Annotated in this window: 53 protein-coding genes (2 of these 53 running past the window's edge); 43 read left to right on the top strand and 10 right to left on the bottom strand. The window is 61.0% G+C overall.

Annotated features, from left to right (window positions below; translation table 11 throughout):
* From PTZ19_RS05375 to yajC, 15 genes are all read left to right on the top strand, one after another.
* A protein-coding gene (locus PTZ19_RS05375) for an ACT domain-containing protein (RefSeq protein WP_276352811.1) crosses the window boundary here: on the top strand, positions 1-241 show its 3' portion. It extends 197 nt beyond the left edge of the window; the window shows 241 of its 438 coding nt (coding positions 198-438); its start codon lies off the left edge, out of view; the stop codon is at positions 239-241.
* Positions 242-290: 49 nt separating this feature from the next.
* Positions 291-1,577, top strand: coding sequence for a homoserine dehydrogenase (locus PTZ19_RS05370; protein ID WP_276352941.1), 1,287 nt, complete (start codon positions 291-293; stop codon positions 1,575-1,577).
* Positions 1,578-1,663: 86 nt separating this feature from the next.
* The gene (thrB, locus tag PTZ19_RS05365) at positions 1,664-2,683 is read left to right on the top strand and encodes a homoserine kinase (RefSeq protein WP_276352809.1); all 1,020 of its coding nucleotides are present in this window, start codon (positions 1,664-1,666) and stop codon (positions 2,681-2,683) included.
* Positions 2,680-3,573, top strand: coding sequence for a prephenate dehydratase (gene pheA, locus PTZ19_RS05360; RefSeq protein WP_276352808.1), 894 nt, complete (start codon positions 2,680-2,682; stop codon positions 3,571-3,573). Before thrB ends, pheA begins: the two co-directional genes overlap by 4 nt.
* A gap of 3 nt (positions 3,574-3,576) precedes the next feature.
* Positions 3,577-4,455 (top strand): branched-chain-amino-acid transaminase, encoded by an 879-nt coding sequence (ilvE, locus tag PTZ19_RS05355; protein ID WP_276352807.1) that lies wholly within the window; start codon positions 3,577-3,579, stop codon positions 4,453-4,455.
* Positions 4,456-4,938: 483 nt separating this feature from the next.
* Positions 4,939-7,161: a LysM peptidoglycan-binding domain-containing protein gene (locus tag PTZ19_RS05350; protein WP_276352806.1), complete on the top strand. Its 2,223-nt coding sequence runs from the start codon at positions 4,939-4,941 to the stop codon at positions 7,159-7,161.
* A gap of 66 nt (positions 7,162-7,227) precedes the next feature.
* On the top strand, positions 7,228-7,947 hold the full coding sequence (locus PTZ19_RS05345) for a BofC C-terminal domain-containing protein (RefSeq protein WP_276352805.1): 720 nt from the start codon (positions 7,228-7,230) through the stop codon (positions 7,945-7,947).
* 240 nt (positions 7,948-8,187) lie between these two features.
* Positions 8,188-8,691 carry a crossover junction endodeoxyribonuclease RuvC gene (ruvC, locus tag PTZ19_RS05340; RefSeq protein ID WP_276352804.1) on the top strand — a complete coding sequence of 168 codons (504 nt, stop codon included), beginning with the start codon at positions 8,188-8,190 and terminating at the stop codon, positions 8,689-8,691.
* A complete protein-coding gene (ruvA, locus tag PTZ19_RS05335) occupies positions 8,688-9,305 on the top strand; it encodes a Holliday junction branch migration protein RuvA (protein WP_276352803.1) in 618 nt (205 codons plus the stop codon). Before ruvC ends, ruvA begins: the two co-directional genes overlap by 4 nt.
* A 28-nt stretch (positions 9,306-9,333) precedes the next feature.
* On the top strand, positions 9,334-10,341 hold the full coding sequence (gene ruvB, locus PTZ19_RS05330; protein WP_276352802.1) for a Holliday junction branch migration DNA helicase RuvB: 1,008 nt from the start codon (positions 9,334-9,336) through the stop codon (positions 10,339-10,341).
* On the top strand, positions 10,338-10,802 hold the full coding sequence (locus tag PTZ19_RS05325; RefSeq protein WP_276352800.1) for a thiol-disulfide oxidoreductase DCC family protein: 465 nt from the start codon (positions 10,338-10,340) through the stop codon (positions 10,800-10,802). The genes ruvB and PTZ19_RS05325 overlap by 4 nt, the downstream gene beginning before the upstream one ends.
* Entirely contained in the window at positions 10,783-12,912 is a 2,130-nt protein-coding gene (locus tag PTZ19_RS05320; protein ID WP_276352799.1) for a SpoIID/LytB domain-containing protein, read from the top strand. Before PTZ19_RS05325 ends, PTZ19_RS05320 begins: the two co-directional genes overlap by 20 nt.
* A complete protein-coding gene (queA, locus tag PTZ19_RS05315) occupies positions 12,909-13,961 on the top strand; it encodes a tRNA preQ1(34) S-adenosylmethionine ribosyltransferase-isomerase QueA (protein ID WP_276352798.1) in 1,053 nt (350 codons plus the stop codon). Before PTZ19_RS05320 ends, queA begins: the two co-directional genes overlap by 4 nt.
* Before the next feature lie 13 nt (positions 13,962-13,974).
* Positions 13,975-15,108 carry a tRNA guanosine(34) transglycosylase Tgt gene (gene tgt, locus PTZ19_RS05310; RefSeq protein WP_276352796.1) on the top strand — a complete coding sequence of 378 codons (1,134 nt, stop codon included), beginning with the start codon at positions 13,975-13,977 and terminating at the stop codon, positions 15,106-15,108.
* Positions 15,109-15,126: 18 nt separating this feature from the next.
* Positions 15,127-15,507, top strand: a complete 381-nt coding sequence (gene yajC / locus PTZ19_RS05305) for a preprotein translocase subunit YajC (protein WP_276352795.1) — start codon at positions 15,127-15,129, stop codon at positions 15,505-15,507.
* Positions 15,508-15,538: 31 nt separating this feature from the next.
* Here yajC and PTZ19_RS05300 read toward each other — a convergent pair whose 3' ends face one another.
* Both PTZ19_RS05300 and PTZ19_RS05295 read right to left on the bottom strand, forming a co-directional pair.
* On the bottom strand, positions 15,539-16,369 hold the full coding sequence (locus PTZ19_RS05300; RefSeq protein ID WP_276352793.1) for a phosphatase PAP2 family protein: 831 nt from the start codon (positions 16,367-16,369) through the stop codon (positions 15,539-15,541).
* A 68-nt stretch (positions 16,370-16,437) separates the two neighbouring features.
* A complete protein-coding gene (locus PTZ19_RS05295; protein WP_276352792.1) occupies positions 16,438-16,845 on the bottom strand; it encodes a TIGR04086 family membrane protein in 408 nt (135 codons plus the stop codon).
* Between the two features lie 167 nt (positions 16,846-17,012).
* Here PTZ19_RS05295 and PTZ19_RS05290 point away from each other — a divergent pair, with 167 nt between their 5' ends.
* Complete coding sequence (locus PTZ19_RS05290) at positions 17,013-17,735, top strand: YetF domain-containing protein (RefSeq protein ID WP_276352790.1); 723 nt, start codon at positions 17,013-17,015, stop codon at positions 17,733-17,735.
* On the opposite strand, the gene spoVB is transcribed toward PTZ19_RS05290, so the two are convergent.
* Positions 17,732-19,306 carry a stage V sporulation protein B gene (spoVB, locus tag PTZ19_RS05285; protein ID WP_276352789.1) on the bottom strand — a complete coding sequence of 525 codons (1,575 nt, stop codon included), beginning with the start codon at positions 19,304-19,306 and terminating at the stop codon, positions 17,732-17,734. The two genes, PTZ19_RS05290 and spoVB, sit on opposite strands and share 4 nt — an antisense overlap.
* Positions 19,307-19,483: 177 nt before the next feature.
* On the opposite strand from spoVB, the gene PTZ19_RS05280 reads away from it, so the two are divergent.
* The 6 genes from PTZ19_RS05280 to PTZ19_RS05255 all read left to right on the top strand — a co-directional run bounded on the left by PTZ19_RS05280 (position 19,484) and on the right by PTZ19_RS05255 (position 26,251).
* Positions 19,484-19,762, top strand: coding sequence for a post-transcriptional regulator (locus tag PTZ19_RS05280; protein ID WP_276352787.1), 279 nt, complete (start codon positions 19,484-19,486; stop codon positions 19,760-19,762).
* A gap of 222 nt (positions 19,763-19,984) precedes the next feature.
* Positions 19,985-21,235, top strand: a complete 1,251-nt coding sequence (gene secD / locus PTZ19_RS05275; RefSeq protein ID WP_276352786.1) for a protein translocase subunit SecD — start codon at positions 19,985-19,987, stop codon at positions 21,233-21,235.
* The gene (gene secF, locus PTZ19_RS05270) at positions 21,225-22,139 is read left to right on the top strand and encodes a protein translocase subunit SecF (protein ID WP_276352783.1); all 915 of its coding nucleotides are present in this window, start codon (positions 21,225-21,227) and stop codon (positions 22,137-22,139) included. Before secD ends, secF begins: the two co-directional genes overlap by 11 nt.
* A 69-nt stretch (positions 22,140-22,208) precedes the next feature.
* Complete coding sequence (locus tag PTZ19_RS05265; protein ID WP_276352780.1) at positions 22,209-23,129, top strand: cation diffusion facilitator family transporter; 921 nt, start codon at positions 22,209-22,211, stop codon at positions 23,127-23,129.
* A 77-nt stretch (positions 23,130-23,206) separates the two neighbouring features.
* Complete coding sequence (recJ, locus tag PTZ19_RS05260; RefSeq protein ID WP_276352777.1) at positions 23,207-25,696, top strand: single-stranded-DNA-specific exonuclease RecJ; 2,490 nt, start codon at positions 23,207-23,209, stop codon at positions 25,694-25,696.
* A 42-nt stretch (positions 25,697-25,738) separates the two neighbouring features.
* Positions 25,739-26,251 (top strand): adenine phosphoribosyltransferase, encoded by a 513-nt coding sequence (locus PTZ19_RS05255; protein ID WP_276352939.1) that lies wholly within the window; start codon positions 25,739-25,741, stop codon positions 26,249-26,251.
* A gap of 74 nt (positions 26,252-26,325) precedes the next feature.
* Here the strand turns inward: PTZ19_RS05255 and uraA are convergent, their stop codons facing one another.
* Positions 26,326-27,621, bottom strand: coding sequence for a uracil permease (gene uraA / locus PTZ19_RS05250; protein ID WP_276352774.1), 1,296 nt, complete (start codon positions 27,619-27,621; stop codon positions 26,326-26,328).
* 217 nt (positions 27,622-27,838) lie between these two features.
* Between uraA and PTZ19_RS05245 the strand changes: the two genes are divergently transcribed.
* From PTZ19_RS05245 to PTZ19_RS05210, 8 genes are all read left to right on the top strand, one after another.
* Positions 27,839-30,037, top strand: a complete 2,199-nt coding sequence (locus PTZ19_RS05245; RefSeq protein WP_276352938.1) for a RelA/SpoT family protein — start codon at positions 27,839-27,841, stop codon at positions 30,035-30,037.
* Positions 30,038-30,064: 27 nt separating this feature from the next.
* Positions 30,065-30,508, top strand: a complete 444-nt coding sequence (dtd, locus tag PTZ19_RS05240) for a D-aminoacyl-tRNA deacylase (protein WP_276352936.1) — start codon at positions 30,065-30,067, stop codon at positions 30,506-30,508.
* 115 nt (positions 30,509-30,623) lie between these two features.
* Complete coding sequence (locus tag PTZ19_RS05235; RefSeq protein WP_276352771.1) at positions 30,624-30,800, top strand: hypothetical protein; 177 nt, start codon at positions 30,624-30,626, stop codon at positions 30,798-30,800.
* A gap of 53 nt (positions 30,801-30,853) precedes the next feature.
* Positions 30,854-32,392 (top strand): coproporphyrinogen III oxidase, encoded by a 1,539-nt coding sequence (locus PTZ19_RS05230; RefSeq protein WP_276352770.1) that lies wholly within the window; start codon positions 30,854-30,856, stop codon positions 32,390-32,392.
* A gap of 759 nt (positions 32,393-33,151) precedes the next feature.
* The gene (hisS, locus tag PTZ19_RS05225; RefSeq protein ID WP_276352769.1) at positions 33,152-34,435 is read left to right on the top strand and encodes a histidine--tRNA ligase; all 1,284 of its coding nucleotides are present in this window, start codon (positions 33,152-33,154) and stop codon (positions 34,433-34,435) included.
* Positions 34,432-36,261: an aspartate--tRNA ligase gene (gene aspS / locus PTZ19_RS05220; protein ID WP_276352767.1), complete on the top strand. Its 1,830-nt coding sequence runs from the start codon at positions 34,432-34,434 to the stop codon at positions 36,259-36,261. The genes hisS and aspS overlap by 4 nt, the downstream gene beginning before the upstream one ends.
* Before the next feature lie 28 nt (positions 36,262-36,289).
* Complete coding sequence (locus PTZ19_RS05215) at positions 36,290-37,054, top strand: tRNA threonylcarbamoyladenosine dehydratase (protein WP_276352766.1); 765 nt, start codon at positions 36,290-36,292, stop codon at positions 37,052-37,054.
* Positions 37,047-37,703 (top strand): YdeI/OmpD-associated family protein, encoded by a 657-nt coding sequence (locus PTZ19_RS05210; protein WP_276352765.1) that lies wholly within the window; start codon positions 37,047-37,049, stop codon positions 37,701-37,703. Before PTZ19_RS05215 ends, PTZ19_RS05210 begins: the two co-directional genes overlap by 8 nt.
* 189 nt (positions 37,704-37,892) lie before the next feature.
* Here PTZ19_RS05210 and PTZ19_RS05205 read toward each other — a convergent pair whose 3' ends face one another.
* On the bottom strand, positions 37,893-38,549 hold the full coding sequence (locus PTZ19_RS05205; protein ID WP_276352763.1) for a DUF2642 domain-containing protein: 657 nt from the start codon (positions 38,547-38,549) through the stop codon (positions 37,893-37,895).
* Between the two features lie 56 nt (positions 38,550-38,605).
* Positions 38,606-39,328, bottom strand: a complete 723-nt coding sequence (locus PTZ19_RS05200) for a DUF6897 domain-containing protein (RefSeq protein ID WP_276352762.1) — start codon at positions 39,326-39,328, stop codon at positions 38,606-38,608.
* A 352-nt stretch (positions 39,329-39,680) separates the two neighbouring features.
* On the opposite strand from PTZ19_RS05200, the gene PTZ19_RS05195 reads away from it, so the two are divergent.
* On the top strand, positions 39,681-39,878 hold the full coding sequence (locus PTZ19_RS05195) for a hypothetical protein (RefSeq protein ID WP_276352761.1): 198 nt from the start codon (positions 39,681-39,683) through the stop codon (positions 39,876-39,878).
* Here the strand turns inward: PTZ19_RS05195 and PTZ19_RS05190 are convergent.
* A complete protein-coding gene (locus PTZ19_RS05190) occupies positions 39,875-40,564 on the bottom strand; it encodes a hypothetical protein (RefSeq protein WP_276352760.1) in 690 nt (229 codons plus the stop codon). The genes PTZ19_RS05195 and PTZ19_RS05190 overlap by 4 nt on opposite strands.
* 166 nt (positions 40,565-40,730) lie before the next feature.
* Here PTZ19_RS05190 and PTZ19_RS05185 point away from each other — a divergent pair, with 166 nt between their 5' ends.
* From PTZ19_RS05185 to PTZ19_RS05160, 6 genes are all read left to right on the top strand, one after another.
* Positions 40,731-41,789, top strand: coding sequence for a CotH kinase family protein (locus tag PTZ19_RS05185; protein ID WP_276352758.1), 1,059 nt, complete (start codon positions 40,731-40,733; stop codon positions 41,787-41,789).
* Between the two features lie 89 nt (positions 41,790-41,878).
* On the top strand, positions 41,879-43,201 hold the full coding sequence (locus tag PTZ19_RS05180; protein ID WP_276352757.1) for a replication-associated recombination protein A: 1,323 nt from the start codon (positions 41,879-41,881) through the stop codon (positions 43,199-43,201).
* Between the two features lie 277 nt (positions 43,202-43,478).
* Positions 43,479-44,822, top strand: coding sequence for a hemolysin family protein (locus PTZ19_RS05175; RefSeq protein WP_276352755.1), 1,344 nt, complete (start codon positions 43,479-43,481; stop codon positions 44,820-44,822).
* Between the two features lie 508 nt (positions 44,823-45,330).
* On the top strand, positions 45,331-46,887 hold the full coding sequence (locus PTZ19_RS05170) for a glycoside hydrolase family 26 protein (protein ID WP_276352754.1): 1,557 nt from the start codon (positions 45,331-45,333) through the stop codon (positions 46,885-46,887).
* A gap of 127 nt (positions 46,888-47,014) precedes the next feature.
* Entirely contained in the window at positions 47,015-48,412 is a 1,398-nt protein-coding gene (locus PTZ19_RS05165; RefSeq protein ID WP_276352753.1) for an MBOAT family O-acyltransferase, read from the top strand.
* An 18-nt stretch (positions 48,413-48,430) separates the two neighbouring features.
* Positions 48,431-49,741: a DHHW family protein gene (locus PTZ19_RS05160; protein WP_276352752.1), complete on the top strand. Its 1,311-nt coding sequence runs from the start codon at positions 48,431-48,433 to the stop codon at positions 49,739-49,741.
* A gap of 120 nt (positions 49,742-49,861) precedes the next feature.
* Here the strand turns inward: PTZ19_RS05160 and PTZ19_RS05155 are convergent, their stop codons facing one another.
* The 3 genes from PTZ19_RS05155 to PTZ19_RS05145 all read right to left on the bottom strand — a co-directional run bounded on the left by PTZ19_RS05155 (position 49,862) and on the right by PTZ19_RS05145 (position 53,102).
* Positions 49,862-50,509, bottom strand: coding sequence for a nitroreductase family protein (locus PTZ19_RS05155; protein ID WP_276352750.1), 648 nt, complete (start codon positions 50,507-50,509; stop codon positions 49,862-49,864).
* An 87-nt stretch (positions 50,510-50,596) separates the two neighbouring features.
* Positions 50,597-51,751, bottom strand: coding sequence for an MFS transporter (locus PTZ19_RS05150; protein WP_276352749.1), 1,155 nt, complete (start codon positions 51,749-51,751; stop codon positions 50,597-50,599).
* A 13-nt stretch (positions 51,752-51,764) separates the two neighbouring features.
* Complete coding sequence (locus tag PTZ19_RS05145) at positions 51,765-53,102, bottom strand: multi antimicrobial extrusion protein MatE (protein ID WP_276352747.1); 1,338 nt, start codon at positions 53,100-53,102, stop codon at positions 51,765-51,767.
* A 248-nt stretch (positions 53,103-53,350) separates the two neighbouring features.
* Between PTZ19_RS05145 and PTZ19_RS05140 the strand changes: the two genes are divergently transcribed.
* From PTZ19_RS05140 to PTZ19_RS05115, 6 genes are all read left to right on the top strand, one after another.
* Complete coding sequence (locus PTZ19_RS05140) at positions 53,351-53,689, top strand: hypothetical protein (RefSeq protein WP_276352746.1); 339 nt, start codon at positions 53,351-53,353, stop codon at positions 53,687-53,689.
* Positions 53,690-53,708: 19 nt separating this feature from the next.
* A complete protein-coding gene (locus PTZ19_RS05135) occupies positions 53,709-54,788 on the top strand; it encodes a tetraprenyl-beta-curcumene synthase family protein (protein ID WP_276352745.1) in 1,080 nt (359 codons plus the stop codon).
* A gap of 35 nt (positions 54,789-54,823) precedes the next feature.
* Positions 54,824-55,792 (top strand): 6-phosphofructokinase, encoded by a 969-nt coding sequence (pfkA, locus tag PTZ19_RS05130; RefSeq protein ID WP_276352744.1) that lies wholly within the window; start codon positions 54,824-54,826, stop codon positions 55,790-55,792.
* 160 nt (positions 55,793-55,952) lie between these two features.
* Positions 55,953-56,498, top strand: a complete 546-nt coding sequence (locus PTZ19_RS05125; RefSeq protein ID WP_276352743.1) for an NADPH-dependent FMN reductase — start codon at positions 55,953-55,955, stop codon at positions 56,496-56,498.
* 33 nt (positions 56,499-56,531) lie between these two features.
* The gene (locus tag PTZ19_RS05120) at positions 56,532-56,771 is read left to right on the top strand and encodes a hypothetical protein (RefSeq protein WP_276352742.1); all 240 of its coding nucleotides are present in this window, start codon (positions 56,532-56,534) and stop codon (positions 56,769-56,771) included.
* Positions 56,731-56,954 carry the 5' end (the start) of a sugar-binding transcriptional regulator gene (locus tag PTZ19_RS05115; RefSeq protein WP_276352741.1) on the top strand. It continues 733 nt past the right edge of the window, so the window shows 224 of its 957 coding nt (coding positions 1-224); its start codon is at positions 56,731-56,733; the stop codon falls past the right edge of the window. Before PTZ19_RS05120 ends, PTZ19_RS05115 begins: the two co-directional genes overlap by 41 nt.

Below are 56,954 nucleotides of genomic sequence, written 5' to 3'. Positions count from 1 at the left end.
GATCGCGACGCTGAGCCTGGACCTCGAGCACCGTTCGGGCGTCCTGTCCAAGGTACTGGGCATGCTGGCGGCGTGCGAGGGGAACGTGCTCACGATCCATCAATCGATTCCGCTGCAAGGATTGGCCAATGTCGTCGTATCGCTGGAGACATCCGGCTTGCAAGGAACGCTTCAGGATTTGATCGAACGCCTCCGGGATACGGAAGGCGTCAAGAAAGCCGCGGTTGTCGGCCGAGGCTGATGGATGGATAAAGCAGCGGGAAAACGCGGGTGGAGGAGGAATGGCGGAATTGAAACCGATCAAGGTGGGGCTGCTCGGCCTCGGAACGGTCGGCACGGGTGTCGTCCGGATCGTGGAGGGGCACCATGACGACTTGATGAACCAAGCGGGCTCTCCGATCAGCATTCATAAAATATTGGTGAAGGACCGGAACAAACCGCGCAGCATTTCGATCGATCCGGCCAAGCTGACCGAGGATCCTCTGGATATCGTCCGGAATCCCGATATCGACGTGATCGTCGAGGTCATGGGCGGAATCGCCGGAACGAAAGAGCTGATTCTCGAAGCGCTCGAGCGGGGCAAACACGTCGTGACCGCCAACAAGGATCTGATGGCGCTTCACGGGCCGGAGCTGCTGGCCAAAGCCCGGGACAAAGGCTGCGACATCCTGTACGAGGCGAGCGTCGCCGGCGGCATTCCGATCATCCGGACGTTGATCGAGGGCTTCTCGTCCGACCGGATCACGAAGATCATGGGCATCGTCAATGGCACGACCAACTTCATTTTGACCAAAATGAGCCAAGAAGGCGCCGCGTACGAAGAGGTGCTGAAAGAAGCGCAGGCCCTCGGCTATGCCGAGGCCGATCCGACGTCCGACGTCGAAGGGCTGGATGCCGCGCGCAAAATGACCATTCTCGCGACGCTCGGCTTCCGCGCGCACATCGCGCTGGAAGACGTGGACGTGAAAGGCATCAGCTCCGTGACCCAGGAAGATATCCAATACGCCAAACAGCTGGGCTACGAAGTCAAGCTGCTCGGCATCGCAGACCGGCAGGACGATTACGTCAGCGTAAGCGTACAGCCGACGCTGGTGAAGGCCAGCCATCCCCTGGCTGCGGTCGGCGGCGTGTTCAACGCCGTTTACGTGCACGGGGAGGCCGTCGGGGAGACGATGTTCTACGGACCTGGGGCCGGCGAGATGCCGACGGCGACGTCCGTCGTCGCGGACCTCGTCGCCGTGGTCAAAAACGCCAAGCTGGGCGTAAACGGTCGGCAGGCGAACATTTCCTATAAGGAAAAGAAACTGAAAACCGACGAGCAGATCGCGTCGAAATATTTCATGCTGCTGCACGTGGAGGATCGCGCCGGCGTGCTGATGCAGATCGCGCAGGTGTTCGCGGACTACGACGTGAGCATCGAATCGGTCATGCAGCCCCCGACGCCGAACCGGCAGGGCGCCGAGCTGATCATCATTTCGCATGAGGCGACGAAAGCCTCGATGCAGCAGGTGCTGAAGGCTTTCGGAAATCTGTCTTCCGTGAAGGCCGTCAAGAGCGTATACCGCGTCGAAGGCTGACGGGTTTCGGCTTCTTACGGACGGCATCGCTCGATGAACGGACGTAAACGGACGGATCGCCGCAATACGATAAAAGGAGTTTTACGATGTTGGATTCCAAACGCCCCCGCGTGCCATCCCCTCCCCGAACCCGGGAGTCCCGCGCCATCGTGCCCGCCAGCACCGCCAATCTGGGCCCGGGTTTCGATTCGCTCGGCATGGCGCTCCCGATATTCGCCGGCGTATCCATGAAAGCGGCGGAGCGCACGCGGATCCGGCTCGCCGGTCCGAACCTGGACGGCGTGCCGACGGACAAGACGAACTGGATGTACGCGATTGCCCAGCAGGTGTTCTCGCGCGCCGGCGCGGACGTACCGGAGCTGGACATCGCGATCGAAAGCGACATTCCGCTCACCCGAGGGCTCGGCAGCAGCGCGGCCGCGATCGTCGGCGCGCTTGCGGCGGCGAACGGGCTCATCGGCGGCGTGCTCGGGAAGGACGAGCTGTTCCAGATGGCGACGGCTTTGGAGCGCCATCCCGATAACGTCGGAGCCGCCCTTTACGGCGGTTTCGTGGCGGCGGCCTGGGACGGCGAACGCGCAGCGGCCGTCCGGATGGAACCTCCGGCCGGACTGGACGTGCTGGCGGTCATCCCGGCTTTCGAGCTTTCCACCAAGGCGGCCCGGGGGGTTCTACCCGAGCAGGTGTCCATGGAGGACGCGGTGTTCAACGTCAGCCACAGCTCCTTGCTCACCGCAGCGCTAGCGTCCGGTCAACTGGACGTGCTCCGCCGCGCGATGAGGGACCGCTTGCATCAGCCTTACCGGACTTCGATGATTCCGGGCATGACTGAGGTGCTGCAAGGCGCGGCCGATCACGGGGCGCTCGGCGCGGTGCTTTCCGGCGCGGGCCCGACGCTGCTTATGCTCGTCCGCGAGGATGAGCCAAGACGGGTTGAACTGGAAGATTACGTGAGGAGCACGATGGGCGCGGCTGGCGTTCGCGTCGAGGCGCGCTGGATGAAGCCATGCGCGCTGGGCGCCGAGGTGACCGTCCTGGATCGGGACGGAGAACCGGAACCGCCTTTGACCGCCGCGCTCGGCAAACGTCCGGAGGTGAGAGCGTGAGCGCCCGCAGAAGCGTAGCCGTGCTGCCCAAAGGCACGGTCTCGGACGAAGCCGTCCGGTATTTGTTCCATGACCGGGATGTAGAGCCGGTCTATTGCAAAACAATCGCCCAAGTATTCCAGACCGTCGATTCGGGGCGGACGGACTGGGGAGCCATTCCGATCGAGAATACGATCGACGGTTCCGTGAATCTCCATATGGACTGGCTTGTGCACGAGGTGGACTTGCCGATCCGGGCGGAATGGGTGTATCCTTCCATTCAGAACCTCATCGGCCGCCGGGAGGAACTGTCGGGCGAAGAAGGCTCGTGGGATCCCGGGAAGATCGCGAAGGTATTCAGCCATCCGGTCGCCATGGCCCAGTGCCGCCAATTTTTGAGAGCCAAGCTTCCCCATGCCGAGCAAGAGACGTTGCCGAGCACCTCGCAGGCCGTGCAGCTGGTGCAGGAAAACCCGGGCAGAGGGTGGGCCGCGATCGGCACTTCCCTGGCCGCGGCGGATTTCGGTCTCGACGTGCTGGAAGCCGGCGTCACGGACCATGACAACAATTTCACGCGGTTTCTGCTGGTCGGCCGAGTTCCGTTCGAGAGTCCGAAGTCGGTTTCGGAAAGAACGACCGTCCTGGTCACGCTGCCGGAGGATTATCCGGGCGCGCTGCATCAAGTGCTGTCGGCATTCGCCTGGCGCCGGATCAACCTGTCCCGCATCGAATCCCGGCCCACGAAGAAAAAGCTGGGCAGCTATTATTTCTACATCGATATCGAGATGTCTTTGAATACGGTTCTGCTGCCGGCCGCGATCGAGGAGATCAAGGCGATCGGCTCCCAGGTCCGCGTTCTAGGATCATATCCTACCATTCCATACCAGGAAACCAAACCGGAGGTGCGCTAAACGATGGCAGAGCAATGGATTTATTTGAACGGGGAGTTCGTCACGAAGGAAAACGCCAAAGTTTCCGTGTTCGACCACGGCTTCCTTTACGGCGACGGCATTTTCGAAGGCATTCGGATTTACGACGGCAACATTTTCCGCTGCAAGGAGCACCTGGACCGGCTGTACGATTCCGCCAAATCCATCATGCTCGACATCCCGCTGAGCTATGAAGAGATGCAGGCCGCGCTGGTGGAGACGCTTCGGAAAAACGAGATGCGCAACGGCTACATCCGTCTCGTCGTCTCCCGCGGTCCCGGCAATTTGGGGCTGGACCCGACCCGCTGCCCGAAAGCATGGGTCATCATTATCGTCGACCAGTTGGCCATCTACCCGGAAGAGTCGTACAAGAACGGACTGCGCTCGATCTCGGTCAGCCAGCGCCGCAACATCCCGGACGCGCTCAGTCCGAAAGTGAAGTCGCTGAACTATTTGAACAATATCCTCGTGAAAATCCAGTCCAACCTGGCCGGAGTAGGCGAAGCCATCATGTTGAACGCGCAAGGATACGTGGCGGAAGGATCGAGCGACAACATCTTCATCGTCAAGCGCGGCACGGTCTATACGCCTCCGACCTACGTCGGCGCGCTCGAAGGCGTGACGCGGGGCGCGATCATGGACCTGTGCGGCCGACTGGGGTATAAGCTGAAAGAGGAGCCGTTCACGCTGCACGACGTATACGCGGCCGACGAAGTGTTCTTCACCGGCACCGCCGCGGAAGTCATCGCCGTCCGCGAGGTGGACGGCCGGATCATCGGCGCGGGCAAAGCCGGACCGATCACGCTCCATTTGCTCGAAGAGTTCCGTAAAATCGTCACGGCGGAAGGCGTTCGCGCTTTCTGAGGGGCTGCGCGACTCGGCGCACGAATGCACGCAGGCAGGCTGCCTGGGGATGACCCCGGCAGCCTGCCGTTTTGATTTGGCGTATGAACGGAGAAAGCGCGGGCTGCAGGCTCAAAAATGGCGGGTGGAGGGAATGAGAGGAGGTTCGCGTGGGCTGGAGGCACGAAAAACGGCGGCTCAAGCGGATGAGCGGAGGAGAACAACCCGTTTCCGAGCCAACGTTAAGAAACTTTTATTCTTAACGTGTCGCTATTGCCTGCTGCTTAGATCGAATTAAAAAACTTTCTTTCTTAACTGGTGGCGAAAACTCGAAGTTGTGATGCACTGGCGCGTGGGTCTGAACATTCGGCAGTTCCGCAACGGTTCGAACGCCTATTTTTTCCTTCCCGCTTGATGTCAAATGCCCATTTTCTGCATAGGATGTAGGGATTGCGGGGCAAGTGCCCGCTTATGAGCTTATGCCATGGACCAGGAGGGAACGGCGTGAAGATTCATATGGTCAAAAAAGGCGACTCGATGTACTTGATTGCCCAAAAGTACAACGTGCCGCTGGAGGAACTGATCAAAGCCAATCCGGAAATCCCGAACCCAGATCAAATCGACGTCGGCATGAAGGTGAAAATCCCGGCGGCGCCTAAGCCGACTTACGAGGTGATGCACCAGCATACGGTTCAGCAAGGGGATACGCTGTGGAAGCTCTCGAAAGCTTGGGGCGTTCCGCTGGCGGACATGATCGCGGCGAATCCGCAGCTGAAAAATCCGAACGTGCTGCTGACGGGAGAAGTGGTCAATATCCCGAAAATGCCCGCAGGAGGAGCGGCCGCGGAGATGGGGGCCAACCCCTGGATGCACGGAAAGAAATTTACCGGGGTCAAAGCGGAAACGGGCATCAAGCCGGAAGCCGTGGAACCGATGCCTCTGCCTGAACCGCTGCCCGAGCTGCCGGCCATGCCTCCTATGAAAGAACCCGAGAACTTGCCGATATCGCCCATCGCGAAAGAACCGATCAACGCTCCGGTCATGCCGATCGAGAACGAACCGATCAACGCTCCGGTCATGCCGATCGAGAACGAACCGATCAATGCCCCTGTCATGCCGATCGCGAACGAACCGATCAACGCACCGATCATGCCCTTCGCGAACGAACCGATCCATGCTCCGATCATGCCGTGCGCGAACGAACCGATCAACGCACCGATCAGGCCCTTCGCGAACGAACCGATCCATGCTCCGATCATGCCGTGCGCGAACGAACCGATCAACGCACCGATCAGGCCCTTCGCGAACGAACCGATCCATGCTCCGATCATGCCGTGCGCGAACGAACCGATCAACGCACCGATCATGCCCTTCGCGAACGAACCGATCCATGCTCCGATCATGCCGTTCGCGAACGAACCGATCAACGCACCGATCATGCCCTTCGCGAACGAACCGATCCATGCTCCGATCATGCCCTTGGCGAACGAACCGATCCACGCGCCTTTCATGCCCGCCGCCAACGCACCGGTGATGCCGGAAGCCGCCGCCAACCTTCCCGTCATGCCCGAAGCCTACGCCAACGCTCCATTTTCGCCGATCCATGAGGCAAACCTTCCCTATCCGATGCCCTACCCGCACGAGCATGATCTGTTCGCCCAATATCCGATGCCCGCCGTGGAGGCGTCCTCGCAAGCGCACCCGATACCGGCGCCCTACCCCGTCATGGGCGCGGAAGCCCATGCTGGCATGGCTCCAGTCGGGCCGGCGTACGGATACGGACACCTCTACGGCTACGAACACGGATACCACCATTTCGGTTATCCATACGCGGTTGACGGAGGATACGGCCCGGCACCCGGCGAAATCGAAGGCGCAGTCGGCAGCGTCTATCATCCCATGGATATCAGCGGATACAGCGCCCCTATGGGCGGATTCGGCGACATTTCTCCCGCGGCCGGCCAGATGGCCCCCGCGGCGGGAACGAACGCCGGAATGACCGGCGTCACCGGATATTTGCCGGTTTACGCGCCCGGACTCGTGTCGCCCGCATCGACGGCAAAGCCATCGGGAAGTTCTTGCTGCGGAGGCGTTCCGGCCGCGCAGACCGTTCCGACGGCCGTATCGCCGGCAGCCACGGCCGTGCCGTCCTACCCTGCCATGCCGCAATATCCTGTAAACGCGCCGGTCAGTACGTACCCGGCGGGCATGGGATACTTTCCGCAAGCGGGGTATCCGACCGCCGTCTCTCCTGCAGCGGAGGCGTACCCGGGGCTCGGCATGACCCCCGGAGCGGCCAATCTCCCGTATGGCCATCCCTATGAAGCCTATCCGGCTGCGCCGTTCGGCGGAGTTCCTTATTCCCCTTATCCGTACGATGGGGTCGGCGCGCCGTCCTTCGGGCCGCCCGGATTCGTATCGCCGGCCGGATTCGGAACGGCACCCTTTTTCCCGGATGGAACGGCGGTTTCTCCTGCCTATGCAGGGCCCGGGGTTTCCGCTTATCCGCAGTTTCCCGGGTATGCTTCCCCCGCCGACCTTCGGGACGACGAAGCCGGCCCGGCGGCAACGACCGATTTGACCCTCCACTCGGCGGACGATTCGGAACCGGCGCCCGCGCCTTCCCCGTCAAGGGCAAAGAAACGGAGCGCGCCTCCCAAGAAGAAATCGCGGTCGCCGCGGAGAAGCTCGCCCAGAAGCAAAGAAAGCCTTCCTTGGATCCGATAAGCAAGTAAGCGCATAGGACCGGAATCCCCAGGCTAAAATAGTGAAAAAGCAGAGAAGGGGATTCCGGTGTTCGTCTTCCGCGCGCTCAAGGAACTGAAGAAAAAGCTGAAAAGAAGACGCCGCCCGGTTTTGTCGCTCGGCATGCTGGCCGCCGTTTTCACGGCGGCTTCGGCATCCGGGGTCGGAACCGCGGTACTCATCCAGAAAGCGATCCTGCACGGCGACGCTAAACCCGTCGTCCAGCCCGTCGCGGATTCTCCGTACGCGTTCTTGACTTCCGAAGGTACGGGACAAGCCCCCGAAACCGCGAGTGACGCCGTGATTCAAGCGCTGGCGCGGTGGGACGGCGAGGTCGAGATCGTGCTTCACCGCGTATACTGGTGCGGGGAAGAACGGCGTCTGTTGGGACGCCGGTCCGCGCCGGAAGCGGCCAAGCTGCTCAGGTCGCACCGGGAATGGAGCGCGGCGTTCGACTCGGACGGCCGCCTCGTACTGGAGGAGACTTCCCATGATCCGTCGCCCGCCTGCCGCAAGACGGCCTATATCGGCATGGACACGGACGGGAATTTGTCCTTGTTTGACGGCCCGCCCCGGAAAGACAATGTCGTCCGCACCTTCTTCCAGTTGGACGTTCGAACGCTGGAATCCAGCGTATCCAAAGAAAGGCTTCACGAGCTGGCCAGCGGCATCAAAGTAACCGACCGGGATGAATACGACAGCGTGTTGTCCGCTTTCAGCGATTACGCCGCCCGCAAATCCGCGGGGGTCATGAAATCCGTGCCGTAGCGGCGTAGCGGCGGCTCCGATCACCTTCCTCTCCCCCAGGCGCTCCCCGCGGAGCGTCTCTTTGCCGTGACTTTCGTTCTGTTCTCATAGGTGCGAACATTTGATATAATACGAGGAAGCAACTGCGACCGCTCTGTGCGAGCGAAGCGCGGACACCGGTCGTCAGGAAACTGCGACCGCTCTGTGCGAGCGATGCGCGGTCGACAGCAAGCGACAAGCAGAGAGCGGGGTTCGGATCGGATGCGGGTATTGGGAATCGACCCCGGGATCGCCATCATGGGATTCGGATTCATCGACAAAAACGGGCATCGCCTCGTTCCCGTGCAATACGGCAGCATCGAGACCGAAGCCGGGACCCGGACGGAGGAGCGGCTTCGGCAAATCTATGAAGCTTCCTGCTCGTTATTGGACCGTTATCAACCGGATACGATCGCCGTGGAAAAGCTGTTTTTCAACAAAAACGTAACCAACGCCTTCAGCGTCGGGCAAGCGCGGGGCGTTTTGCTGCTGGCGGCGGCGCAGCGGGGGCTGCCGGTCGGCGAATACACGCCGATGCAAGTGAAACAAGCGGTGGTCGGATACGGAGGCGCGGAGAAAAAGCAAGTCCAGGAAATGGTGAAAATGATGCTGAAGCTGCAGTCGGTGCCCAAGCCCGACGACGTGGCCGACGCGCTCGCGGTGGCGATTTGCCATGCGCATTCCAGCGCGCTGAACGATCGGTTGAACGGAGTGAAGCCTTCATGATCGACTACCTGCGGGGACGCCTGGCCCACGTGGAATCCGAATACGTCGTGCTGGACGTGCATGACGTGGGGTACCAAGTTTTTACCCCGAATCCTTACGGACTTACCCGTTCGGAGGAACCGTTGCAGCTGTTTATCCATTATCACGTCCGCGAAGACGCGGTCCAACTGTTCGGTTTTCCGACCCGCGAGGAGCAGGCTTTGTTCCGCCGGCTGCTCGACGTTTCGGGGATCGGGCCGAAGGTGGCGCTCGGCGTGCTCTCCGGCGGCCGGCCGGAGACGATCGCGGCAGCCATCCAGCAGGAAAACCTGAGTTTCCTGACCAAACTGCCCGGCATCGGACGCAAAACGGCCCAGCGCATGATCCTGGACCTCAAGGACAAACTCGGCAGCGGTTTGCCGGCCGCGGCCGCGGCCGATTTCGCCGAGTCCTTGCCCGCAGCGGGCCCCGGCGAAGGCTCGGCCTGGGCCGCCGCGCGGGAAGCGCTCGCGGGTCTCGGATACCGCGAAGCCGAGCTGGACCGGGCTTGGCACGCGATCAAAGACCGCGTCACGGACCGGGATACGCCGGACGCCCTGATGAAGAAGGCGCTGCAGCAGCTGTTCCAGGGATGAAGCCGCCTGGGGAAGGAGGCCGTGAAGCATGGAAGACCGAATCGTCACCGCCCATCTGATGATGGAAGACCAGGCGGTGGAATACAGCCTGCGTCCCCGATACCTGGCGGAATATATCGGACAGGCGCAAGTCAAGGAGAACCTCAAAATCTACATAGAAGCGGCCAAAATGCGCCGCGAGCCGCTCGATCACGTGCTCCTGTACGGGCCTCCGGGGCTCGGCAAGACGACGTTGTCCAATATCATCGCCAACGAGCTCGGCGTGAACATCCGCACGACCAGCGGCCCCGCCATCGAACGGCCGGGCGATTTGGCGGCGATTTTGACGAACCTGCAGGAGAACGACGTCCTGTTCATCGACGAGATCCACCGATTGCACCGGACGGTGGAGGAAGTGCTGTATCCGGCCATGGAAGATTTCGCGCTCGATTTCATCATCGGCAAAGGTCCGAGCGCGAGGTCCGTCCGGCTGGACCTGCCCAAATTCACGCTGATCGGAGCCACGACCCGGGCGGGTTTGCTCTCCGCTCCGCTGCGCGACCGGTTCGGCGTGGTGAGCCGCCTCGAGTTTTATACCGAGGAAGAACTGGCTTATATCGTGTCCCGGGCCGCGGACATCCTGAACGTCGGGATCGTCGGGGAAGCTTCCCGCGAGATCGCTCGCCGATCCCGGGGGACGCCGCGCATCGCGAACCGGTTGCTCAAGCGGGTCCGAGACTACGCCCAAGTTCGAGGGGACGGCATCATCACCGACGAGATCGCCCACGACGCCATGGAGCGGATCCAGGTCGACCCGATGGGACTTGACGCCATCGACCATAAGATGCTCCTGGCCATGATCCAGAATTACCGGGGCGGCCCCGTCGGCCTGGATACGATCGCGGCCATGATCGGCGAAGAGAGCCAGACGATCGAAGACGTGTACGAACCTTACCTGATGCAGATCGGGTATATTCAGCGAACGCCCAGGGGCCGCGTCGTCGCGCCGGCGGCCTATCGCCATCTCGGGCTTCCGGTGCCGGAGCGGCAAGCATGAGCAGCCCGGCGCAACTTCCCCGGCTGACGGTCGTCTATGATGGGGAGTGCAATTTGTGCCTGGCGACGGTCGACAAGCTCCGGCAAATGCCGGTCCGCGCGGAGCTGACTTTCGTGCCGCTGCAGAAGCTGATCGGCGGCGAAGTGAAGCCATGGGCAGGCATCGCGGACGTTCCCGTCCGCTCCCTGTCAGCCCAACTCCACGTCACGGATGAAGCGGGCCGCCGATTCAGCGGGGCGGACGGCGTCCTCAAGCTGCTCGGCTGCATTCCGTCTTTGGCCTGGCTGGCGGCGATCGGAAGATGGCCCGGTTTCCGTACGGTCTCCATCGTCGCCTATCGCCTCATTGCACGGTACCGTTATCGATTGTTTGGACGTACATCCTGCTCGGACGGGGTTTGCGCATTGCCCCGCCGCGCACCGGAAGGCGAAGGAGGCGGGCATGACCATCCCGAACCGTAAAAGATTTCCGTTTCGCGCTGCCGCGGCGGCGCTGCTCGCGGTTTTCATCGCCGCGGGCTCCGCTCCCGCGCCGTCTTTCGCCGCGGTGGACGTGCCCGACCGCATCCGCGTGGCGTTATTCCTGAACCTGCCCTCCAAAAACTTCACCTCCCTGACCCCGATCGCGACGCTTCAATCCGCGGGCGGACTGAGGATCGGCTGGCGGAATCCCAATCAGACCGTTTCGATCGGAACGGCGGCGCCGAATCAGCCGACGCGGTTCGCGATGGACGGTTATCGGGCGCTCGTGTTGGAGACGGGGGATCTGAGCGGCGCGCTTGCGGTGCAGAAAATCCTGCAAGCTTCGACCAACGCCGTTTTCGTGATCAAGCTGTCCAAAGGCGGCAAACCCGTCTATCAAGTATCGGAAGGCGTGTACGCTACGCCGGCCGCAGCCTCCGCCGCATTGGCGAAGTGGCGGCCGATCGTCGCCGCCAGCGGGATTCCGGCTTCGGCGAACCCCAAAGTGGCCGGCCCTTGGGCCGCCGAAGCGGGGCCTTACCCGGGACCCGCCGAGGCTGCCGCGGCCGCGGAACAGATCGGGAACGCGGGACTGGACGCGTTCGTCGCCGTCAAGGCGGAGAACGGGGCGCCGGCCTACTATGTCCGGATCGGGCAGGAAGCCGACGCCGCGGGCGCGACGGCCGTCCAGAAAACCGCCTCCGCGGCCGGCGCATTGAACGTGAAGCTGCCGCAGCTTGACCAGCCCTATGCCGTGATCCGCAACGACGTGACGTTGGCCGGCTCGGCCGGAGCCGCTATCCCGCTTTACGCCTTTCCGGCTTCGGCGGGCGTCGTGCTGCGGGCGGATCCTGCCGGGGACGGCGCGATCCAATTGACGGAACGGGGCAACCGTTCCTACCGGGGCTCCTTGGAAGTGAGCGAATTCGGCGGGGCGCTGGCCGTCGTGAACGACGTCGATTTCGAGCAATACCTCTACTCCGTCGTCGGCGCGGAAGTCGGATCGGGCTGGCCGGCGGAAGCCCAGAAAGCCCAGGCGGTCGCCGCCAGGTCCTACGCGCTCTCCTTGGGGAACGGATTCCAAATCGCCAGCGTCGTGGATACGACGCTAAGCCAGGCGTATTTCGGGGTCGGATCCGAAAATCCGAATTCCACGGCCGGCGTCATCGCGACGAAAGGCGAAGTGCTCACGTATGACGGCAAACCCATCAACGCCGTGTTCTCTTCGAACGCCGGCGGCGTCACGGCCGACAGCAAGACGGAAGCATGGGGGAATGAAACGCCGTATTTGTCCAGCGCGAAAACGAGTCCCGACGACGGTCCCCAGGAAGGATTGCCGGACTGGTACGACGTCGCGCTGCTCTCCGGGCAGCGCGGTTATATCCGGGCGGACTTGCTCGCGGACGCCGGAACGAACGAAGCGGGCATCAAGACGATGTCGGTAACGGCCGACGGAACGGCGCTGCGGGTGCGTCCCAAAGTCGAAACGGCAGCAGAGCCGCTCGCCCGTCTGTCGGCGGGCACCCTGGTCGTCCCGCTGAAGAAAGTCCCAGAAAATACCGCGTACAGCTGGGTGGAAGATCCTTTCACGCCGGACGAGCTGCTCGCGAGCTTGAACAAGTACCTGAAAATCCCGGGGCCGCTGCGAACGTTGGAGGTATCGGGCCGCGGTCCGTCGGGACGGGTGACCCAAATGACGGTCAACGGCACGCCCTACGCGCTGAAATCCCCCGATTCCTGGCGGAGCGCGCTCGGCGGCGTCCGCAGCACGCTGCTGACCGTCGAAGAGACCGCCCGGATGACGGTGCTCGGAAGCGCGGGCGCGACCCGGGAGCTCCCCCGGGACGGCGGATCGGCGATGCAGGCGATCGGAGCCGACGGCGCGGCGGGCACGCCGGACAGCGGGAATCTGTTCGTCATGGACGCCTCCGGACAAGTCCGCGTCGCAACGCCCCAGCCCTCTTTCATCCTTTCGGTCAAAGGATACGGCCATGGGCTCGGAATGTCGCAGTACGGCGCCAAAAAGCTGGCGGAGCAAGGGAATGACTACCGTTACATTCTGCAATACTATTACCAAAATGCAATCATCGAGAAGGATGCGGGCGGATGAAAGTCAGCGATTTCGATTTCGAACTGCCGGAGCGGCTGATTGCCCAAACGCCGCTTGCGGAGCGCACGGCCTCCCGGCTGCTCGTACTGCACCGTGCGGACGGGAGCATCGAGCACCGGACGTTTACCGATCTGGCGGAATACCTGGGGCCGGGGGACACTCTGGTGCTGAACGACACGAAGGTGCTGCCGGCCCGCCTGATCGGAGCCAAAGCCGATACGGGCGCCAAAGCGGAACTGCTGCTGCTCAAGCGGCTGGAGGGCGATCGTTGGGAAGCGCTCGTGAAACCCGGCAAAAAAATCCGGCGCGGGACGGAGCTTCATTTCGGAGCGGCCGAGAACGGAGGCGCGCCGCTTCTTACGGCTATGGTCGAGGAAGAGGGAGAGATGGGCGCCCGAGTCGTCCGCTTTCAATACCGGGGGATTTTTCAGGAGTTGCTGGACCGATTGGGCCAAATGCCTCTCCCTCCCTACATAAAGGAAACGTTGGATGATCGGGACCGCTATCAGACGGTATATGCCCGGAACGAAGGATCCGCCGCCGCCCCGACGGCGGGTCTGCATTTTACGGAATCGTTCCTGGAGCGGCTGGAAGCCCAAGGGGTCAAGCTGTGCCGCATCACGCTCCACGTCGGACTCGGCACGTTCCGTCCCGTGTCGGCGGAAGAGGTGCAAGAGCACCACATGCACGCCGAATGGTATTCCGTCAGCGGGGAAAGCGCGGCGCTGTTAAACGAAGCGAGGGCATCCGGCGGCCGGATCGTCGCGGTGGGCACGACCTCGGCCCGCACGCTGGAAACGATCGGCCAGCGTTTCGGGGAAGGACCGATCGAAGCCTGCAGCGGCTGGACCGACATTTTCATTTATCCGGGCTACCGGTTTACCCTCGTAGGCGCGCTGCTGACGAACTTCCATCTGCCGAAGTCGACGCTCGTCATGCTGGTCAGCGCGCTGGCGGGCCGCGAGAAAATCCTGAACGCTTACCGGGAAGCCGTAGCGGAGGAGTATCGCTTCTTCAGCTTCGGAGACGCGATGTTCATCACGGAGTAGAGAGGAGACAAGCATGGCCGTCCGTTACGAATTGATCAAAACCTGCGCCCAGACGGGGGCCCGGCTGGGGCGGCTGCATACGCCGCACGGCACGATCGACACGCCCGTGTTCATGCCGGTCGGCACGCAGGCCACCGTCAAAGGAATGAGCCCCGAAGAGTTGAAGGATCTCGGCGCCCAAATCATCTTGAGCAACACGTACCACCTGTTCGTCCGCCCCGGCCACGAGTTGATCCGGGAAGCGGGGGGCTTGCACCGGTTCATGAATTGGGACCGTCCCATTCTGACCGACAGCGGCGGTTTCCAAGTGTTCTCTTTGGCCGAAAACCGCAAAATCTCGGAGGACGGAGTGGAATTCCGCTCCCATCTGAACGGGGACAAGCTGTATTTGTCGCCGGAGGTTGCCACCGCGGTGCAGAACGCGCTCGGTTCCGACATCCTGATGGCGTTCGACGAATGCCCTCCTTATCCGGCGGACTACGAATACGTCAAACGGTCGACCGAGCGGACGAGCCGGTGGGCGGAGCGCTGCCTCAAAGCGCATGCGCGTCCCGGGGACCAGGCGCTCTTCGGAATCGTACAGGGCGGCATGCATGCGGACCTGCGCCGGATGAGCGTGCGCGATTTGACTTCCCTGGATTTTCCGGGGTATTCTATTGGTGGGCTCAGCGTGGGCGAGCCTAAGCCGCTCATGTACGAAATGCTGGAGGAGACCGTTCCTCTTCTGCCGTCGGACAAACCCCGCTACCTGATGGGTGTCGGTTCTCCGGACGCCCTGGTGGAAGGCAGCATCCGGGGCATCGACATGTTCGATTGCGTCCTGCCGACGCGGATCGCCCGCAACGGCACCGTCATGACGAGCCGGGGACGGCTGGTCGTCCGGCACGCCAAGTACGCGAACGATTTCGCCCCGCTCGACCCGGAATGTTCCTGTTATGCTTGCCGGAATTATTCCCGCGCCTATATCCGCCATCTGATCAAAGCGGACGAAATGTTCGGGCTTCGTCTCACTACCGTGCATAATCTCCATTTCCTCGTGGAATTGATGCGCCGAATCCGCGAGGCGATCCGGGCAGACCGGCTGCGCGATTTCCGGGACGAATTTTTCGAAAGCTATGGAATGGACCGTAACGAAAGCGGTTTTTGAGAAGGGAGGGGAACATCCATGTGGTTGGCCGAAGGTACGGCAAGCGGAGGAAGCAGCATGTGGGTTACGCTGCTCCCGTTCGTGCTCATGTTCGCCATTTTCTATTTCCTGCTGATCCGTCCGCAACAGAAAAAATCGCGCGAACGCTCCGCCATGTTGAACGCCCTGAACAAAGGGGATAAGGTGACGACGATCGGCGGCATGCACGGCACGATCGACCAAATCACCGACGACACGGTCGTGCTGAAGGTGAACGACGTGACGAAGCTCACGTTCGACCGTTCCGCGATCAACGCGATTACCGCGCGCTCATCTAATGAAGCGAAAGGCAAAGCGAAAGCGGAAGCCAAAGCGGATCCGAAGCCGGAAACGAACGAAGAGTCGAATTCCGAAGCTTAATGAAAATCAAACGAAGGCGATGCCCAGGCCGTTAATCGGCAGGGGCATCGCCTTTTTCGCGTTTCCGGTCGTTCGACTCGGCCCGCGCCCCGACTTTCCGGCCGACGGCGGAGCTGAGCACGGCCAGCAGAACTCCCGCAGCCATATCCGTAAACCAATGCACCCCTAAATAGAAAATCGCGAATACGATCACGGCCGCGTTCGCCCAAGCGAAAACCGCCCAGCGGCGGATGCCCGAGCGGGACGCGAGCAGAGCCAGCGTTACCGAGATGGAAGTATGCAGGCTGGGGAAGCAATTGTTGATTCCGGACAAGCCGCGGTAATCCCGTTCGAAGCTCGGAAAAGCTTCAAGCATCAAGAAATGAACGCGCGGATCCGCGTACCAGACCTCATTGACCGGAACGAACCCATACATCGGCAGCGCGACGGCGTAGTTCATCAGCAGCGCGGTGCAGAAGGCGTAGAAGAGTCTTTTGTTCCTCATGGATGAGTAGATGGCGAGCGAGGCAAGCATGACGGATTGGAACATGACGACATAGAAAAAGGTACAGACCGCCGTCAGCGGTCCGTTCTCCAGACGGTGCTGCAGCCAGACGTGCCAGCCGCCTTCCCATCCCGTCATGAAGCGGGTGAGATCGTAGGTAACGCCGTAAGCGTTTTCCAGCTTCACTTCGAACGTATTCACGATCAGAATCGCCAAGGCGGCAGCGAAGAAAGCCAAAAACCGGCGGGAGGTCGCGAGCGAACGGACGAACCGGTATACGGCGAGCAAAGGTTGACGTCCGGTTCCGAACCAGATCAAAACGGCAATCGCGACGGCTGAATCCGCTTGTACGGCGTGCTGGGAATGAAAGACGGTCATGCGAGGCCTCCGGCGTCGGTTCGTCGAAATCGTTCATCCCCATTATAGCACCTTCGAGGGTTCGAATCCTAAGCGCGCCCTCGCGGAGTCGTCCCGGAGTTCACGCCGAGCATGCCGCCGAAAGCGCCGGTGACGATCGTCACGCCCAGCATCGCGGCGATCCGAAGCGACCATTCGGTGTCGGCCGCCAGAAAACTCGTCACGACGACGGCAGAAGTATAGACCGCGCCATTGAGCGCGCCATGGTACCAGCCTTTCTGTCCCGACCTCCTCGCGGACACGAATCCGCCGGCGAGCGAGGCGGCGCCGTGAATGCCGAAAACCCAAGGAAGCAGCTGGTCTTCCCGGACGGAGCTTTGGGCGAGCAGAACGGAAAGCAACAGTGCGCCGGCCCCCAGCCAGATGCAGGACCAGATCAGACCGGACAACAAGGGGGAAGATACGCGGACTTTCGCCACGCGGGAAATCGGATTCATACGTCTCACTCCTCGTTAACGATCGACTTTGTACCATCTTATGGCGGTCCTTGTCCGGGTAGTACATGCATGAGCGTTAAGACGCGCGGTGAAAATAAAAAAACGCCAAAACGGGGTAGCCCGAAAGACGGATGGATATCCATGACGCGAGAGGGTGGAACGGGATCATGTCGGCCATTCTGCTTCGCACGGTCATCATGTACGTCTTGGTGTTCGCTTTGCTGCGCCTGATGGGCAAACGGGAAATCGGCAAGCTGTCGGTGTTCGATCTGGTCATCTCGATCATGATCGCGGAAATCGCGGTCATCATCATCGAAGATCCGGACAAACCCATCCTGGAGGCGGTGGGGCCGATCGTCCTGCTCGTGGCGATCCAGATCGTCATCGCCTATCTCACGATCAAAAACCGCAAGCTCCGGATATGGATCGACGGGACCCCCAGCGTCCTCGTCAGCGGCGGACAGCTGAATCGCGAGGAGATGAGAAAGCAGCGCTATAACCTGGACGATCTCATGCAGCAGCTGAGGGAGCACGAAATCACGAACGTCGGCGAGGTCGAGCTGGCCGTCCTGGAGCCGAACGGCAAGCTGTCGGTCATCCGCAAGCCGGCCGAAGGCGGGCGCCTTGCCGGGGCTGCGGCGCCGGAGTCCGCTTCGCCTTCGGCCGAGGAAACGAGCGGCTCCCATCCCCGGATCCGTTACGAGCCGCTGCCGCTGCCCCTCATTCTGGACGGCGAGGTTCAGGACGACAGCCTGCGCAAACTCGGGAAAAACCGGTTTTGGCTGAAAAACCGGCTGCGGGAAAAAGGCATCGAGCACTTCCGCCAAGTGTTCTTCTGCAGCGTCGACCATCAAGGAAGGTTATACGTCAACCGGAAAAAACGATCCTAGCGGAACCACCTGCCGACGAGCGGTATGCGGGAAGCGTCGTGCCGGTCGATCAGTCCCATGAGAATGAGCAATAACACGTATAACAGCACGGAAACCGCGGCGGCCGAGAGCAGGTTGAAACCGTCCATCGGCAGGAGCCTGCGGTTCCATAGCCATAAAGCGGCGGCGCTCATGACGACCATGGCGGCGCTCACTTTCATGAAATCGAACGGATCGAGGCGGAACCCCGTCAGGCGGGCGACGCTGATCCAATTCAGCAGCGTCACGAGCACCATGTTGACGCCGATCGCGATGACGGCGCCGCGGATGCCGAGCTCCGGCTGCGCCGCCAGCTGCACGATCAGCGCCAGCTTGACCGCGGCGCCGGCGAAGGTGTTGAACAGGGCCGTGCCCGGCCGGTCCAGCGCTTGCAGCGCCGCTTGCAGCGGGGCTTGCATGTAGAGGAATATGGCGATCGGCGCCATCCAGCGCAGCATGCCGGCCATCGAATCGTCCCCGTACAGGAGCGTGCTTAGGGGACCGGCCAGCAGCGTCATGAGCACGACGAAGGGGGCTCCGGTGACGACCGCGAGCCGCATGGACTGGTGGAGGCGTTTGTGGATGGTTGTCCAATCCTGCCGGGCGGCCGCTTCCGACAAGGAAGGGACCAAGGACACCGCGAGCGAGTAGGTCAGCGCGCTGGGCAGCAGGAGCAGGGGAATGACCATGCCTTGCAGCGCTCCGTACTGCGCGGTTGCGGCCGCGGCCGGAAGCCCTGCCGCGGCCAAGCTGCGGGCCGTGAGGATCGATTCCAGCAAATAGGACAAGGAACCGATCAGCCGGCTGCCCGTCACCGGCACGGCGATGCCGAACAGCAGGCGGTAGACGGGCCTTCGGCCTGGGGGCAGAGGTTGGGGCGGGTCGGGAAACTTCCGTTCGTCTTCGGTGCCGATTTTGGCGTCACGGGACGCCTGGATCCATAAGACGAGCAATCCCGCGGCTTCTCCGGCGGCGGTTCCGAGCATGGCGCCCCCGGCGGCCGCTTCCAGCCCGTAGGGCAGGAACAGAGCCGCGAGCAGCAGCGACAGCGCGATGCGGACGACCGTTTCCGTCGTCGAGGAGAACGCGGACGGAATCATGTTCTGTTTGCCTTGGAAATAGCCCCGCCAGACGGACGACACCGCGACGAGGGGCAGCACGGGAATCATGGCCAGGAAAGCGGCGTGCACCCGGGGATCGGTCATGACCGCGGTCGAGATCCAGGAGGCGAGGCCGAGACAGACCGCCGCCGCCGTCAGGCCGGCCGTCAAGGAAATCGTCATGGCCCCTCGGACGATGCGTTTGACCGCCGCGGCGTCTCCCCGGGAATCGGCTTCCGCCACCAGCTTCGCGACCGCGAGCGGCAGCCCGCCCGCGATGACCGTGAGGATCACGATCATGAAAGGATAGACGAGCTGGATCAGGCCGACGCCTTCGGCGCCGATCATCCGGGGCAGGGCGATGCGCGGGATGAAGCCGAGCAGCCGGTTCACCAATCCGGCCGCGAGCAGAATCATCGCGCCTTGAATGAATGTTTGCTTGCGCACGGACATGCCGAGTCCCTCCTGTCACCGGTTCATTCCAATGTATGCCGGGGTTGTCCGGCTTCATGCCACCGATTCTCGCGGCGTAAATTCGCTTGGCCGGGCAGGATTTCGGCGGGGCGACGGAGAACATGTTAAAGCGGCGCGAACGATGGGACGATACTTCACGGGAGGAGAGCATAGGGCATGACGGATTCGGACATCCGGGACAACCGGACGGAGATGGAAGAAGAAGACATGAACGCGATGATCGAGCAGCTATGCCAGAGCAAAGCGGACGAATTCCGGCTGATCGGCTACGATCAGGTCGAAGGGAAAGACGTCTGGGAATGCGTGAGCGACAAATACCATAAGACCGGCACGCCCCCGCTGTATCAAGTGGTGAACGACATCCTTTCCTTGAAAGTGACGCAGTTCATGAACTATATCACTTTGAACATGTATAGAGGCGATACCCGCAGATAGAATAGGGTGACCCGCGAACGGCGGGGACCCTATTTTGCTTTTTTCCTGCAAGATCCTATTTGGGGACCCCCCGGATCCGCTTTCGGGGGATTTGGTCTTGGGCCGGACCGGCCGGGAATCGGCTTCGCGGCGCGATTTCATGCCATTTTCGACAAATTGACTTCCTTTTGGACGGGTAGTTATAATAGGAACATTGAGAATCGAAAGGGGACGGCAACTGGGATGAAGCGAATTCTGGCTTTCGTGCTCGTCGTCGTCGTGACGCTCGGGGTCATGGCCGTAACCACCCCCGGACTGCTCGACAAGACGAAGCTCGGGCTTGATTTGAAAGGCGGCTTCGAGATTTTGTACGAGGCGCAGCCCTTGACCGAAGGGGGCACCGTGACCAAGGAAACGCTGAAACAAACGGCGATCAGCTTGGAGAAACGGGCCAACAAGACCGGAGTGGGCGAACCGGAGGTAACGACCGAAGGCAAAAACCGCATCCGCGTCAAAATCGCCGGCGTCGCGGACGAAGCGAAGCTGCGGGATTTGATGAAACGCCCCGCGAACCTGGAGTTCCGCAGCGCGGAAGGCTGCAAAGACGCGACCGATTACTGCAAAGTCGAACTGACGGGCGCGGACTTCGTGGAAGGCGCCGCGAAGGTCGAATTCAACCAAATGAACCAGCCGCTCGTGGCCATCAAGGTGAAGGACAAGAGCAAGCTGGCGGACGTATCGACCCGACTGCTGAAAAAGAACCTTGCGATCATGCTGGACGGGGATCTGTTGACCGATCCGGTCGTCCAGGTTCCGCTGACCGACGGTTCGGCCGTGATCGAAGGACAGAATACGATCGAGGACGCCCGCAACCTGGCCGAAGTCATTAACCTCGGCGCCTTGCCGCTGAAGCTGACCGAGAAATACACCCAGAGCGTGGAAGCCACGCTCGGACAGAAATCTTTGAACGATACGCTGCTTGCCGGCGGTATCGCTTCCATTCTCATCCTGTTGTTCATGATCGGCTTTTACCGGATCCCGGGCGCCGTCGCCAGCATTTGCTTGATCGTGTACGTCTGGGTGCTGCTGGGCGTCTTCTGGCTCATGGGCGCCACGCTGACGCTGCCGGGCATCGCGGCCTTCATCCTGGGCATCGGGATCGCCGTCGACTCCAACATCATCATCGCGGAACGGATCAAGGACGAGCTGCGCAGCGGCAAAACGCTGACCTCCTCGCTCCGCGCCGGCTCCAAGAACAGCTTCCGGACCGTCATCGACGCGCATATCACGAACCTGATCGCGGGCGCCGTCCTTTACTACATGGGACAAGGCTCCGTCAAAGGTTTCGCCGTCGTGCTCATGTGGAGCATCATCATCAACATCGCGACGAACGTGTTTTTCCCGCGACTCCTGCTCCACCTTCTCATTCAGAGCGGCAAGTTTACGAAGCTGGGCTACTACGGCGTGAAGGAGAGTGAAATCCGTGCGCTCTGAATATGATGAGAAGAAATTCAATTTCGTCAAAGCGAGCAAGCCGTTTTTCGCTTTCTCCCTCGTGATCACGTTGCTCGGCATCATTTTCCTGTCGGTCTTCGGGCTGAATTACGGCATCGACTTCCGGTCCGGAACGTCGGTGGACATCTCGCTCTCCAAACCGGTAGACAAAGCGACCGCCGAACAGTTCATGAGCGCCCATTCGCTCGGGGAGCACACGATCACGGTCGCCGAGAACCGCCTGTCGATCCGTTTCAAGGACCCGTTGACCGATCAACAGGAAAAGCAATTCCGGGCGGATTTCACGCAGCAAATCGACCCCAAAGCGATCTATGAAGTGAACATCGTCGACGCGGACATCGCCAAGGAACAGCAACGGAACGCGATCATCGGCATGGCGATCGCCAGCGTGGGCATCATCCTGTATCTGACGATCCGCTTCGAGTGGCGCTTCGCGGTCGCGGCGGTCGTCTCCTTGCTTCACGACGCTTTCGTCGTCATCAGCCTGTTCTCGATTTTCCGGCTGCAGGTCAACCTGCCGTTCATTCTGGCGGTGCTCACGATCATCGGTTATTCGGTCAACGACACCGTCGTTATTTTCGACCGGATCCGGGAGAACCTTCGCTTCGCGAAGCTCAAAACGCCGCACGACCTCGAAGTGCTCGTGAACCGGAGCGTCTGGCAGACGCTGACGCGTTCCATCAATACGGTCATTACGGTGTTGGTTGCAGCGATATGCTTGTTCATTTTCGGCAGCGAATCGATCAAGCTGTTCTCGCTCGCCATGATTTTCGGTTTGTTCACCGGCGCTTATTCCTCGATCTTCATCGCCAGCCCGCTGTGGCTGCTGCTTCGGGGGAAATCGGTGCCGAAGAAAGCCGCCAAGGCGCCAAGCGCTTCGTAACCGGACGCGTTTCTCTCCGGAATCCTCGCTGCTTCAACCTGACATACGGCTCATGAAGGAGTGGCGCTCATGATTAGGGGTCATCGGGCCGGAGCGGCGGAACGCGGCGCGCTCGTCTCGGCATGCGGACTGTTCGGCTTGTCGTTGTTCAAAGGCGCCGCTGGCTTCCTGACCGGCAGCAAGGCGCTGCTTGGCGACGCGTGCCAATCGGCCGCGTCCTCCGCCAGCGCGCTCACGTCCTACTTCGGTTTGCGGAAAGCTTCCCAGCGCGCGCGGAACCCGGAATCGGTCATTTCGATCGTATTGTCGGCGGTGCTGCTCGTGGCCGGTCTGGAGGTCGGACTGTCCTCCGCCAAGGAGCTCGCGTCCGGTCCTTCCAAGGCGCCGGGATGGGGAGCCGTTGCGGCCGCCGCAGCCGGATTGGCGGCGCGGGAAGGCTTGGTCCGCTATCGGAGATTCCGGGCGGAGAAGCTGGGACTCCGTTCGGATCGGAGCGGGGAAAGCCGCTCCGATTACGCGGCTTCGTTCGCCGCGCTGGCCGGCGCGACGGCGGCTTCGTTCGGGAACGTACTGGAAATGCCGGCGTTATACGCCTGCGATCCGGCGGCGGGAATCGTGGTCTCGGTATTCGTGATCCGGATGGGATGCCGGCTGACGGCCGGCGTCGCCCGGCAATCGGAGCCCGCGGCGCCGAACGACGTCGACATTCGGATGCTCAAGGAAGCCGTGCAGGGAATCGAAGGCGTCGTAGCCGTCGATGAGGTTCGCGTCAGGGAACACGGCCATTACCTCGTCGTCGACGCGGCGATCCGGGTGAACCCGCGGATCAGCGTGGCGGAAGGCCATGATATCGCCATGCGGGTGCGTCGGCACTTGACGAAGCGGTTCCTGCACGTCTCCGACGCGGCCGTCCAGGTACAGCCGTACGACCCGGGTTATCCTTACAAATCCAATCATCAGGATGAAGAATGGTCATCGCTGCTGCAGTGACGGCTCTCGTCCGAAATCCGCCGCCGCTTGGCGGCGGATTTGTTTTTGAATCGGAAAATCTAGAAGGAGGGGACGGCATGATTCCCGCCCGGTATCGATGGGAATGGAAGCAAGCGGACGAACGGTTGGCCGGGGAATGGGCGCGGCGCCTGGGGATCCCGCCGCTGGCCGCCCGCGTCCTCGTTTCCCGGGGCTGGACCGAGGAGGAAGCGGCTGCTTTCTTCCGTCCCGCGGACGGAACGGATCTGGCCGACCCGCTGCTCATGAAGGGCATGCCGGAAGCGGCGGAGCGCATTCGGCGGGCGATCGCGGACGGCGAGCGGATCCGGGTCTACGGCGATTACGACGCGGACGGGGTGACCTCGACCGCTCTCATGACGCGTTTGCTGTCCGAATTAGGCGCGTTGTTCGATACCTATATCCCCCACCGGAGCCTGGAGGGCTACGGGTTGAACCGAAACGCCGCCTTCTTGGCGAAGGAAGCGGGCGTTTCCCTGATCGTCACGGTGGATAACGGCATCAGCGCGGCGGAACCGATCGCCTACGCCCGGGAGCTCGGCATGGACGTCGTCGTGACGGACCACCACGAACCGCCCGCCGTGCTGCCGGAAGCCTACTCGCTCGTGAACCCCAAGCAGCCCGGCTGTCCGTATCCGTTCAAGGGGCTCTGCGGGGCGGGCGTGGCGTTCCGGCTGGCCGAGGTGCTGCTGAGACGGCTGCCCGTCCATCTGGCGGATCTGGCCGCGATCGGGACCGTGGCCGATCTGATGCCGCTCGTGGGCGAGAACCGGACGATCGTCCGGCTGGGACTCGCGCGCTTGCGCACGACGCCTACGCCGGGGATCCGGGCGCTGGCGGCGGCGTGCGGCACGACGCCGGCCGAGCTGTCGAGCGGCCGGATCGGCTTCGGCCTGGCGCCGCGGCTGAACGCGGGCGGACGGTTGGAGCGGGCCGACGGCGCCGTAAGGCTGCTGACGACGGAAGATCCCGGGGAAGCGGAGCGGCTGGCGAAGGATTTGGACCGCCTCAACGCGTTGCGGCAGCGGCTGGTCGACGAGACGCTGGCGGAAGCGGAGGCGCTCTGGGAGGAAAGGAAGCGGAGCTTCGGAGGAGACGGGCCGAGCGTGATCGTATTGTCGAGAGCCGGCTGGAACGCGGGGATCGCCGGGCTCGTCGCTTCCAAGCTGGTGGAGCGGCATTACCGGCCGGCGATCGTGCTCGCGGAGGATGCGGAGAAGGGCACCGCCAAAGGATCGGCTCGCTCGATCGACGGCTTCGACCTCTACCGGGCGCTGGCCGATTGTTCGGAATGGATGGAGCATTTCGGCGGGCATCAAGCCGCCGCGGGGCTGACCATTCGGACCGAGTACATAGCGAACCTGGAAGAGAAGCTTCACCGTCTGGCCTTGGAACGGTTGAAACCGGAAGATTGGCAGCCGAAGAAACAGGCCGATCTCGTCTGCGCCCTGGAGGAGTTGACGCTGGAGGCGGCGGAGGCGCTGGCGATGCTGGAGCCGTTCGGCAACGGACACCCGGTTCCCCGCTTGCTGATCCAGGGGGCCAGCGTTCGGGAATGCCGGACGATGGGCAAGGAAAGCCAGCACGTCCGTTTGACGGTCGGACAGCAGGAACGGAAGCTGGAAGCGGTCGGATTCGGCTGGGGAGGGCTGGCGGAGCGCCTTCCGGCCGGAAGGCGCGTGGATATGCTCGGCGAGCTGGGCGTGAACGAGTGGAACGGGAGCCGGAAGGTCCAGTTCACGATCCAAGATATCCGAAGCGAGGAGTTGGAGTGGATCGACCGGAGGAATTCGGAAGATCCTTGGAAGGAGATCGCGCGTCTCGCCGGGAATGGGCCGGGCCGGCTCTCCGTGGTGTGCGCGACGCCGCAAATCGCCGCGTCGGCTGCCGGCCGGCTGGGAGCGGATAACGCGGTTTCCCCGCTGTCGGAATTCGCTATAGACGCGGATGCCGATCGGAGCGAGGCCGCAACCTCCGGCGTTATCCCCGTCTTCCGCAGTTCGGCCGTCCCCCTTCGTACGCTCGTGCTGATCGGGCTGCCGGATCGGGAAGAGGACGTCCGGCTGCTGAAGGATAAGGCGTTCGGGCGAGCGTGCTGGGAGAAGGTGTACGTGTTCGCCGCAGGTTTGAACCGGGACCGCCCGTGCCAACCCCCGCTGGATCGGAACGATTTCGCGCGGGTGTACGCCCTGCTCAAAAACCAAGGGACATGGATCGACGGGCCGGACGGTTTCCTTCATCGCGCCGCGACGCTGACCGGCCTGCCGCTGCAGGCCGTACGGCTGATCCAGGACGTGTTCGAGGAGCTTCGCTTTATCCGGGCGAAGGGCGCGGAGCGTTCGATCGTTCCGGATCCGCCCCGCAGAAAGCTGGAGGAGTCGGAGAGGTATATGCGCATGCTTCGCCAGGCGGAAGCGGCCGCGTTTCCCGATTGGCCGATCGACAGGCTGAAGGCTTGGGCGCAGCGGCCGTCAGGGGAAGGCGCGGCGGAGAAAGCCAGTAGCCGGACGGATTGTCCGCTGGTCATCGGCGAGGCAAAAAGTGTATAATCGGTGTCGGAAGTTTCCATTCAAAGGAGCATGATCAAACCGATGGATTTCAAAGATTATATCCGGGTGATCCCCGATTTCCCCCAACCCGGCATCCGCTTCAAGGACATCACGACGCTGCTGAAAAACGGGGATGTCTACCGTGCGGCGATCGAGGAAATGAAACGGAAAGTCGGCGGCATGGACATCGACCTCGTGGCCGGTCCCGAAGCCCGCGGGTTCGTGATCGGGGCTCCGCTCGCCTTGGCGCTCGGCGTCGGCTTCGTGCCGATCCGCAAAAGCGGCAAGCTGCCGGGGGATACGATCGAGGCCGCGTATGACCTGGAATACGGCAAAGACCGCTTGGCCATGCATAAAGACGCCATCCAGCCGGGGCAGAAAGTGCTGATCGCGGACGATCTGCTGGCTACCGGGGGCACGATTTCGACGACGATCAACCTGATCCGCCAGCTGCAGGGGGAAATCGTAGGCGCCGCGTTCCTGATCGAGCTTAGCTACCTGAACGGACGGGACAAGCTCCAAGGCATCGAAGTGCAATCTTTGGTCACCTATTAATTCGCGCGAAACGGCACTCTAAAAAACGCAACCTTCCGCGGAGATCCGGGAAGGTTGCGTTTTTGGCTTAGGCTTCAGTGTCCGTTATCCGCTTCTTCGTCGTTCGAAATCCGGCTGACCTCGAATAGTTTAAACAAGAGGCTCAGCAAGATGCCGGCAACGGTGGCGAGCGCCATGCCGGACAGCGTGAAGTCGCCGATGGCGATTTTCACGCCCGACAGCCCCGTCACGAGCACGACCGTCGTCAGCAGCAGATTGGAAGGCTTGCCGTAGTCGACTTTGGATTCGACGAGCATGCGCAGGCCGGAAGCGGCGATGACGCCGAAGAGCAGCAGGGAAACGCCGCCCATGACGGGCGTCGGGATCGCCTTCACCAGCGCGGAGAACTTGCCCAAGAACGAGAGAACGATCGCGATGACCGCCGCTCCTCCGATGACGAACGTGGAATAGACCCGCGTAATGGCCAGCACGCCGATATTTTCCCCATACGTCGTATTCGGCGTGGAACCGACGAAGCCGGAGAGAATCGTGGAGATCCCGTTGCCAAGCAAAGAGCGATGCAAACCGGGGTCTTTCGACAGGTCCTTGCCCACGATATTGCCGGTGACGATCAGGTGGCCGATATGCTCGGCGATGACGACCAGCGCGGCGGGGACGATCGTGGCGATCGCCACCCATTTGAACTCCGGCGCCGTAAACGTCGGCCAATCGAAGAAAGCGGAATCGCGGACCCCGCTGAAATCGGCCATCCCCATCGCCCATGCCAGCAGGTAACCCGACACGATCCCGATCAGGATCGGGATGATTTTGAAAAATCCCCGGAACAGGACGGACCCGAGCACCGTAATCAATAACGTGGCGGTGGAGAGGACGATCGTTTGGGCGTCCGGGGTCCAGTCCGCCTCGCCGCCGGAAATCCAGCCCGCCATCCCGGCCGCGGTAGGCACGAGCTCCAGGCCGATGACCGTGACGATCGCCCCCATCGTCGCCGGCGGGAACACGACGTCGAGCCACTTCGTGCCGGCCGACCGGACGATCAAGGCCACTGCGGTAAAGACGACCCCCGCCGCGATAAAGCCGCCAAGCGCCGCCCCGTATCCCATGTTCGGGGCTTGAACGGTGCCGATGACCGCGCCCGCGGGCGCGATAAACGCGAAGCTCGAGCCGAGGTACGCCGGTATGCGGCCTTTGCAGATCCAAATGTAGAGCAGCGTGCCGATGCCGTTCATCAGCAGGCAGATGGCCGGGTCCACGCCCAGCAGCGTGGGCACCAGCACGGTCGAGCCGAACATCGCGAACAGATGCTGCAGGCTCAGGAACAAGCTTTGACCGCCGGGCGGCCGTTCGCTGACGCCGATTTCTCTTTTCACGGAAATCCTCCCCAACATGGTGTTCAATCAAAGTCTTTCCTAGTTTACAGCTTCTGACAACGTATCGACAGGTAAAGCCTTTCCAGATGGAAGCAGGACCGCCGGAGCCGGCCGCGCCAAATTGTCGACGGTTGACGTTTCCCGCCGTCAAGAGGCATAATGAAAGGAATATCTCTAGGGAAATCGCGGTGGCATAGCCGTGGAAAGGATACAAGCAATGGGCATCGAGCAGCTTCTGGACAAAGCTTCGGGTTATATGAAGGAACAAGACTTGAAGCGGATCCGGGACGCGTACGAATTCGCGGAAGAAGCGCACCGGGGACAGACGCGCAAATCGGGTGAACCCTATATCCAACACCCCGTGGCGGTGGCGGAAATCCTGGCGGGCATGCAGATGGACGTCGCCACGATCGAAGCCGCCTTGCTGCATGACGTCGTCGAAGACACGAACGTCACGCTGGACGACCTGCAGGCCCGTTTCGGCGAGACGCTGGCGGGACTCGTGGACGGCCTGACCAAGCTGGAACGGATCCAGTTCCGGTCCAAGGAAGAGCAGCAGAACGAAAACTACCGCAAAATGTTCGTGGCCATGGCCAACGACATCCGCGTTATCCTCATTAAGCTGGCGGACCGGCTGCACAACATGCGGACGCTGAAGTTCCAATCGGAGGAGAGCCAGCGCCGCATCGCGCACGAGACGCTCGAAATCTACTGTCCGATCGCCCACCGCCTCGGGATCAGCACGATCAAGTGGGAAATGGAAGACATCGCGCTCCGTTTCCTGAACCCCCAGCAGTATTACCGGATCGCCCACCTGATGAAGATGAAGCGCGCCGAACGCGAGCAATACATTAACGACCTGATCGCCAAAATCCGCGAGAAGCTGAACGAAATGGGCATCCAGGGCGACATCAGCGGCCGCCCCAAGCACATTTACAGCGTCTACAAGAAAATGTCGTCGAAGAACAAGCAGTTCGACGAAATTTACGACCTGCTCGCCATCCGCATCCTCGTGGACAACGTGAAGGACTGTTACGCCACCCTGGGCATCATCCATACGCTCTGGAAGCCGATGCCGGGACGGTTCAAGGACTACATCGCCATGCCGAAGGCGAACATGTACCAATCACTGCACACGACGATCGTCGGTCCCAACGGGGAGCCGACCGAAGTGCAGATCCGGACGTACGAGATGCACCGGACGAGCGAGTTCGGCATCGCGGCCCACTGGGCTTATAAGGACGGCAAAGATCAAGGGGTCGCGCCGGGAACGTTCGGGGAGAAGATGAACTGGGTCCGCGAGATCATCGAGCTCCAGCAGGAAACCCGGGACGCGAAAGAGTTCATGGAATCGGTCAAAATGGACTTTTTCACCGACCTCGTGTTCGTGTTTACGCCCAAAGGCGAGGTGTTCGAGCTGCCCGCGGGTTCGGTCCCCCTCGATTTCGCTTACCGGGTCCATACCGAGGTCGGCAACCGGACGATCGGCGCGAAGGTGAACGGCCGGATCGTGCCGCTCGACCACAAGCTGAAAACCGGCGATATCGTGGAAATTTTGACGTCCAAGCATTCCTACGGTCCGAGTCAGGATTGGCTCAAAATCGCGCAATCGTCCCACGCCCGGGCGAAAATCCGGCAATGGTTCAAGAAGGAGAAACGCGAGGAGAACGTCGAGAAAGGGCGGGAAATGCTCGAGCGGGAGCTCCGGCGGATCGGTCTGGAGCCTTCGGAGTGGATGACCGAGGACCGGCTGCTCGAAGTCGCCAAAAAGTTCGCGTTCCATGACTCGGAAGACATGATGTCGGCCATCGGATTCGCCGGCATTACCGCCGCCCAAATTTGCACCCGTCTGACGGAGAAGCTGCGCAAGGAAACGGAAGAAGCCCAGCAGATCCAGCTGACCTCGGAAGTGAAGGAGCTGAAGGCCAGCCCAGGCTCGGCCGCGGCTACCCGCAGACGCCCGACGCATGGCGTCCGGGTCAAGGGGGCGGACAACCTCCTGGTCCGTTTCGCCCGCTGCTGCAATCCGGTGCCGGGGGATGACATCATCGGCTATATCACGAGGGGGCGCGGCGTATCCGTGCACCGCACGGACTGTTCCAACATTCCGACGGCCGCGGACGGCGAAGAGGCCGCACGCGTCATCGATGTGGAATGGGAAGATTCGGTCGACGCGAACTACAGCGTCGAAATCGAAATCCTGGGCCACGACCGCCGCGGACTGCTCAACGAAGTGCTGCAGGCCGTGTCGGAGAGCAAGACGAACATTTCGGCCGTGTCCGGCCGTTCCGACAAGAACAAAATGTCCATTATCCATATGACCATACTCATCCGCAACAAGGATCACCTGCAGTCGGTGGTGGAGAAAATCAAACGGGTCCGGGACATTTTCTCCGTGCAGCGGATGATGCAATAGAAATAGAGATTCGGAGGTAGCGTGAGCTTGAAAGTCGTGGCGCAAAGGGTGTCCGAAGGCCGAGTGACGGCGGAAGGCGAAGTAACGGGGCAAATCGGCCGGGGCTTGCTTCTGCTGGTCGGAATCGGCCAGGAGGATGAGGAGTCCGATCTCGTTTGGATGGCGGACAAGCTGGCGGGTTTGCGGATTTTCGAAGACGACGGCGGCAAGATGAATTTGTCCGTTCAGGAGATCGGCGGGGGCATCCTGTCCGTCTCGCAGTTTACGCTGTACGGCGACTGCCGCAAGGGCAGGCGCCCGAACTTCATGGGGGCGGCCCGTCCCGAGAAGGCGGAAGCGATGTACGACCGGTTTAACGCCCTGCTGCGGGAACGCGGGTTAACGGTGGAAACGGGACGATTCGGCGCCATGATGGACGTGTCGCTCGTGAACGACGGTCCCGTCACGTTGATCGTCGACAGCCGGGCATAAGCGCAAGGCAGGAAAGGTGGGCCGGACGAAGCAAGGCATCCGGATTGAAATCGGTTCGACGCGGCAACACTAGGTCTGAAACCCATTTTCGCGTAAAATGGAAGGAGGACCGGCCGTGAGACAATCGCGCAAAGAGAGGGAAATCGAACGATTGGCGAACGAAGCGATCCCCGCGGATCGCCGGGAGGCCATGACGTTCGGCGACAGCGTACGCGCGGAGTTCGCGGACGAATTCGGGCTGCCGGGCGGATTCCGGGGCGGCAGGCGGGATCGACCGGGCGGGCGGGGCTGACGCTTCGGCTCGTCGGGCTCGGCCTTGGAAGACGGGAGAGGGGAAGAACGAACATGAAAGTTCATTTGACGGCGGCCGATTCGACTTGGGAACGGTCGCTTTGCCATATTGTGCCGTTGTTTTACGAGAGTCCGGAGGTGACGTTCGGTCCGGAGGGCCGTTCCGAAGCGGATGTCGAGGTGCGGCTGACGCTGGAGGAAAGCGGCGGCACGGCAACGGTTGTCGCGGAACTGCGCGTTGGCGGCAGGGCTGCCTTGCGGGTCGAGCAATCCGGCAGCCTGCGCGGGGCGCAGACTCCGGAGGAACGCCGGAAAATCGAGCGGAATACCGCCAGCCGGGCGCTCGTCGAGGCACTGACGCGCGAGACCGGCATCGTGCAGCCGTGGGGGATACTGACCGGCGTCCGGCCGACGAAGCTGCTGCACGACGGACTGCGCCGCGGGCGGCATCGCGAGGAGGTCCGCCGGACGCTGCGGGAGGACTATCTGGTCACGGAGGACAAGATCGCGCTCATGGAGCGTATCGTGGACCGCCAGCTGCAGGCGTTGCCCGATTTGTACGATCTCCGGAACGAAGTCAGCGTCTACATCGGCATTCCGTTCTGTCCGACCAAGTGCGCCTACTGCACGTTTCCCGCGTATGACATTAACGGCCGCCAAGGATCGGTGAACGGCTTCCTTCACGGCCTGCACGAAGAGATCCGCGTGATCGGCCAATGGTTCCGCGACAACGGCGTGCGCATCACGACCGTCTATTTCGGAGGCGGCACCCCGACCAGCATCACGGCGGAGGAAATGGACGCGCTGTATGCCGAGATGTACGCCTCGTTTCCCGACGTCGCGGGCATCCGGGAGCTGACCGTGGAAGCGGGGCGTCCGGATACGATCACGCCGGAGAAGCTGGACGTGCTGAAAAAATGGAATATCCGCCGGATCAGCATCAACCCGCAATCCTACACGCAGGAGACGCTCGACGTGATCGGCCGCCATCATTCCGTGGAAGAGACGATCGAGAAGTTTTGGCTGGCGCGGAGGCACGGCATGGACAATATCAACATGGACCTCATCATCGGCTTGCCCGGCGAAGGCCCGGAGACGTTCGCGCATACGCTGGCGGAGACGGAGAAACTGATGCCGGAGTCGCTCACCGTGCATACGCTGAGTTTCAAGCGGGCTTCGGAAATGACGCTGCACCGGGGAGAAGAGAAATACCGGGTGGCGACGCGGGAGGAAATCGGCCGGATGATGGACGATGCGGTGGCATGGACGGAACGCCATGGTTACGCGCCGTACTATTTATATCGGCAGAAGAACATTTTGGGCAATCTCGAAAACGTCGGGTACGCGCTGCCGGGCATGGACAGCTTGTACAATATTTTGATCATCGAAGAGATGCAGTCGATCGTAGGGCTGGGCTGCGGAGCGACGAGCAAATGGGTGGACGCCCGGACGGGCGAAATCACGCGGCTCGCCAATCCGAAGGAGCCGAAGGCTTACATCGACACGTACCGGAAGTACGTCGATTTGAAGCTTGAGGCGTTGGAGAAGTGGAACGCGTCCCGGACGACGGCGCCGGGTTTGGCGATCGGGTGAGCGGTTGGTCTAACTCCGTACGTTCGTTATGGGGGCTGGATCGACCATCTTGGAAACCTAACGGTCACCAAGGCCGCTATTTAGCCGAATCAGGTGAATGACGAATCGTAACGGACATGACAGCCCTTAATGGCATCCAAATCACTGTCGTAAACGTTTTTTGTTTCGAATAAGTGCTGCCGTGTCCGTTAGAAATGGAAGTGACCGGAATCCACCCGCATAACGTCAGCTGTGTCCGTTAGAATGATGACTCGCCAGCAGGTGGAAGCGATCCGGCTATTTGTCATCAAATTGTAATCCCCCGTTCACGGTTCCTTAAAACGGATCGGTTAGGATAAAGATGACCCCCTTTTTCGATATAGATTTTCTTGAACCTGCCGGAATTGACGGCAGGTTATTTTCTTTGGTACAATATAAGGCAATTGTATCGGTTCAAGAAATTCGATGACGGGAAGAAGTACTCCGCCCCCAAGCCCCCAGAGAGGAAAGCCTCCGGCTGCAAGCTTTCCGGCGATGAACGGACGAACGACATCCCCGAGAACCCGGCGCGAACGGCAATTTGCCCAGTAGAGCCGCGGCGTGCGCCGGGCGTTAACCGGTTACGGAGAGCGAAATCCGCGCGAGCGGTTTCGAAGTTCGGGTGGTACCGCGGGAGCGACAGGCTTCCGTCCCAGACAAGCGTTTGGGACGGAAGCTTTTTTCGTTCCCCTCTTTCACCGCAAGCTTCATTTTCTCGCTAAAAAGAAAGGATGAACGCGAATGGCGTTTCAAAAACCGCCGGGCACGCAGGATATTCTCCCCGGCACGGTCGAAGCCTGGCAATTCGTCGAGCGGACGGCGCGGGACGTCTGCCGGAGATACCGCTACCGGGAAATCCGCACGCCGATTTTCGAGACGACGGAACTGTTCCAGAGGGGCGTCGGCGAAACGACCGACATCGTGGAAAAAGAGATGTACACGTTCACGGACCGCGGCGACCGGAGCATGACGCTTCGTCCCGAAGGCACGGCCGGCGTGGTCCGGTCGTACGTGGAGAACAAGCTGTACGGCGAACCCGACATTGCCAAGCTGTACTACATCGGCCCGATGTTCCGGTACGAGCGGGCGCAGGCCGGCCGGTACCGCCAGTTCCACCAGTTCGGGGTGGAGGCGATCGGCTCCGGCGATCCGGCGCTGGACGCGGAAGTGATCGCGCTGGGCTGGCAGTTCTACCGGGAAGTCGGCTTGAGCGGCATTACGGTCGAAATCAACTCCGTCGGCACGCCGGCGATTCGGACCGCTTTCCGCGCCAAGCTGCTGGCCTTCCTCGAACCGATGCGGGATCGGCTCTGCAAGGACTGCCAGTCGCGGATGGACCGCAACCCGCTGCGCGTGCTGGACTGCAAGACGGACCAGGACAAGTTCGAAGGCGCGCCTTCCATCCTGGACAGCCTGGACGAGGAGGCCGAAGCGCATTTCGCCCGGGTTCGCGAATGCCTGGACGCGATGGACATCCCGTACCGGATCAATCCCCGGCTCGTCCGCGGGCTCGATTATTACACGCATACCGCTTTCGAATACAAGGCCCAGGGCATCGGCTCCATCGACACGATCGGCGGCGGCGGGCGCTATAACGGCCTGGTGGCGGAAGTCGGCGGGGACGACCGTCCGGGCGTCGGCCTCGGGATCGGGCTCGAACGCACGCTGCTGCTCCTGGAAAGCCAGAACGTGCGTCCGGATCTGGACGCCGGCGTCGACGTGTTCGTGATCGGCTTCGGCGAACGCGCGGAGCGGGAGCTGCCGGGCTTGATCCACCGGCTTCGGGCAAGCGGGTTGTCGGCGGAGCGGGATTATCAGGGCCGCAAGCCGAAGGCGCTGTTCAAGGCGGCGGACCGCCTGAACGCCAAATTCACCGCGATTCTCGGCGACGACGAGCTGGACCGCAGTGAAATCGGGCTGAAGGACATGGGGACGGGCGAGCAGCGGCAGGTTCCCGCGGCGGAACTTGCGGAAGTCGTTCGGCAAATCCTAAACGAAGCGAAAAAGGGGAACGAAAACCAATGATGCTCAAAAACCAAGATTGCGGAACGCTGTCCAAGCGGCAGGTAGGAGAAACGGTCGTTTTGAACGGTTGGGTGCAGGGGTGGCGCGATTTCGGCGGTCTCCTGTTCATCGACTTGCGCGACCGCACGGGTATCGTGCAAATCGTCTTCAACCCGGAAATATCCTCTCAGGCATTGGAAATCGCCAGCCGGGCGAGAAACGAATACGTGCTGGCGGTGCAAGGGAAGGTCGTCGACCGCGACCCCGAAACGTACAACCCGAACATCCCGACGGGGGAAATCGAGGTGCGGGTGACGGACGTCGAGATTCTGAACGCCGCCAAGACGCCTCCGTTTCCGATCGAGGATGGCGTGGAAGTGGACGAGTCGCTGCGCCTGAAATACCGTTACCTGGACCTCCGGCGTCCGGAAATGCAGAAAACGCTGCGGCTGCGTTCGAAGGCGACCAAGGTGTTCCGCGATTACCTCGACGAGAACGGGTTCATCGACGTCGAAACCCCGATCTTAACGCTCAGCACGCCGGAAGGCGCCCGCGACTATCTGGTGCCCAGCCGCGTCCATCCGGGCGAATTTTTCGCCTTGCCGCAGTCGCCGCAGCTGTTCAAGCAGCTGCTCATGGTCGGCGGACTCGAGCGTTACTATCAAGTCGCCCGCTGTTTCCGGGACGAGGACCTGCGCGCCGACCGGCAGCCGGAGTTCACCCAGGTCGACATCGAGACGTCGTTCCTGTCCCAGGATCAATTGCTCGGCATGATGGAAACCCTAATGGCCAGGTTGTTCCGCGAAACGATCGGCGTGGAGATCGAGACGCCGTTCCAACGCCTGACCTATCGCGATGCCATCCATAAATACGGCTCCGACAAGCCGGACCTGCGCTTCGGGCTGGAGATCCAGGACGTCACGGACATCGTCCGCGGCAGCGACGTCAAGGTGTTCGCTTCCGTCGCGGCTTCCGGCGGCGTCGTCAAGGCGCTGAACGCCAAAGGCTGCGCGTCCTGGACCCGCAAGGAGCTCGACGATCTGGCGCCGTTCGCCGCCCGTTACGGCGGCAAAGGCATCGCGTGGATCACCGTGAAGGACGGCGAGTGGCGCGGACCGATCGTGAAGTTCTTCAAGCCGGAGGAGATCGCCGCCTTGACCGAGAAGCTCGGCGTGGAAGAAGGCGACTTGCTCTGCTTCTCCGCGGACAAGCTGAAGGTCGCCGCCGACGTCATGGGCAACCTGCGCCTGAAGGTCGGCCGGGAACAAGGGCTCATCGACGACAAGGCGTTCAAGTTCCTCTGGGTCGTAGACTTCCCGCTGCTCGGATGGGATGAGGAGGCGAAGCGCTGGGTGGCCGAGCACCATCCGTTCACCCGTCCGCGCGACGAGGACCTGCCGCTGTTCGACACCGACCCGGGCGCGATCCGCGCGCAAGCGTACGACATCGTGCTGAACGGCTACGAAGTGGGCGGAGGTTCGATGCGGATTTACCGCCGGGACGTGCAGGAAAAAATGTTCAAGGCGCTCGGCTTTACTTTGGAGGAAGCGAAGGAGAGGTTCGGTTTCTTCCTGGACGCGTTCGAATACGGCACCCCGCCGCACGGCGGCATCGCCTTCGGCCTGGACCGGCTCGTCATGCTGCTTGCCGGCCGCACGAACCTGCGCGAGACGATCGCGTTCCCGAAGACGGCCAGCGCGACCGATTTGCTGACCGACGCGCCGTCCGAGGTTGCCGACCGCCAGCTCGAAGAGCTTCATATCCGGCTGTCGGCCAAGGCGCTCGCGGCCAAGGAGAAAGCGGCTGCGCCGGCCGGACAGCAGGCAACGGCCGAAACCAACGCCTAAACTTGGCGCAAAGGAGCGGAATGGTCACATGCTGCATCAATTCTCCCGAACGGAGCTTGCCGTCGGCCCGGAAGGGCTTGAGGTTCTGAAGGGCAGCACGGTCGCGGTGCTGGGCATCGGCGGCGTCGGTTCGATTGCGGCGGAAGCGCTGGCGAGAACCGGCGTCGGCCGCATCGTGATGATCGATAAGGACGTCGTCGACATCACGAACATCAACCGCCAGATCCATGCGCTGACCACGACGATCGGGCAACCGAAGGCGGACCTGATGCGCGATCGCATCAAGCTGATCAACCCGGACTGCGACGCGGTCGCCTTGCGCATGTTCTATACCGAGGAAACGCACGAAGAGCTGTTTAAGTTCCCGTTGGATTACGTGATCGACGCCTCGGACACGGTATCGTATAAAATCCATCTGATCAAGGAATGCCTGAAGCGGGACATTCCGCTGATCTCCAGCATGGGAGCGGCGAATAAGATGGATCCGACGCGCTTCCAGGTGGCCGACATATCGAAGACGACCATGGATCCGATCGCCCGCGTCATCCGTCACAAGCTTCGCAAAGAAGGAATCAAGAAAGGCGTGAAAGTCGTCTTCTCGACCGAAGAGCCGATCAAGCCGAGAGAAGACGTTACGCAGCGGATCGTGCCGGAAAACGCGCCCAAGGAAATCCGCAAAGCGCAGCAGCCGCCGGCGAGCAACGCTTACGTGCCTCCGGTCGCCGGATTGATCATGGTCAGCGTCGTGATCCGCGAGCTGCTGGAAGGCAAGGGAGCGAAACGGAATGGATGAAGCGCTCGCGAAAAAGCTTCGATTGCCTTCCGGCGGACGGATCGCGGTGCTGGAGGCGCCGGATGGCTTCCTGCCGGCCCTCGGTTTGACGGAAGCCGCCGCATCGCTCGAACCGGGGGCGGAAGCCGATTACGATTTCGTCTTGGCGTTCAACCGTAGCGCCGCCGACGTCGAGCGGCTGGCGCCTTCCGCGATCCGGGCCGTCAAGCCGGACGGCTTGCTGTGGTTGTGCTATCCGAAAGGGACGTCCAAGCTGAAAACGGACATCAACCGCGACGCGGGATGGAAGCCGGTGTCCGATGCAGGCTGGGAAGGCATCGCTCTCGTATCGGTCGACGACACCTGGTCGGCCATGCGCTTCCGTCCGCGGGAAGCGGTCGGGAAGAGCCGGCCGTCTCCGGCGGAACGGCGGGCGGCGGCAGCGAACCGGGCGCCGGAAGCTCCGCCGGAGCCCCCCGAGGATCTGCTCGCCGCGCTGAAAGCCGCCCCGGAAGCCGAAGCCGCGTTCGGTAGGCTGGCCCCCTCCCACAAAAAGGAATACGTCACTTGGATCTTGGAAGCGAAGAAGGCGGAAACCCGCGCTTCCCGGATCGCGAAAACGGTGGATAAGCTCTCCAAAGGCTTAAAACGGCCGTCGGACAAGGAGTAGCCGTCCTCTCCGGAATCCGCCGACGCAAAAAGTCCCTGCCGAATCTCTTACGGGAGAGTAGGCAGGGACTTTTTGCCGTTCATGACGTTATTCCGGCGTGCAACCGATGATCCGTCGGCGGATAACCGCACACGAAAGGCGCCAGCGTGAAGTCGGCGCCTGATTTAAAGTTCCTTGGCGGAAATTCCGTTACGGTTTGTGTATCGTTTTCACATGATCCAGATGCAGGAACGTGTGGGCACCGTCCGCGGTGACCAGCTCGACCAAATTGCTCGATACCGACTTCAGTAGACCGATTTTGCCCGGGTGTTCTCCAAGGTCGAGTACGACGAACTCCCCTTCGAACTTCTTGAGCTGCTGGTCGAACGTCCGCGCCAGCGTCGCAGGCGCGGGATTGACCGGAAACTTCTCATGCTCGAGCGCGTAGGGGGTTGTCTGCTCGTGATAGGGAATCAAAGCTTTCAGATGGCGCATGGAGACGTACAGCGAACGATACATCGGCGAGTAGAAGACGAAGAAATCGTTCATGATGCTCGTGACATATCCGTGGACCGATTGATTGCCGGTTATATATAGCTCGGAGAACATGCCTTTGGCGTTCATCAGCACTTTGCGGTAGGACAACTCCGCCGTCCCTTCCAGCGGCGGGTCGGGCGGCGGACCGAAATCCGCTTCGGAGGCGGCGCACCGGGTCAATTGCTGTACATGGACGATGGGTACGTACAGGAACTGCGTCCCGTTATGCAGCACCAAGATGTCATGGCCTATATCCACCAGCGTGCCCTTGATCGGAAGACGGCCTCCGGAGACGGTTAGGGAAACCGGTTGGTTCAAATACATGATCATGGTTCGGCGGTAGCACCTCCTTCGCGGTCGCGGCGTTCATCGCGGTTGTCCGAGGATTAGCGGCGGCCGCGATTCCGATTGCCGCTCGTGTTGTTGCGCCCGCCGCTGGTGCGGTTTTTCTTTCCGCCGCTGGTGCGGTTTTGCCGCCCGCCGCTGGTGCGGTTGCCGTTGCTGGATTGGGCTCCGGATTGTCTGCCTCCCGACGATTGGTTGCGGTTGCTTTGGTTGTTATTTTTATTGTTGTTTTTATTGCCGCCGCTCTTGCCCGAGAAATTCACCGTTTTGATGTGGAAGATCGGCACCCGGACGAATTCGCGTCCCACGATCAGCAGGATGAAGTCGTCGCCCATATTGGCGAGAAAGCCTTCGAGCTTTTCCGGACCGCCCCGGTTCACTTGGATGAACTGCTGGCGCATTCTGGCTAGCACGCCGTTTATGGTGCTCGCGTTAATGATGGCGGCGCTTATGCCTCCGCTGCCGGAACCTTGTCCGCTGCGGCCGCCGGAACCACCGCCGCTTCTGCCTTGGGATTTGCCTTCCGTTATGCTTTTTACGTGCGTGCCGTTGACATAGATGATCGTGCCGTTCGATTTCAGAACGAGAACTTCTCCGTTTACGGCCAGCAGCACCCCTTCCACGGAGTCCGGACCTCCGCGGTTGATTTTGACATGCCGGCCGATCAGTTGCCGAGCCGGACCCAGGTTGCCGGAGGACGAGTGTTGCCGCTGCGGCTGGAATTGATATTGGATCGGGGCTTGTTGCGGAGCCATGAAAAACATGCAACATTCTCCTTTCGATATCGAAATGATTTTAGCGGTAGTGTCGGAAAACGTCTTGACGGTGATAAACGAAAGACGATCGGCGGACAGCGATGGGGAGAGGGGGCCGCATGCGTTTTTCTTGCCTTTGAGTTCGTCCCTCCTTTACACATGCGGGGGAAGTGAATTTATAGTTCATATCTATGTGGAGCGGCAAACGAGAGATACGGCAAGTTGTCCGATATCGACGAAAATCCGCGAATTGGCGGTTCGAAATCGCCCTTTTTGCGGCCGGTGACCGTTAGATGCCCGATACGAAATCGGTGCCTGTCTCATAGAATGAACCATCTTTTTCCACTGGAGGTGTCGATAAATGGAATGGGCATGGGATCAGCCCGGTGAACAACAAGCCACGATCTTGAAGAGAGACGGCGATTCGGGCCATCGCAGCGGCAGCCACGGTCGTTCCGAAGGCGGCAAGTCGGGTCATCGCAGCGGCAGCCACGGTCCTTCCGAAGGCGGCAAGTCGGGCCATCGCAGCGGCAGCCACGGTCGTTCCGCAGGCGGCTAGTCGGGCCATCGCAGCGGCAGCCACGGTCCTTCCGAAGGCGGCAAGGCGGGCCATCGCAGCGGCAGCCACGGTCCTTCCGAAGGCGGCAAGGCGGGCCATCGCAGCGGCAGCCACGGTCCTTCCGAAGGCGGCAAGGCGGGCCATCGCAGCGGCAGCCACGGTCCTTCCGAAGGCGGCAAGGCGGGCCATCGCAGCGGCAGCCACGGTCGGTCCGAAGGCGGCAATTCGGGCCAGCGCAGCGGCAGCCACGGGCGATCCAAAAGCGGCAAGTCGGGCCATCGCAGCGGCAGCCATGGGCGATCCAAAAGCGGCAAGTCGGGCCATAGCAGCGGCAGCCATGGGCGATCCAAAAGCGGCAAGTCGGGCCATCGCAGCGGCAGCCACGGGCGATCCAAAAGCGGCAAGTCGGGCCATCGCAGCGGCAGCCACGGGCGATCCAAAAGCGGCAAGTCGGGCCATCGCAGCGGCAGCCACGGGCGATCCAAAAGCGGCAAGTCGGGCCATCGCAGCGGCAGCCACGGGCGATCCAAAAGCGGCAAGTCGGGCCATAGCAGCGGCAGCCATGGGCGATCCAAAAGCGGCAAGTCGGGCAGCCATGGACGCACGGGAGGCGCGAAAACGGGGAATCGTACCGGCAGCCATGGGCGTAAGGGCGGCAAGAACTCCGGCCGTCGATAAGCATTCATAAGACCGTCACCAGGCCTGGCCGCCTGCGTCGGCGGTCTTTTTCATGTCCGGATGCCTTGTAAGGCAACGAGGATCTAGACGGCCGCCGTTTCCGCTGTTGACCGTTGGACATACGCTGAAGCACATGAATTGACTTTGCGGTCCAGGGAGGAAGGCGTTTTCGGCATGTCATTACCGGTGAAAACGTTGATCTTGAGCGGGTCGGCAGCTTCGGAAATGGAACGGAACCTGTGGACCGATCAATATGTCTCGGCAGCCATGAAAACGAACGGACAAACGGAACCGATCCGGATCCGGTACCGAGGCGGGCATACGAGGGAGTATCCGAAACGTTCCTACGACGTCATGCGCGGAGAAGAGACTTTCCATTACAACGCGGAGTACGACGATCCGTCGCTGATCCGCAACGCGCTCTCGTTCGTTTTTTTTCCGATGATCGGCGTTCCCGCCCCGCGAAGCAGGCACGTCCTCCTGTACCGCAATTCCACGCCTCTCGGCGTCTATTTGGAAATCGAAAGCGTGGGCAGGCGTTTTTTCCGCAGGAGGGGGATCGGGGCGATCTCGCTGTTTTACGCGATCAACAACATGGCGAATTTCAGCTTGTTCCGCTCGGAATCCGGCGAACCCAAGTCGTCTCTGCTTGCCGGTTACGAGTACCGCTTCGGCGGGGAAAAAGAACGGGGCCGTCTCGCGTCCTTCATCCGCGGTTTCCAACACTTGTCGGGCAAGGAAGCGGCGGCTTATTTCCAGGAGCATCTGGACGTGGACAATTACTTGCGCTGGCTGGCCGGCGCCGTCCTGACCGGCAATTACGACGGCTTCGAGCAAAATTACTCGATTTATCGGCACCGGCGCACCGGCAAGTACCGCATGATCCCGTGGGACTATGAAGGAACATGGGGAAGAAACTGCTACGGGCAGATCCAAGAAGACACGTTAGTCCCGATCACGGGCTATAACTATTTGACGCAGAAGCTGCTCGAGCATCGGCCCTACCGCGCGAAGTATGGCAGCATCTTGAGCCAGGCGTTAAAAGGGCCGTTCACCGAAAGCAAGCTGCTGCCGATCGCCCGGAGAATGATGGCGGCGATCCGTCCGCACGTGCGGGACGATTCTCTAAGACGTTGGTCTTACGACGATTTCCGGGGAGAGACGGAGCTCATCCGCCGGTACATTCGGGTAAGAAGGGCAATGGTCGCGAGAGCGTTGGATGAACTTGCCTAGAGGCGCGGAACGGAACATTCGTTCGCTTCGTTCTTTCGGGGCCGGACGGTTTCTGCTATGATAGAGAGAGACTGAAAGGCGGGAGATTCGTGGATTTGTTCAGCTACCGCACGGAATCGGAACCGAGGAACCGTCTATTGGCGGACCGGATGAGGCCGGAGACGCTGGAAGAATATATCGGGCAGGAGCATATCGTCGGTCCGGGCAAGCTGCTGCGCAGGGCGATCGAAGGAGACGCCGTCGCATCGATCCTGCTGTTCGGCCCGCCCGGATGCGGCAAGACGACGCTCGCCCACATCATCTCGAAACGCACCGAAGGCGATTTCGTCCGCTTGAACGCGGTGGATGCATCGGTCAAGGACGTGCGGGAAGTGATCGAGCAGGCCGAGCGGAATAAGAACATGTACGGCCGCAAAACGATTCTGTTTCTGGACGAGGTGCACCGCTTCAACAGCGCTCGGCAGGACGCGCTGCTGCCGGCGGTGGAGAAGGGCATCATCGTGTTCATCGGAGCGACGACGGAGAATCCGTTCCATTCGGTCAACGGAGCCCTGCTATCCCGATCGACGCTGTTCCGTCTGCAGCCGCTGACGAAGGAACATTCGCTGGCGGCCATGCGGAGGGCGCTGGCGGATCCGGTCAAAGGACTGGGCTTCATGAAGCTGTCCGTGGACGAAGAGGCGCTGGACCATATCGCCTCGATGGCGAACGGGGACATCCGGCGAGCGTTGACCGCGCTCGAGCTGGCGGCCGTCACCACGCCCTCGGAGCCGGACGGCACCGTCCGGATCACGATCGAAGTCGCGGAGGAGTCGATCCGGCAGCCGACGGTGCTGGCGGACGAATCGACCCAATACGACGTACTGTCCGCGTTCCACAAAAGCGTACGGGGCTCGAGCGACGCGGCGCTGTTTTGGTTCTTGTACGCGGTAGAGAAGCTGGGAATGGATCCGATGGTGTTCCTGCGGAGGCTGGCGGTCGCTTGCAGCGAGGATATCGGACTGGCCAACCCCCAAGCCATGGTGCAGGCGGTGAGCGCGATCGAGGCTTACCACCGGATCGGCTGGCCGGAGGCGAAGTACATCGCGGCGCAAGCCATCCTGTTCGCGGTGGAGAGCCCCAAATCGAACGCGGTGGCGACGGCGATCGGCCGGGTCATGGAAGCGTTCGATGACGCGAAATCGGCCGAGGTGCCGCTCCACCTGCGCGATGCCCACTACGGCGGGGCGCAGAAGCTCGGCCATGTCGGGTACCGCTATCCCCACGATTACCCGGGGCATTACGTCGAGCAGCAATATTTGCCGGACAAGCTCCGGGACCGGGTCTTTTACGAGGCCACGGAGCAGGGGACCGAAAATAAAATCCGCCTGAACCAAGCCAATCGCAGAGGAAAAGGCCATCCGAACGCCTGATAGGACGGCAGAGGGCCCGATTTCCATGATTTGCCGCAAGATCGGGAGAACGGCCCTCAGCCCTGAATTTCGACCGTTCTCCCCGAAAATCCGGCATAGGGAGCAGGCTGGCGCGAATACAGATGGGTACTACGGCCTTTTGCGCACCCGACCGCCGTTTGACGGATAACGGCAAAACGTCTAAGCTAAAATAAAGCTTTTCGGCTTTTTTCCATTATTATCTTGTTTGTTACAAAGGAGGTGTACCTATCCCGGGACTTCCGGTGATAGGGATTATTTGGACAGTGACCCTTTTCCGCTAGGCGTGAACTTGGTCATTATCGTTTTGCTGGTGTTTCTGAACGGCGTGTTCGTCGCGGCGGAATTCGCCATGGTCAAGGTGCGCAGTTCCCGGATCGATACGCTGGTGCAGGAAGGCAACAAGCGCGCTTCCTTCGCCTCGCGGCTGACGAATCATTTGGACGCCTACCTGTCCGCCTGCCAGCTCGGCATCACCTTATCTTCGCTGGGGCTCGGCTGGATCGGGGAACCGGCGATCGCGCACATGCTGGAGCCTTGGTTCCGGGACTTGTCGATCAGTCCGTCGCTCATTCATCCGTTATCTTTCATTATCGGGTTTTCGTTCATCACCCTGATTCACATCGTGCTGGGGGAGCTGGCCCCGAAATCGGTGGCGATCCGCAAAGCGGAGATGGTCACCTTGCTCGTCGCTTGGCCGCTGGTCTTATTCCGCAGGCTGATGAGTCCCTTCATCTGGCTTTTGAACGGCACGGCGAATTTGATCCTGAAGCCATTCGGCATCGACATCAACGAAGACTCGAATTCGGCCCATACCGAGGAAGAGATCCGGATCTTGATGAAAGAGAGCCATAAGAGCGGCTTAATCGACAATACCGAGCTTACGCTGGTCGACAATATATTCGATTTCGCGGACACGAACGCGCGGGAGATCATGATCCCCCGTACCGAGATGATCTGCTTATACGGAAACATGAGCTTCGCGGAGAACAAGGAAATCGCGCTGCGCGAGATGCACACGAGATACCCGGTCTGCGAGACGGACAAAGACAGCATCATCGGTTTCGTCCACATCAAAGACTTGCTGCGGGTCCCCGACCACGCGAATCCCGATATCCGCGATCTGATGCGCCCGATCACCTCCGTGCCGGAGAGCATGCCGATCAGCGCCTTGCTTAAGCTCATGCAGAAGAAGAAAACCCAGATCGCCATGCTGATCGACGAATACGGCGGTACGGCCGGCTTGGTGACGCTTGAAGATATCATGGAAGAAATCGTCGGGGAGATCCAGGACGAATTCGACGAGGAACGTCCCGAGATCGAGAAGAAGGACGAAAACACGTACTCGGTCAGCGGACTGGTGCTGATCGAGGAAGTGAACAACCTGTTCGGCCTCGACATCCCGACGGACGATTACGATACGATCGGCGGTTGGATCTATTCCCAAGTCGAGATACCGCCCAAGAAGAACCAGGCGGTGGAATCGGAAGACGGCACCGTTCGGTTCGTGATCGAAGAGACCGACCATTTGCGGGTCTCCCGCGTAACGGTGATTCGGCTGGACGATGCCGAGTGGGAGGAACCGCAGGCGGAAACGGGCTGAAAGCGAAATGTAACCATCATCTTGGAAGACCGGTAAGGCGAAACGCCTTGCCGGTCTTTTTGTTGTTCAGTCTTACGGACACAGCGGCCGTTAATGGCACCATTTCTCGCAGATTCGTATGCTAACGGACACGAATGCGCTTATTGATGAGAGAAGACCGCTTGCAGCACCGATTTGACGCGGATAAGGGCAGCGGTGTCCGTTACATTTGAGAAAGACCGATTATTTGTCAAATAACGGCCGTGGAGTCCGTTAGATTCAACATGAGCCAAACGGCATTGCTGATCGGGTGCTCGGCATGCAGATCGGGGGGAACAGCATGCAGATCGGGGGGATCGGCATGCAGATCGGAGGGATCGGCATGTTGATCTGCGGCGATCGGCGTAGCGATTGGATGGTTTCCCGGAATATGGGAAACGATAAACGAGTCTGTCTCTGACGCGGCTGCCGCGAGAAGCGCTAATATATGACAAATATTAACTTTCGCGCCAAGGGGGAACAAGGTAAGATGAGAAGGTCTTCCAAAACCAAATGGCTGCGGTGCGCCGCCATTTGCCTTGTCTGGGGGATCGCGGCCGGAGCTTGCGGGGAAACCCGCGCCGTCCATGCGGAGCCAAAGTCCGTGACGGCGTCCGTCGATACGCTGAAACGCCGGCTCGACGACGCGGTCCGCGGCCATTCCTGGAATCTCGCCGCCGTTCAGGCCAAAAAGCTGGCGCTGGCGTACGAGGAGCGAAGGCAATACGATCTCGCGTCCCGATACTACGATGAGACGGCCCGGTATTGGGCGAAATTCGGGCAGCCTTCCTGGGGCATCGCGAACAGCATCCGGGCTGACCACCTCCGGACCGTTCTGGAGACGTACGCGGAGGTTCCCGTCCCGTCGATCGCCGGTCGCAAGCTGGAGAAGCACGAGCCGCTGGCCGGCGCGTACGCCGGCTTATTCCCGGCCGGCAAAGGCTTTTCGGGAAGTCCGTCCGGCGCCGAAAAAGCGTTCGGGCGCAAGCACGCCTTGTATTTGACGTACACGCATTTCTATCGATATTACCCGGAAGGCACCGCGTTTCCGGTCCGATACGCCGAAGAGGTGAAGAAGCTGGGCGGCGCCTTGCAGATCGGCTGGGAACCGCACGGGGGACTGGGCGAGGTGAGCGACGGCAAGTACGTGCGGCAATTCGCCCGGGAGGCCGCGGCTTCCGGCATTCCCGTCTTCCTGAGGTTCGCCTGCGAAATGAACGGGCCTTGGGTAGCCTGGCACGGCGACCCGCAACTTTACGTGGAGAAATTCCGTCTGATCCATGACATCATGGAGAAGGAAGCGCCGAACGTCGCCATGGTCTGGTCTCCGAATTTCCTGCCGCGCGACAATATCGATCCGTATTACCCGGGAGACGCTTACGTGCATTGGGTGGGAGTGTCCCTGTACACGATTCCGTTTTCGCACGGCGAATTGAAATTGGGAGGCAATCCGATCGATTACCTGCGCCCCCTATACGAAAAGTACGCCCGCAAGCCGATGATGGTGTCGGAGGGCGCCGTCTCGTTCCACAGCTACCAGCTGGGGCAGGATTTCACGGATTGGGGCGTCGGCCAGTTGGCCAACATGTACGCTTATATGCCGAGGATGTTTCCCATGCTGAAAGCGATCACTTATTTCGATTTGGACAAGCGGACGACCGACTATGACAACCGGAATAACAATTACGATCTCCATGACCGGCCGGCCATGCTCCAGGCCTACCTCCGCCATCTCTCCGATCCTTATTTTCTGGACAGGGTGAAGGAAGGAGCGGCTCCTGCCCGGCCGGTTACGTACCGCCCCCTGGCCGAGACCCGGACGGGCGCAGGGCCGATCCGGCTGTTCACCTACGTCAAGCTCCCGCTCGGCGAACGGCCGCTTGCCGTCGAGCTGTATGACGGGACCCGCCTGATCGGACGGTCGGAAACGCCGCCGTTCGACATGGAGATCGGCAAAGGCGTCCTGTCGTCCGGCGGAAAACTGACCGTCAAGGTGCTGGACCGGGAGGGCAAGGTTCGGGCCGTCCGGAACTATGCTTTGCGCTAAACTGGTGATCATTAGCCAAATGGCCGCAAATGTCCCGGGAATCGACTTTTTATGATAAAATACATGAGAAAATCATCAGAAATTCATCAGAAAATCGTGTGGGATTCATTATGGGAGGGCGCGTTTTTTGGTTTTTTCCAGCATACTATTCCTCTATTTCTTCTTTCCCTTGCTGCTGCTGATTTATTTCGTCGTCCCGAAAACCGGGTTCCGGAACTGGATTTTGATTTTGTTTTCGTTCGCTTTCTACGCGTGGGGCGAACCCGTGTGGGTGTTCCTGCTGATCGGCGCTTCGCTGCTCGGTTATTTGGCGTCGATCTACGTAGACCGTCACCGGGGCACGCCGCAAGGCAAACTCGTCTACGTCCTGTCCATCTGCCTGATCATCGCGATGCTGTGCTTCTTCAAATATACGGGGTTCGTCGTGGACAACCTGAACGCGTGGTTCGGGCTCGGCGCGGGACATCCGAACATCGCGCTGCCGATCGGCATTTCCTTCTTCACCTTCGAAATCATCTGCTATATGACGGACGTCTATAAAGGCGTCATCCGCGCTCCTCGTTCGCCGATGAAAATGTTCCTGTACGTGTCTTTCTTCCCGCATCTCATCGCGGGTCCCATCATCCGCTTCACCGACATCGAAGCCCAGATGGACGAACGGAAGATCACGATGGCGAACTTCAGCCAAGGCATCAACCGGTTCGTCATCGGTCTCGGCAAGAAGGTCATCCTGGCCAATTCCGTCGGCGAAGTGGTGCCGAACCTGCTCGGTCCGGACGCCTCGGATTCTTTGCTGGGCGTCTGGTTCGGCGTCTGCCTGTACGCGCTGCAAATCTACTTCGATTTCTCGGGTTATTCCGATATGGCGGTCGGCCTCGGCAAAATGTTCGGGTTCACGCTGAAGGAAAACTTCAACTACCCGTACATCTCCAAATCGGCGGGGGAATTCTGGCGGCGCTGGAACATCTCGCTCGGCGGATTTTTCCGGGATTACGTCTATATTCCGCTCGGCGGCAACCGGAAAATGTACGTGCGCAACCTGTTCGTCGTATGGTTTCTGACGGGTCTGTGGCACGGCGCCAGCTGGAATTTCATCATCTGGGGATTGTATTTCGGGCTGCTGATCATGCTGGAGAGGTTATTCCTGCAGAAATGGCTGGACAGGCTGCCGGCGTTCTTTTCCCATTTGTATTTGCTGGGGCTGATGTTGGTCGGGTGGGTCTGGTTTTATTTCACCGATCTCGGCCAGGCGTGGGAGACGCTGAAAATCATGTTCGGGGCGGAGTACCGTCCGTTCGTCACGATGGAGTCCTATTTCTTCTTCCGCGAGAACATGTATTTGTTCTTCGTCGCCGCGATCGCCTGCACCCCGCTCATGAAATGGCTGTTCGACAAGCTAGCGGCCAAGGGAGGCGGCGCTTTCGTCGCTTACGCGGGGCCGGTCTACAATTTGGCGGTTCTGATCCTGTCGACCGTCCTGCTCGTCGGAAGCACGTACAATCCTTTTCTCTATTTCCGGTTTTAAAGCAAAGGAGCGGGAAACATGACGCAGAACGGATATCGCTGGAACGTCGCTTTGTTTTTGCTTCCTGTCGCGGCGCTCGCCGTATTGAACCTGGTCAAGCCGGACGGCAACGCCAAAGTGTCCGAGCTCGAGAAGCGGGAACTGCAAGCCTGGCCGGCCTTTTCGGTCGACAAGCTCGTTCACGGCACTTTATTCAAGGAATATGACGATTATTTCTCCGATCATTTCGTGTTCCGGAACGGATTCGTAGAGCTCGGGTCGGCCGCCAAGGAACTGAAAGGAAATAAAGGCAGCGACGGGATCAGCCTCGTGGTGAACAAGGGCGGGAACAACATGGGCGAAGCTTTGGACGACGGAGGCGGATCCGGGGGAACCGACCCGGAAGCGGTCGCGGCCGCCGGCGGAACGGCGTCCGACGACGGCGAAGGGGAAGTCGTCTCGGCCGAATCCTCCACGTATTTGGTCGTCAAAGACAAAGCCATGCTGCTTTACCAGTATTCTCCCGCCAGCGCGGAAGCATACGCCAAAGCGATCAATCACCTTCGCAGCCTGATCGATCCGAAAATCCGCGTCTACTCGATGTTGGTTCCGTCCCAAGTGGAATTCGTGGAATCGGAGAAGCTCCGGAAGCTGTCGGGCTCGCAGAAGGAAGCGTTCGGCCATGTCTACGAGCTGCTCGACTCCGGCGTCAAAGGCGTGCCGGCCTACGAGAGCGTGGAAGCGCACAAAGGGGAGTACGTCTATTTCCGCTCGGACCATCACTGGACCGCGCTCGGCGCTTACTATGGTTATCAGGCGCTCGCCAAGACGATGGGCTTCGATCCCGTACCCCTGGACAAGTATCAAGAGAAAGATTTGCCCGGATTCCTCGGGACGGCGTACGCCGCGACGCTGAACGCGGAAGTGAAGAAGCATCCCGACACCGTCGCGACGTTCCCCCCGTTCGTGAAGCATACGTACACGGTGTACCGGGACGGCGTGCACGGCGTGAAGCGGACGCTGGTCGAAGGCAAAATCCCCGCGGACGGGCGGGGCGGTTACGCCGTGTTCCTCGGCGGCGATTTCGCGCTCAGCCGGATCGCGACGGACGTCAAAAACGGCCAAAAGCTCCTGGTGATCAAGGACTCGTACGCCAACGCGGTCGTGCCGTTCCTGCTGCCCCATTTTCAGGAAATCGAAGTGCTGGATCCCCGGTATTTCAAGGGCAGCCTGCCGGCGGAAATCCAAAAGCGGGGGTTCACGGACGTGTTGTTCTTGAACGGGCCCGTGGTGACGACGTACACCGGGATCGCCAAATTGTTGGAAGAGAGAATGCCGACCAAAGCTTGATCGGCTTCGCGTATACGGGGAATATAAAGCTGGCGGCGCGACAAGCAACCTTGCCGGCAAAGCGAAACGACCGATCCCTCTAGCCGAGGGATCGGTCGTTTTTCGCTATCGCGGGGACGATCATGGGACGATCGTCAGGATCTCGTCGATTTCCTTGCGCGGCAGTTTGCCCGGGATTTCGTTCGGATGGCCGAGCGCGATGACCATGTTGACTTGACGGGTCTCGTCGATGCCCAGATACTCGCGCAGCCGGCGTTCCGCCAGCAGGACGGGGCCGGTCATCGGGCAGGTGGCAAGCCCTCTCGCGTGGGCGGCCAGCATCAGGTTCATCGAGGCCAGGCAGCTGCTCTTGATGCCTTCTTCCCGCCACACCTCGTCCTGAACCAAGCCGATCGGGTCGAAAATCCGCTCGCGGAACTTGGACTGGTAAGGGGTGGCCAGGCAGACGATCAAAGCCGGCGCGTCGGAGAAAGCCGTCGCGTAAGGTCCGAACGATTTGACGAGCAGGCGCGCTTCGCGGGACAGCCCGCGGCTCTCGGCTTCTTCGGCCCGGCGGTGGAGCTCGTCCCACGTCATGGTCTCGATCACCCGGATTTTGTCCCGGTTCGTCACCACGACGAATTCCCACGTCTGGGAGTTGGTGTCGCTGGGCGCATAGCGGGCGCAATCGATGAGTTCGCGGATATCCGCTTCCGTCACCGGCTTGTCCGCGAATTTGCGGATGCTGCGGCGACTTTGAATGACTTCCTTCAGTTGGCTGTAGTCCATCGTTGTCCTCTCTCCTTCCCCATTATTATAGTGGGGGGCCTTGAACCGATCAAGGAAAATGCCGGGAACCGGTCCGGCTCTGCCGGTTCAGACCGCGGGCCGGCGGAAGTGGAAATAGAGGAATCCCGCGCAGCCGACGAGCGCGAACGCGGCGCCGGCCCGGAAGAGCCAGGCCAGTCCGAAAGCGTCATACAGCCAGCCGCCCAGCGTCCCGGCGATCAGGCCGGCGATCCCGGTCCAGACGATGGCGAACGCGGCTTGGCCGGACGACCGGTATTCCTCGGGAATCATCGATTGCAGGCAGCGCAGGGCGGTAATGTAGAAAATGCCGAACGTCACGCTGTGCATCGTCTGGATCGCCACGAACGACCAGGGATGGACCGCGACGCTGAGCAGCGACATCCGGACGACGTACATGAAGCCGGCAAGCGCGAGCAGCGGAAACTCCTTGACCCGGTGCCCGAACCGCGCCAGCAGGAAGAATACCGGGATTTCGCTGACGGAGGAAGCAAGGGAAGCCGCGCCGACGACGGAATCGGACGCGCCGTGGTCCCGCATGGCGACGGAGAGGAATCCTTCGTTGATCCGGTGCGCGACCGAAATCACCCCGACGATGACGAAAAACGCGACGGTTTCGCGCCGGCGCAGGACGTTCCACAACCCACGGAATTCGAACTTCCGGACCGTCGCCTGGAAATCGGCTACCCATAGCGAGATGACGAGCGCAACGGCGACGGCGCCCAAGGCCAGGTAGATGGTCAAGCCCGATCCCCACAGCTTGAGGGCGTAGCCGAAAACGACGGCGCACACGGCGTACCCGAGCGACCCGAACATCCGGATCGACGGGAAGCTGCGCTTCATCTGTTCGGCGGCCAGAAGGGTCAGGCTGTCCAGCATGGACGTCACGGGCGTTTGGAACAGATAGAAGAAAGCCATCACCAAGGACATGATGCCGAATTCCCGCACCGGCAGCAGCAGGGCGAGGGCCAGAATTTGGCCGAGGTACAGCAGGCTGATCATTCGGCGCAAGCTTTTCGTCTTGTCGCTCACGATTCCAACCAACAGGTTGGAAACGATCGACAGCACGGGTCCGACCGAATAGATGGCCCCGATTTGCAGTTTGGAAAACCCTAAGCTATAGAAGTACAAGGGAAAATAGGTGGCGATCATGACGACCGTCGCGTAAGTGGAAAATTGCAAGGCGCGAAGGACGGTCATTTGTCTGCCCGGTTTGTCTTTCATTCGTTGCGGTCTCCTATCCGGAAATGGTTTTCCGCCGCCGCGCGGAGGGCGCGGGGCTCTCATCGAGCTTGCGGTTTTTGCGGTAGAGCCAAGCGAGCGCCGCAAGCTCCGCGGCCAGGCCGCCGGATTGGGCGAGCGAGCCTAGAACGCCGTGCCAAGCCGGAAGCGACAAGGTCAGCACGACGATCAGCACGGCGGTGAGGGTTGCGTTGGCGGTCTGGGAAGCGAACATCCATTTCGTGTCCCCGCGGCCCATGACGAAGCCGTTCAGCGTATCCAACCAGGGAAAGATCAGCACGTAGGGGAGAAACCCCCGCAGCGCCTGAAGGCTCGAATCGAGCAGTTCGTCGCGGACGCCGAGCGCGTGCGTGAACATCCAGGTTCCGGCGGGCGTAAAGGCCATCAGCGCCAGCAGTATGGCCGGCGCAAACCCGAGCGACAGCACGAAGCGGCGGACGAGCGCGGGATGGGCTTTGCCGAAATGCAAGGCGATCTGGTGGAAATAGGTGAAAAAACCGAGCATCAAGTTCATGAGGCTGCCCGCGACGGAGAATGAAGCGATGGCCAGCGCCGCTCTGTCCGTCGTGCCGAGCAGCGCGTTCAATATCGGCTGCACCCAGACGATGATCAGCGAGGATACGAGCAGCGGGCTGTAGAACGGCAGCACCTGCTTCGCTCGGGTCACGCCGCAGTCTTCGGCGCGTTCCGGCATCCCGCGGACGAGCCTTCGGCTTTCCAGCCAGCTGACCAACGCTTCCAGCATCATGCCGAACAGGAAAATGACCGAACCCTGCATCGCGTTCGTCACGCCGGCAAACACGAAGTACCGGGAAAGCGCGAACATGCCGGCGAGGCGGAACGCCATTCCGATCGTCAGCCATTTGGTCCGCATGCGGTAGATGATCACGCCTTGAAACAAGCAGCGGAGCCCGGAAAACACCGATAGGAACATCAAGACCCGCCACGTAGCCACCGCCTCGGTCTCCACCCGTCCCTGCGCTCCGTAGGCGCCGCCGAAAACCCAATGTCCGACCGGCGTATACGCGACGAGCGCCCCGAAGGCGAGAGCGCCTCCGAACACGAAGACGCCGACCAGGCGGACGGCGCGGAATGAAATCTTATCCCGGACGAGGGCGGAACAGGTTTGGCGGAACAGGACCGCGGGCCGTTCGGTTACGGCCAGCAGGCTCATGCCGAGCGCGTAGCCGGCCAGAATCGTCTCCGGGTCGTCCGCCCGCGCCAGCGTGCCGTTGATGATGACGTGAGAAAGATTGATCAAGACGACGGAAAGCCCCATCGGGATGAAAAACAGGAGCAATCTGCCCATCGTGGCCCGGCCGTCTGCGTGCATGAGGTCAGCTCCCAGCGGTTAAAAGGTATCCGAATCGGTCTAACGGCTGCTAGTATTATATATCAGATTTCGGGGGATTGTCAGGGAAATTCCGCAGCAGGGTGCCGAACAATTCCGCTGGATTTCATATAAAGGGAATGATACATTATAGGATGATGCTTGAAACCGGGGGCTTGACCCGGCGCGCCGGCTGTCGGTTTGTTCGAGAGAGCGGGCAAACGTCCGGCGCAAAAACGAAAGGATTGGCCATGGGAGACAAAGAGTGGCTGGAACGGCAGTTCGTCCCGGACGAACGGCTCGGCATCCCGTTGCCTGCGTTTGAGGCAGATTGGGATACGCTGAGCCGAACGCGGCAGGAAGCCCTGCTGGAGCGGTGGGAGACGGTGCGGGGAACGATTCCCGAGCGGATCATCCGGCTCGAGGAACAGATTAAGGTCAAGCAGGAGAGGCTTTTCGCGGAGGACGATTTTGCGGCTTCCTGCCGGCTCAATTCCGATATCGCCGAGCTTGCGAGCCGCATCAACGATCTCCATATTTGGTTCCGCGTCCAACAGGATCTGGATACGGAGACCAAAAGGCACAGCTGAACCGCAAGCGGAGGACGGAATGAAGGAAACGGATCGCTCGGCCGGCGGATACCCTCGGGGACCCGTCGCGTTGATGACGCGAGTATACAAGCAAATTTTGCCGGGCGTCCGGCGCGAATTGGACGGCTGGCGGGCGCTTGCCGAGGCGATGCCGGATCCCGAGCTGCGCAAGCAAGCGATCGACAGCATGGAGACGAAACGGTTCCATTGCCAGGGCGGGGCGGTATACGCCGCGGCCAGGCCGGACCGGCTGGACGAACTGATCCCTCTCATCGTGGCGCTGCAGACGATCAGCGATTATTTGGACAATCTCTGCGACCGGAGCACTTCGCTCGACGCGGACGATTTCCGGCTGCTGCATCGGAGCATGCTCGACGCGGTCACGCCGGGTGCGCCGCTGACCGATTACTACGCGCTGCGATCCGAGAGGGAAGACGGGGGATACTTGCACGCCCTCGTCCGCAGATGCCAGGACGCGATCATCCGGTTGCCCGCCTACGGCCGGGTGCAGCAGCACGTTCGGGATTTGGTCGGCTTGTACGGCGACCTTCAGGTGTACAAGCATATCGCCAAGCCCGAGCGGGAACCGCGGCTGCTGGAATGGTGGGAGCGGCACCGGTCCGCTTACCCGGATCTGAGATGGAACGAGTTCGCCGCGGCGACCGGATCCACGCTCGGGATGTTCATGCTGTTCGTGGCCGCGTGCGATCCGGAGCTGACCCCGGAGATGGCCGGCCGGATCCGGGAACATTACTTCCCGTCGATCTGCGGCTTGCATATCCTGCTCGATTATTTGATCGACCAGGCGGAGGACCAAGCCGGAGGCGACCTCAATTTCTGCAGCTATTTCGAAAGCCGGGAAGTGCTGGACGAGCGGATGCTGCGGATGGTGCGAGCCGCCCGGCAGTCGGCGGACCGGCTTCCGGCACCCATGTTCCACCGCATGATCGTCGAAGGATTGGTCGCGCTGTATTTATCCGATCCGAAGGTGAAGCGGCAGCGCGAGGTTCGCCATACCGCCCGTCAGATGATGAAAGGCAGTCCTTGGACAAGGGTGTTTTTCTGGCTCAACAGCCATTGGATACGAAAGGCGTTGTAATTTCGCCTGGGAGAATTGGGGAGGAATCCGATACGATGAGCGCAGTGAAGAAAATCGCCGTGTTGACGAGCGGCGGGGATTCGCAAGGCATGAACGCGGCGGTGCGCGCGGTCGTCCGCGGCGGTTTGTTCCGGGGGCTGCAAGTCTTCGCCATCCAGCGGGGATACCAGGGTCTGCTGAACCGGGAAATCCGGGAGATGGACCTGCGGAGCGTCGGCGACATCATCCAGCGCGGCGGCACGATTCTGCAAACGGCGCGCTGCAAAGAGTTCATGACGGCCGAAGGCCAACAGCGCGGGGCCGCCATCCTGAGGGAATTCGGCATCGACGGCCTGGTCGTCATCGGCGGCGACGGCTCCTATCAAGGAGCGCTCAAGCTGAGCCAGCTGGGCGTCAAAACGATGGCGCTGCCCGGCACGATCGACAACGACATTCCGTTTACGGATTACACGATCGGTTTCGATACCTCGGTCAGCATCGTCGTCGACGCCATCAATAAGCTGCGGGATACGATGTCCTCCCACGAGCGCGCCTCCGTGGTCGAGGTCATGGGCCGCCACTGCGGCGACATCGCGCTGCACGCCGGCTTGGCCAGCGGCGCTGAGGCGATTCTCGTGCCCGAGGTTCCGTTCGATATCCGCGAGATCGCGCTGAACATGAAGGACAATTTCGCGCACGGCAAACGCCACGGCATCATCGTCGTCGCGGAAGGCGTCGGAAGCGGGGACAGCATCGCCCGCCAAATCACCGAGCACAGCGGGATCGAACCGCGCGTGACGGTGCTGGGCCATATCCAGCGCGGCGGGTCGCCTACGCACAACGACCGGATTCTGGCGTCCAAGCTGGGCGACTACGCGGTGCGGAGGCTGATGGAGGGCGACTCCGGCAAGGCGCTCGGCATCGTGAACGGCGAGTTCGTCGCCACGGACATCGAAGTCGTATGCCGCACGAAGAAGACGTTCGACACCGACATGTACGAGCTGGCCAAGCGATTGTCCCAGTAAGTCCGCGCGACGGGTCCGCCAAGAGTTTCACGGAAACGAAGCCGCAATCCGGTAATTCCGGGTTGCGGCGTTTCTTTTGTTGCGACCGAGTTCCCTTCCTTGACATTAACATACTTTACATACTAAAATGTATAAAAAGTAAGCCGAGGAGGAGACCGCCATGAAAATCGCCATTATCGCAGGGAGCAATCGGCGCGAATCCGCGAGTACGAAAATGGCCCGCTATATCGGGGATCGCCTGTCGTCCCTTGGACATGAACCGAATCTGTTCGATTTGCGGGAGAAGCCGGTTCCTCTCTACGACCCGGATGCGGACGCGGAGCCGGATACGGCGCGGGAGCTGGCCCGAATGGTCGAGGAGAGCGACGCGGTCGTGCTCGCCACGCCCGAATACCACGGAAGCGTGTCGGGCGTGTTGAAAAACGCGCTGGATTACCTGGGGGCGGATCAATTCGACGGCAAGATGGTGCTTTCCGTCAGCGCGGCGGGGGGAGCGGTCGGCGTGAGTTCGCTTACGCAGCTCCAGGTCATCGTGCGCAACCTGCACGGAATCAACTGCCCCGAATGGGTCTCCGTCGGCGGGGACCAGCGGAGATTCGACGAATTCGGACGCCCGGCGGACGAACGGATGCGCATTCGGGTGGATAACGTGCTCGGAACCTTCCTCCGGATGGGCAAACAGTTGAGGGAGCCGGTGCATGCATAACCCCGTAAAAGAAAACTTTCGGAGCGGTCTTTCTTGAAAAAGAAAGGCCGTTTTTCCGTCGTTCGCCCCCTTCCCGCCGATGGAGGGTCTCCGGTCCCGATTTTCTTACAAAAATCGCCTTCCCGGGAATTGAATTCGACCCGGCAATCCCTTATAATAGCTTCCGAACAGAATTTCACCTCGGATGAACATAATTTCACAAACACCGCCGCACGAAAGCGGGCGATCGTTGTTGGAACTGAACAAAATCAAGAAAGCGCTGGAAGCGGCTAAGCTGTATTACCAGCTCGACCGCAGCCAAAGCGAGATCGCGGAGATATTGGGCGTCTCCCGCCCGACCGTCTCCCGGCTGCTTCAGCAAGCCAAGGAAGAAGGCATCGTGCAGATCGAGATCAAGGATCCGAGCGAGGACGTCGAGCTGCTGGAGGCTTCTTTGCAGGATCGCTTCGGTCTCAA

The sequence above is a fragment of the Cohnella caldifontis genome (assembly GCF_029360585.1).
Classification (GTDB): Bacteria; Bacillota; Bacilli; order Paenibacillales; family Paenibacillaceae; genus Cohnella; species Cohnella caldifontis.
The sequence above is the reverse complement of the archived record's forward strand: the minus strand, read 5'-3'. Positions and strand labels throughout refer to the sequence as shown.

What these genes read in the sequence shown, in the direction of transcription:
- PTZ19_RS05185 (WP_276352758.1), top strand. Translation starts at nt 40,731, where the DNA reads ATGTCATTACCGGTGAAAACGTTGATCTTGAGCGGGTCGGCAGCTTCG.
- recJ (WP_276352777.1), top strand. Translation starts at nt 23,207, where the DNA reads ATGATTCCCGCCCGGTATCGATGGGAATGGAAGCAAGCGGACGAACGG.
- PTZ19_RS05295 (WP_276352792.1), bottom strand. Translation starts at nt 16,845, where the DNA reads ATGAATCCGATTTCCCGCGTGGCGAAAGTCCGCGTATCTTCCCCCTTG.
- PTZ19_RS05205 (WP_276352763.1), bottom strand. Translation starts at nt 38,549, where the DNA reads ATGATCATGTATTTGAACCAACCGGTTTCCCTAACCGTCTCCGGAGGC.
- PTZ19_RS05140 (WP_276352746.1), top strand. Translation starts at nt 53,351, where the DNA reads ATGGGAGACAAAGAGTGGCTGGAACGGCAGTTCGTCCCGGACGAACGG.
- PTZ19_RS05230 (WP_276352770.1), top strand. Translation starts at nt 30,854, where the DNA reads ATGAAAGTTCATTTGACGGCGGCCGATTCGACTTGGGAACGGTCGCTT.
- PTZ19_RS05325 (WP_276352800.1), top strand. Translation starts at nt 10,338, where the DNA reads ATGAGCAGCCCGGCGCAACTTCCCCGGCTGACGGTCGTCTATGATGGG.
- pfkA (WP_276352744.1), top strand. Translation starts at nt 54,824, where the DNA reads ATGAGCGCAGTGAAGAAAATCGCCGTGTTGACGAGCGGCGGGGATTCG.
- ilvE (WP_276352807.1), top strand. Translation starts at nt 3,577, where the DNA reads ATGGCAGAGCAATGGATTTATTTGAACGGGGAGTTCGTCACGAAGGAA.
- thrB (WP_276352809.1), top strand. Translation starts at nt 1,664, where the DNA reads ATGTTGGATTCCAAACGCCCCCGCGTGCCATCCCCTCCCCGAACCCGG.
- yajC (WP_276352795.1), top strand. Translation starts at nt 15,127, where the DNA reads ATGTGGTTGGCCGAAGGTACGGCAAGCGGAGGAAGCAGCATGTGGGTT.
- aspS (WP_276352767.1), top strand. Translation starts at nt 34,432, where the DNA reads ATGATGCTCAAAAACCAAGATTGCGGAACGCTGTCCAAGCGGCAGGTA.
- PTZ19_RS05190 (WP_276352760.1), bottom strand. Translation starts at nt 40,564, where the DNA reads ATGAATGCTTATCGACGGCCGGAGTTCTTGCCGCCCTTACGCCCATGG.
- PTZ19_RS05300 (WP_276352793.1), bottom strand. Translation starts at nt 16,369, where the DNA reads ATGACCGTCTTTCATTCCCAGCACGCCGTACAAGCGGATTCAGCCGTC.
- ruvB (WP_276352802.1), top strand. Translation starts at nt 9,334, where the DNA reads ATGGAAGACCGAATCGTCACCGCCCATCTGATGATGGAAGACCAGGCG.
- PTZ19_RS05155 (WP_276352750.1), bottom strand. Translation starts at nt 50,509, where the DNA reads ATGGACTACAGCCAACTGAAGGAAGTCATTCAAAGTCGCCGCAGCATC.
- queA (WP_276352798.1), top strand. Translation starts at nt 12,909, where the DNA reads ATGAAAGTCAGCGATTTCGATTTCGAACTGCCGGAGCGGCTGATTGCC.
- PTZ19_RS05245 (WP_276352938.1), top strand. Translation starts at nt 27,839, where the DNA reads ATGGGCATCGAGCAGCTTCTGGACAAAGCTTCGGGTTATATGAAGGAA.
- PTZ19_RS05145 (WP_276352747.1), bottom strand. Translation starts at nt 53,102, where the DNA reads ATGCACGCAGACGGCCGGGCCACGATGGGCAGATTGCTCCTGTTTTTC.
- ruvC (WP_276352804.1), top strand. Translation starts at nt 8,188, where the DNA reads ATGCGGGTATTGGGAATCGACCCCGGGATCGCCATCATGGGATTCGGA.
- spoVB (WP_276352789.1), bottom strand. Translation starts at nt 19,306, where the DNA reads ATGTCCGTGCGCAAGCAAACATTCATTCAAGGCGCGATGATTCTGCTC.
- PTZ19_RS05125 (WP_276352743.1), top strand. Translation starts at nt 55,953, where the DNA reads ATGAAAATCGCCATTATCGCAGGGAGCAATCGGCGCGAATCCGCGAGT.
- PTZ19_RS05215 (WP_276352766.1), top strand. Translation starts at nt 36,290, where the DNA reads ATGCTGCATCAATTCTCCCGAACGGAGCTTGCCGTCGGCCCGGAAGGG.
- secD (WP_276352786.1), top strand. Translation starts at nt 19,985, where the DNA reads ATGAAGCGAATTCTGGCTTTCGTGCTCGTCGTCGTCGTGACGCTCGGG.
- PTZ19_RS05160 (WP_276352752.1), top strand. Translation starts at nt 48,431, where the DNA reads ATGACGCAGAACGGATATCGCTGGAACGTCGCTTTGTTTTTGCTTCCT.
- ruvA (WP_276352803.1), top strand. Translation starts at nt 8,688, where the DNA reads ATGATCGACTACCTGCGGGGACGCCTGGCCCACGTGGAATCCGAATAC.
- PTZ19_RS05290 (WP_276352790.1), top strand. Translation starts at nt 17,013, where the DNA reads ATGTCGGCCATTCTGCTTCGCACGGTCATCATGTACGTCTTGGTGTTC.
- PTZ19_RS05170 (WP_276352754.1), top strand. Translation starts at nt 45,331, where the DNA reads ATGAGAAGGTCTTCCAAAACCAAATGGCTGCGGTGCGCCGCCATTTGC.
- PTZ19_RS05195 (WP_276352761.1), top strand. Translation starts at nt 39,681, where the DNA reads ATGGAATGGGCATGGGATCAGCCCGGTGAACAACAAGCCACGATCTTG.
- PTZ19_RS05150 (WP_276352749.1), bottom strand. Translation starts at nt 51,751, where the DNA reads ATGAAAGACAAACCGGGCAGACAAATGACCGTCCTTCGCGCCTTGCAA.
- PTZ19_RS05265 (WP_276352780.1), top strand. Translation starts at nt 22,209, where the DNA reads ATGATTAGGGGTCATCGGGCCGGAGCGGCGGAACGCGGCGCGCTCGTC.
- tgt (WP_276352796.1), top strand. Translation starts at nt 13,975, where the DNA reads ATGGCCGTCCGTTACGAATTGATCAAAACCTGCGCCCAGACGGGGGCC.
- PTZ19_RS05280 (WP_276352787.1), top strand. Translation starts at nt 19,484, where the DNA reads ATGACGGATTCGGACATCCGGGACAACCGGACGGAGATGGAAGAAGAA.
- PTZ19_RS05210 (WP_276352765.1), top strand. Translation starts at nt 37,047, where the DNA reads ATGGATGAAGCGCTCGCGAAAAAGCTTCGATTGCCTTCCGGCGGACGG.
- PTZ19_RS05320 (WP_276352799.1), top strand. Translation starts at nt 10,783, where the DNA reads ATGACCATCCCGAACCGTAAAAGATTTCCGTTTCGCGCTGCCGCGGCG.
- PTZ19_RS05200 (WP_276352762.1), bottom strand. Translation starts at nt 39,328, where the DNA reads ATGTTTTTCATGGCTCCGCAACAAGCCCCGATCCAATATCAATTCCAG.
- PTZ19_RS05255 (WP_276352939.1), top strand. Translation starts at nt 25,739, where the DNA reads ATGGATTTCAAAGATTATATCCGGGTGATCCCCGATTTCCCCCAACCC.
- hisS (WP_276352769.1), top strand. Translation starts at nt 33,152, where the DNA reads ATGGCGTTTCAAAAACCGCCGGGCACGCAGGATATTCTCCCCGGCACG.
- PTZ19_RS05135 (WP_276352745.1), top strand. Translation starts at nt 53,709, where the DNA reads ATGAAGGAAACGGATCGCTCGGCCGGCGGATACCCTCGGGGACCCGTC.